Raw genomic sequence first — 57,671 nt, 5'->3', positions numbered from 1 at the left:
ACTTCTCTGGTAACGAACCGCTTCATGGATCTAATCTTCAAATCGTAACTTAGTCAAAAACGAACATTTATGCGCAAAAGAGTGCCCTATCATCCTAAGCAGCAGGATAATAAAGCACTCTTTTGTTATTCCCATTATGATATCTCAATGGTGTTACTATTCGATCTTGATTTGACAGTTCGCTTATCTATTGGCTTACCAAATACGATGCATCAAGGATGACAGCCACTCGTCCATTGCCCAGAATTGTTGCACCAGACAGATGGTTCATTGCCCCTAGATACGATCCTAGACTCTTAATAACAACTTCTTGATTGCCCATGATTTCGTCCACAGCAAAAGCCGCGGTTTTGTCCACAGAGCGAACGATAATGAGAGGAATCGTCTTGGATTCCCGGCTTGTGGGCGGATAATTCAGTTTATCCCGCAACCAATGGAACGGCACAATACGTCCATGATTCAAGATAGCTAGCTGCCCTTGTATCGTTTGAATGTCTTCTGGAGCGATGCGAACGATCTCCGCAATATTGTACATTGGGATGATCAATACACGACCCGAAACTTTAACAAGTAAGCCTTTGATAATCGCAAGCGTAAGAGGTAACCGGATGGTGAATGTCGTTCCTTTACCAGGCTCCGTGTCAATGTCAATAATGCCGTTCAGTCGACCAATCTGGCTTCTCACAATGTCCATACCCACTCCGCGGCCTGAAACCTCACTCACCGAGGAAGCGGTAGAGAATCCTGGTTCAAAGATGAGATGAACTGCTTCCTGCTCTGTCAGATGTGAGGCTTGCTCCTCCGTAATTAAGCCCTTGCTTAACGCAGAAGCTTTAATTCGTTCACCGTCAATGCCTTTACCATCATCCGAGTATCGGATAACGACATGATTTTCCTCGTGAAATGAGGTAAGTGTGATTTTTCCTTTGGTGGGTTTACCCTGTTGCTCTCGAATCTCTCGACTCTCAATGCCATGATCTGCACTGTTTCGAATCAAGTGAATCAATGGGTCACTCAATTCCTCAATAATCATCCGATCAAGCTCTGTCTCTCCGCCTTGAATAATCAGTTCCAATTCTTTACCCAGCTTCTGGGATAGATCACGAACTAGACGTGGGAAACGACTGAATAGTTGATCAATAGGCAGCATACGTGTCTTCATTACGCCTTCTTGCAGCTCCTTGATCACTCTGCCCATATGATCCGAGACACCGCCAATGCTCTGCATTAACGGCGAAGGGGTACTACGTGCCCCTTCGCCACTCAGATCAGCAAGTGAGGTCTGGTCAATGAGTAGTTCTCCGACCAGATTCATCAGATGATCCAGACGCTCAACGTTTACTCTTACGGTAGGTTGGGTACCTTTGTTACGGTCGTCCGAGAGTGATTTTTCCGCAGATGGGTTAACAAGACCTGCTTCAGCTATCTCCTGAACAACCATTGGTTCGTTAAGAACCACGGCCAACTCTCTAGCATACGCCTCTATGACCACACCCTGCACATCTGACTCATTGGAGAGTTCTGCCTGCATAACCTGTGGGTTGTCTGCAATTGCCGCCACAATAACACAATTGGTGTATCGATCATCGTCTTCCGCACTAGCTACTTGATCTGCCAGAGAAGCTGCAATGATTGTACCCCCATGTTCTTCAATTCGTTGCCTCAAAATAAAGTATCTTGCGGCCTTCATCATACAAGCCGTTTCCAACGTAATTCGAATGGAGAAAAGCTGACGCCCCGCATCTACAGCCTCCTGTGCAACTAACCATTCCGACTTCTTAAGCTCGGGAGCCTTCACTGGCTCCATAACGACGGGCTTTTGAATAAGGGATTGGATCTCCGCAACCACGCTCTTAAAATTCTGAAATGGCTGACCACTAATGTACTGATCCCGTAGCACCTTCATTGCATCTAAAGAACGGAACAGCGTATCTATAAGCACCGAATTTATCTCAGGCTTCTTGTCACGCACCCATTCCAGTGCAAACTCCACCTCATGGGTTAGATCACTTAGTTCCCTAAAGTCCATGGTTGAAGCTGATCCTTTAATGGTATGCGCTGCACGGAAAAGCGTCTGAACAAGCTCAACCGATGGAGAACGTTCCAGTTCCAACAGCGATTGATCCATGCGCTCCAACTGATCATTTAATTCCTCTATGAAGATGTCGCGGTAGGCAGATAAATCCATCATTTCATGTTCCCCTCCCTATCCGCCCAATATTTCTTCTAATTTCAAAATGCCCACAAGTTGGTCTTCACGTTGTCCAACACCAAGAAAGACGGCTTCTCGGCTTCGGGCATGCCCGCTCGTCGGAGGATGAATTTCATTATACGTAGTCACTTTGTTGACTCTATCGACAATAAGTCCCACATATTCCTCCTGGTAACGGACAACAATAATTCGTGTTGATCTTGTATCCGGCTCATCAGGCATTCCTAACAGATTGCGTAAACTCACTACACATACAACCTTACCTCTAAGATTAACAACACCTTTTACCTCCGGACGGCTGTAAGGAATATCTGTAATACTGAGCATTTTAATAATTTCATGAATCTCTTCAATCCGGATCGCGCAGGTTTCAGCCCCAACGGATAGTTCAATGTACTGCTCTTGCTGAAGTGAAGACATCTGGTCACCTCTGTTTGATATGATTATTGAGTCTTAAATGCAGATGCGGAATGAGCCAGCTCTTCAGCCAGGTGTGCCAGTGATTGACATGTTGCAGCAGTTTCCTCTGAAGCCGCAGCGGATTCCTCACTAGATGCTGAGATTGATTCAACAGAGCTCATCACTTCTGCTGCCTGTGCCGCTTCCTCTTCGCACGCAGCCGCAATTTCGTTTACTTTGTGTGAAGAATTATTGACCATCTCAATAATCTGATCAAATGCTTGTCCTGTCATGGAGGATTGCTCCACGCTATCTGCTACTGCACGAACACTCTGTCTTGTATTTTCTTGCATCACTTTAATAATGTTCGTGATCTCTTTCGTTGCTTCACCGCTTCGTTCTGCGAGTTTACGTACTTCATCGGCTACAACTGCAAACCCACGTCCTTGTTCGCCTGCCCGAGCCGCTTCAATGGCTGCGTTCAGTGCAAGTAGATTCGTCTGCTCTGCGATATCATCAATCACTTCAATGATGTCACCAATTTTACGAGAATCTTCTTCTAACTGCGACATTTTCACATTCACAGCCTGCATGCCTTCGAGTGAAGTTTGCACGACATGTCCACCTTCACGTGCTGTTTTCACGGTATCATTGGACAGCTCTGCCGCTTCTTCAGCACTTGCTGCAACGGAGTTAATGGCAAGGGAAAGCTCCTTGAACAGTTCAGAAATATTCGCAGCCTCGCTCGACTGACTTGTGCTTGTGCTTGCAATTTCTTGTGTACTTGCTGAGATTTGCTCAGATGATGCAGCAACACTTTGTGAATTCATAACAATGCTGTCGATCAATGTTTTCAAGTTATCGACCATTCGATTTAGGGCTTGGGCTAGTTGTCCCACTTCATCTTGGGATGAAATATTGGACTTGAGGGTAAGATTACCGCTCGCTACTTCTCTTGCCAAGTCCACCATGGACAATAACGGCTTGGAAATGGAACGTGAAATAATATATCCGATTAATACACTAAAGATCACTGCTAGAACAACTAAAATGATGGTTACCATAAAGGAGGCGGAATAAGCTGCTTCTGATTTTGAATTTGCTTCTTCAGCTAGACTTATATTAATATTCATTAAATCTTGCAGTACCTGTACTACGCCATCACCTGGCGGTTTTAAAGTTTCTCTAAGGAATCTAGTAAATTCATCGTTGTTGTCACTTAAAGCTATGTTTATTCCTTGGTCATACAAGGTTAAATAATTTGGATACTGTGTATCAAAGTTCCGAAGTAGATCACTTTCTTGTGGAGTAGTTGCTAAAGCGCGGTAATTATTGATGTGTTCATCCAATGTTTGACGAATTGAGGCGATGTTATCCATAATTCTGGTTTGTTCTGCATCAATGGATTCTGTGTTGAGGTCACGTACGCCAACACGCATACGCTGATAATCTACTTGTGCCGCTGATAGTTCTTTTACAGACATAAGATTGTTATTGTACATTTCTTGCATGCGTTCGTTCGTACTTCTCAATGTAATGACTGAATAAATCCCGAGTGCTGCCAGAATCATGGACACAATTAAAAATGCTGAAATAATCTTTGTTGCTGTCTTCAAATTACCGAACCACTTCATCTAATCTCCTCCTAGGCATCTTCGTGTCCAGTTATGTATTTATTGCGTCTGTAACCCCTTCCCCCGGGCAACGCTCTAGACAACTTACGATTTATTTCGACATTACTATCAAAAATGTGAATAGAAGATTTGTAATTATTAAATTTTTCGCTATTACGAAAAAAATAAAAGATTCTATAGCACCTTTCTTTTTGTAAAACAAAATCTAAATATTCATAAAATTAGACACTATTTGTTCGCAATTACGAAAATCTAAACAACTATTAAATTCATTAACATTTTAAATATATCTGTAATTCGATCTGATGTAAGGTATTTAGAATCACTTATACCAAGCACAAAGACCTACATACACTCAAAAGCAAACCCCATGTGCAAATTAGCGGTTGTGCATTTCTGTGACTTTGGATTCAGGTTAGAATTTCAAATTCCATCCAATTGAGATGATATCTTCATAGATGACAAAAAAATCAAACTCTTCTAAAGAGTTTGATTCTCTGTTCTTATAAGTTATAGAATTGAGTCTTAGCTACTAAACTAAGATGAAGATGAAGACGAAGATTGCTCAAACCAATGTTCCAGTTCTTTCAATCGACTTTTGATTCGCTGTGGAATGAGTGTAAACAACTGATCCCATGGCATAAAGGTTTCCAGCTTTAAGTGGTATTCTTCAAACACCATTGCAGGGATAAACGATTTACTTAATAGATATTTCTGCACACGGGCATCAATCTCAGCATTTGTTTCAAAATAGTCCTGGAATAACTCATTGACTAACAAACCATCACACCCAGCCTTCGCTCCTGCTGCACTATATAAGTCTGGCAACAGTTCAAATACGACAGGTAAAGGTGAAAAAGCATGCTTGCCCGGTTGTGAGTACAGAAACACCTGATTGTCGACAACATTCATTCGATCCTTCAACATGCCACGGAGTACTTTACCATGAAAACTGGCTTCACAATCCACGACTTCGCCGTCGTGACCAACATAGATCCATACATGTTCCATTTCGTACAAATGTCCAATCTCATAATCCCACCAGATGGCGTATTCAATAACATATTGCACTGCCTCCATCGGAAAATCGATCTCTCTTTTGAATGATGGAGATGCTCCGGGACGCTCCAAAACTGAAATCCCTACAAAGTCTGGATAAAAGGGTTCATTCAGATCAAACATTAGAACTGGTGCATATTTTGCAGCGATTTCCAGTATATCTGCCTCTGCCATTGCCATAATCTAGCCCTCCACTTTCTAAGTTGATTGAGTAACTTGATGACCGAAAAAAAATGATATATGCCAACTATTCTAACAGAGAAATATGTACTTTTAAATTAATTTACACGCCTTCTATTCCATTTCTTATGTAACCCCACACGATTCAAAATCAAGAAAAGACCCGTATCTGGATGCTATCCCAGTTGACGAGTCTATGTATTACTATCATATAAGTGAGATTTAAGTTTTTGATGATTTATCTGATTTGGATGCTTTGGATGGTTGACTGGACTGGCCTAATACTGAGTCTCCACAACCAATCGGTGGACCAAGAATTGCATCATTTTGAATGGAGGCAACCGCCTTGGCATAGGCTTCCTCGTCGATACAATACGCGCGATGCGCCACCTCAGGCGGCGTTGCTGCAAGGAAGTCCGCACCGAGCACAATGTCAGGTGTTGGCACATCAAAAATAGTGAGCAAATGCACATCATCTGTATCTGCCACAAACCAGTGAAACCACCCTTTAGGAAAGATTGCCACTTGCCCGGGTGTTAGATGGTAACTGATTCGTTTACGGGTAAATGGGTCAAATACAGAGGTTGTTATCTCTCCGCTAATTAGCACAATCATCTCTGTAGTATTCGTGTGCCAGTGGGGCTGCACAATTATACCCTTGCTCATGTGAACGTTGAAGAAACCATTTTTGATGGTAGGTAGCTGTTCTCCAAACAACTGAGTTACAAAATTCCGTGGATCCCGCTTGTAGTTCAACACGGCTGTTGAATCCCCTGCTAACTGTACGTTCGGAGCCTGTAATATAGGATCGATCATGCCGTTTCCTCCTTCTACAGATTCATCTCATTGTGTACTTTATGTTGCATATAGCGATTTTAAAACTAGAAAAATGGAACTCCATTCGTCGCCATGCCAAAAAAATGTTGAAATTCAAAAAAGTCTGGTTCATGGAACCAGACTTTTATTAATATGTTCGTCAGCATGGTTGAAGTTTGAAACATATCAGAATCAATCAGAGCTGATTCATGTAGTTCGCGATTGAAGTTCCGGGATCAGCTAAAAATGCTTCAAGCGCAGCAACATTCTCGTACTCTTGGTGCTCAATATCATAGAATCCAATACACTTCTGACTAGGATGCCATACCATAATTAAGTGCGAGTATTGATCCAATTCCGAGGAGATGCGAAGCAGCTTCTGTCTACCCATTTTCATCTCAACGGTATCTACAAGATTAAATATGTCAACATATTGAACGTTGGACTCGTTCTCAGCAATTTCAATCCGCCGTGGTGCTTCGGATAGAAACGTAATTAACTCTTTCGGCAACTTGTATGGCTTCAACGCCAGCAACCTATTGCTGAGGTCATGGAATTCCTTCGGTTCGAGAGATTTCAGATACTCGGCCATTTCTTCATTTTTTTGACTAAGCGCAATAGTGTATGCCCGTTCTCCATCCTTCTCCTGAATCGTTACATCGGCACCATGCTCCACCAAATATCGCACCATCTTCATGTTATTCGATCTTGCCGCTACCGTGAGCGGTGTCGCTTTGAACGGATAGACCATATCTGGCTCATTATAGTTAATATCTACCCCTTCATCCAGCAAATACTGGAGGGTCTTCATATCGTGATCAGCTACCGCTTTGCGTAAGGTTTTCCCACCATATTTACGAATATCGAGTCCAAGCTCATTCAGGAGAGGGATGTTCTTTTTGTTACCATAATAGGCTTCATCATAAGCGCTTGATTTCACACGGTTAAGTCCGTTTAATTTCGCACCATTCTCGTACAAATACCGCACCATCTCTTCTCCACAACTTCTAACGGCCTTCAGAATCGCTGGATTATTTTTGGCATTCAGGTTAACACCGTGCGAGACTAACAACCTGACTACTGCCGGCTGATTGCTGATTATAGCAAGATCAATAGGTGTCATAGCGGTGTATTGACTGAGTACAATCTCAGCCTCCAAATCCATGCCCTGTTCAATGAACTCTTCTACCGCAGCGGTATCTCCTTGGTAAATGGCCTGAGCTTGATCTGGCAATGTTTTGAACGTTCCTTGGTTTCCGATTTTGAACACAGATGTAACCTCCTATGAGAAAAGTAAAAATTTCCATAATCACTCTCATAAGTTTATCACGTTACTCCTGACGAATGAATACTTACACCTTATCCAGTAGCCTGCCTTTGAGCATAGCGATAGTCATTGACTATGTCTTCAATCCTGTATTAGACCTACAGGCTCCGCGGGCAACATTTCCATACCATGCTCCAGAAGCTTAATCGGCTTTAACCGAGAAGTGATGACAGCCATAATGACCACAAACACTCCCCCAATAATAAATAACAAAGCAATACCTCTGCCAGGACCAATGCCAATGACGGAACCTACGGTCGTAGAAAGAGCTCCCCCTTCAACTAGCAACGGATTAAACACACGATCTGCCAGAAAACCCGCCAGGCTATACGATACGATAAATCCTAATTGAGAGAGAATTCCGATAATGCCCCATACCCTGCCCTGCTTATCGTTAGCAATGTTGTTACGTACCAACACATCAGCACTCATATTCACAAAAGGAAGGGACGCCAGGAACAAGAATCCGGCAAAGATAATAAAGTAAAGATTCGTCGATACCCCTATAAGGGAAAATGAAATACCTGACATAACTAAACCAATCACTAATACACTGGCATATTTCTTGGTCATTGTAAAAATACCAATGCACAGGCTGCTAATCAACATACCGATTGCACTAATGGATTGAAACATTCCCAATGTCTTGACGTCTGAGAACGATAGGATCATTGGGCCAATGAGTGTTTCTAAGAATCCAAGATAGAACGTAACCATTGAAATAATAATGACGAGCAGCAGCACACCCTTATTCGTGGTCACTTCGAGCCAGCCTTCGATAAGATCTGTGAACCAAGGTTTCTCCTCCCTAACATCTCGATCCACTTTGGTGCTTCTCCGAATGACAAGTACAGCCAGAATAGCGATAAGGAAGGTAAACATATTAATGATTAAAATAACTTCAATTGAAGTGATCGTAAGTAGAATGCCTGCAATAATGGGTGATAATAGAAATTTGGAGGATTCAGCGAGCTGTAACAAGCCACTGCCCTTGGAAAATTGCTCTTTTGCCAACAGATCGGTAGCCGATGCTTTATAGGCAGGACTTTGAATAGCGGAAAATACAGAGCTGAATGCAACACCAACATAAATGTGCCACACCTCGATATTTCCTGTCATGATCATGGCTAAAATAAAGAGTAACCCTGTCGCAGACCCTAAATCTCCAATGACCATCATCGTTCGACGATCATATCGATCCGCGAGCACACCTCCAATTGGACGCAATAAGATATTTGGTAAAAAGGTGAACAAAGTAATCAGGGCTACTGCAGTCGCTGTACTCGTTTGTTCAAAAGCATAAACACCTAGTGAAAATGCCGTTAGTCCAATGCCGATTGTCGAGATCAGCTGCCCAAACCATACGATTAGAAATTTACCAAATGATTGCTGGCCGGTGAATTCCATAGGATTACCCCTCCGCTAATTTAATTCATTCGGGCGATATCTCTCAATGATGTACGAGAAGCTCCCTTTTTCCGCACCAAGTGTGCATTCCAGAATATACATAAACGCTTCGACTTTGCGTTGCAGTTCCTCCTCTGTCCACTGGAATATGCCCTGATCCAATAAAAACTGTGACGAGACTAGCAAAAACTCAACCACTTCTCTTGGCGCCGGAGTATGAAACACCCCTTCCCGAATGCCTTGTTCAATCACTTCTGTCAAGATCGGACTGAGCTGCAGAATCGTTTCCACCAGACTTTTCTGATGCATCTCTACGTTGTGGACTTGGTGTAATTCTTCGATGAATTGTTCCTTGTTGCCCACATCCTGTCCTTGAGCTGTAATAATGTTAAAAATCTTGGTATGTGCATCTAAAGAATCATCCTCCGCAATGCGCTTCGCTGCATTTACACCAACGGCGATAAAGCGCATCACGACTGCATTCATGACCTCTTCTTTGGATTGAAAATAATGATAAAACGTGCCTTTGGCGATATTCACCGCCTGTAAAATATCAATTATTGTCGTTTTGGTATACCCTTTCGCAATAAACAGTGTCTCGGCTGCATCCAATATTTCATTCCGACGTTCCTCTGGATTTTTGATGATCCTCATGTGTTCGACCTCCAATAGCATTAGACCGACTGTCGGTCTATTCTAGTCATAATTGTGCCAATTTAGAACCCTTGCTCGGTGAGCCAATCAGATAAAGCCGCTTCCCTTGCTCTGATGTTCTGCTGCTTGTTATATTTCCCCATGTTACGCTCGGCTACAAGCTTGCCATCCAGCATAAATAATACCCTCTGGGATCTGGCTGCCACCCTGACGTCGTGAGTCACAAGCAAAATCGTTGTACCCGCAGCATTAATATCGTGCAGTATATCCATAATCTCCGCAGTTGTGCTTGAATTCAGTGCTCCTGTTGGCTCGTCGCCAAACAAAATGTCTGGATTGTTAATTAACGCTCGGCAGATCGAAATGCGCTGCAATTGTCCTCCTGAAGCCTGTGTAATGTTGTGGCTGGCCAACCCATCCACACCCATTTGTTTCATTAATCTAAGCGCTCGTGCACGGATAACCTCTTTGCTGCTGTTCTTAGCCAAATACGCCGATAACACAACATTGTCGAGCAAGTTCAGATTTTTCAATAGATGACTATGCTGGAAAATGAAACCCATCTTGTTCAACCGCAGCTTCGCCATTTTTTTCTCAGACAACGCAGAGATCTTCTCCCCTGCAAAGTAAACACTTCCTTCACTGACCTGATCCATACCGCTAATATTGTACAATAGTGTAGATTTGCCTGAACCCGAAGGACCCATAATGGTGACAAACTCCCCTTGTTTTAATAGCAGATTAATATCTTTTAGAATCTGGTGTTCCTCATGCTGATGAACCGTATACGACTTATTCACGTGTTTGGCTTCTAATATCGTTGTCATGTTCATTCTCCTTATTCAACAATCATTTTGACAATGCTCGCTTCTCGGATAGACTGAATACTGAGCAGAGCAGCTATGGTGATAGCACTTGCCAGCAATAACGGACATAGAATGTACGCTTGCAACGGATTGATGACAAACTCCATATGGGATGCACCGAATGAGGACATAATCGCGCTGATGAGCAATGGTCCCGCGGTATTTGCTAGAATCGTCCCCGCAAGTACGCCGATACCTAATACGATGAGGGTGATCATGACATATTTTAACCTGATGTTAGAGAGAGCGAAGCCCAAGCTTCGTAAGATGGCAATATCTCCATGATCCTTAGCTACAAGCATTCGGAGAAATAACGACGTAATGAGAATGGAGACCAACACAGCCACAACAAGCACGGCTATCGTAACCCGTTTCAACTGATCAATGGTGCCGCCAAGTGTTTGATGTAAATATCCCTGTAAATCGGTGACCTTTGCCGGCGAAAATGCCTGCTCATACGCAGCAATTTTATCTGTAATCTGACTTGCATCCTTCAGATCCAAGCTAACCACATACCAGAGCACACGATTCTTGTCATACGGCAGTAGTGCTTTTGCGGTCTTTCCACCATTGGTGACGTCCTGGTATATTCCACTAACGACCATGGTTTTCTCCCGATCTTCTACCATAAGTACAATAGAATCTCCTACCTTTTTATCCAACTCACGACTATTGGCATCAGATAGCGCAATCTCATTATCGGTTTTGGGTGCTAAGCCACTCAGATAAGATAAAGGGAAGATACTAAAGTCCCCTGTCTCGACACTTATTTGGTCATACCCTCCTTCATTGTTGCGAACGTTGAATTGGGTAGTTACAAGTGGTGAATATCTCAGCACATCGCTGTCTGTCCGTACATGTTCGAGTAACTCGGCATATCTCTGCTCCACATCTTCGGAATAGCGCAGATCAATGCGAATATCACTCTGACCGACACCCATATATGAAATGAAGCTAGGTGACCGCAAGGTGTTCAGGAAATTAACAGGGACAATTATGATTAAGGAGCTAACTGTAAACACAAGCAATAACAGTCGGTACAACCTCTTACGTTGAATCACATCTTGTAAAGCCAAGAAAACGGGAACAGAACGTGACCACCTGCTGTTGGATAAACTTAACTTCCTTGTGGATACATCCGTATCACCAAGGCTCCCTGACCGCAGCCCCTCAATCGCAGAGATCTGATTGAAACGACGGAGCACTAAGATGCAACATCCAAGTACAATAGCAAAAATAGTAATAACGGCGAATAGGGACAATGCTTCATTCAGCCATGTTGCGGGAGCTGATCCCATATACAGCATAATGTTGGACGTGAACAATCTATTCACATATATAGAGGACAGGTAACCAACAATACATGCCAGACCCGCTATAACGACATATTTGCTTAAATACAACGTTCGAATATCACGTCCAGATACACCGATGGCTTTCATAACACTGATCTCACGATAATCTTCTTCAATCGTTGCCAGCATTGTAAACCGTATACAACAGACTGCGATCACAATTAAAATTAAACTGACCATAATAATTACTGCTGCAACAACCCCATCTGTCAGTGCATTCAGCAATTGAAACAAACTATAGGTGACGAGTGGCCCTGAATTGGGTAGATCTGCATTTTGATAGGTCTGAATGAATTCGTTCGTTTTATTCGGATCTACAAGTCTAAATTCAATGAGGTACTCCGTCTCTCCCGTTCTTTGCTTGAGCATTTGAAAGTCCTGAGGGCTAATCACAAACCGTTTGGAATGAATAATCGACGGATTCATCTGTGCATCTCGAACAAAATCTACGATGCGGTAGGATCGGTTGAACGAACCGTCTTGAATAACGACACTGTCCCCGAGTTGCAGTTGTTTCTCCTGGAGATAATAAACGGGAACAGCAATTTCTCCTTCATTCACCTGAATAATTTCATTGTTCATATTAAGCAAATAGTCAAAGTCCTTATTTTGAACAACAAAATCCATATCCATAATGCTGCCCTTCTCAGATTCCGCTCCAAAGTAAACATGGGAACCATCGACGTTAATCATGTCTACAATCTGGTGTTGAGCCACGAGGTCATTGGCCTGTGTCCATTGACTCACCTTGTTCCTGTCCAGTTCCCCAGAATGCATCTGCACCACATGCGGAGTCTTAGATTCTGTGAATAAATGTTGAATTGACGTGCTTAACTCCATAATCATTCGGGTGCCTGATGCGACTAATATGGCCGCCAATAGAACAAACATAAATAATGTGAGCGTGATTCCTTTTTTTCGCCTAAACTCATTTTGCAGCATCCGTGCTAGCATGATTGTTCATTTCTCCTTTGTCTGGTATCACGTAGATACGCGCGGGGACATGATATGTAACTTCAACGTTTGTGTGCTGAATCACCTCGATTCATTTGTAGTTATTTTCCAGTGTATCAATAAGAAGGAGAATTGAAATCAGTCTCCAGTCCAGGTTGACGATAATGCCTGAGGATGGCGGAGCATTGATTCGTAGAGGAAGAAATTAGGTTTATGTGGTGATTCATTGTCGTGAACATGCTGCCGTTATTGAGCTTCGCTCCGATCCTATGCTAAGATAATGGACACTCCTATTCGACTTAATGGTGTACGACAAAAACTGAGCGACAGAGAGGACACTATGAATCTTTCATCTATACATGACATGTTACATTCAATCATTCCCACATTAGACCTGAGAAGCTGTCTCGTCAGTGTAAAAGGAGAATTGATCTACCAGCATTACCGTAACGAAGAAGCGCAGACAAGTAAGGCAAAAGTTAATTCCTGTACGAAAAGCGTGCTCTCCGCACTGATCTGCATAGCGATGGATCAAGGCAAGATTCCAGACGCATCAACCCCGCTCTCGTTCTTCTTCCCAGAAGTTCAGACTGACGCAGATGCAAGAAAACCACAGATCACACTGGAGCAATTATTAACGATGACCGCTGGGTTCAACTGGGATGAGTTCGGGGGACAAAATTCGTTTCCACGTATGACACGCACGGATCATTGGGTTCATTTTGCATTGGAACAGACTTTAAGCGATTCACCAGGTACACACATGGAATATAATTCTGGCGTATCACAGATCTTATCAGCGATTCTGATGCAGCAAACCGGCATGAGCGTCAATACGTTTGCAGAACGCTATTTATTTGAACCACTGGGAATTACAGATTATGAATGGGAAAGTGACCCTCAAGGCGTGCACACTGGTGGTTTCGGTCTTAAAATGCTGCCCATGGATTTGCTTAAGTTCGGTATGCTGTTCCTGCAGAAAGGTCAGTGGAATGGCGCAGCTTTAATTACGCAAGATCTGGTGGAACGATCCACCACCCCTGCAATCGCGGTGTCCCCTCCTAATCACGGATATTATGCTTGGCATTGGTGGGTCGATACCTGTTCAGCAGAGTCTCCCCCATTCATAGAGGATGAGCATCCTACAAGCGTACAATCTACGACAACTATGGTTGCTTCAGACCTTGCCTTACCTTCGTTCAACTACTATTACGCTCGTGGATTTGGCGGTCAATTCGTATATATCGTGCCCGCGCTTGAACTGGTTGTGGTGCTGACCAATGATAAACGTAAAAAAGAGAAGCCTCCTTTGGATGTGTTTCCAAGGTTAATCGCTCCTCAATTATTGCGTTATCTATAACTGTCAAAGTGTTTCCTTGCCATAACAAAGAACCCTCGTCTCGTTAGGAATGACCTACCGGGTTGAGGGTTCTTCCTCCACTAAACCAAAAGTGATTCTTCAATAGCAACCGTGACTGGATACGGCCCCCACTCCTGATTTGATAATACAACGAGTTGAATGCCTTGTGCCGGATACACAGAGGACATAAATGACACCCCAGGATCAAATCCCATGACATGATACTTGAAGATCTCTTTCCCTTTTTGGTCAATCCAGATTCCTCGTCCGTAGTAATCATCATCCTCTTGATGCGAGTACGGGATAAGTAGTTTCCGAGTGCTCTCCTCCGTTAACAATGTATGTCCCAACAATGCATTCCAGAAATGAATCATATCCTGCGCGGTGACATAGGCTCCGCCGTCAGACCCGCCTTGGACCGGGATCGAGAAGATATTTGTGTTCCACGTACCGTCTTCCTGATCAACATAACCAATGGCCGTGTTAGAGGGTAACTGATCTGTTCGATAATAACCGGAATCCTTCATACCGCTTGGTTTGAAAATATGTGCTTCCACATATTCAGTGAAGGATTGGCCTGATTGTTGTTCAACAATAAGTCCCAGCACAATATAACCTGCGTTGTTATAGTGGAAGCGTTCGCCTGGCGCAGATTTCATTGCTAAGTTCTGAAACATTGGCAAAAAGTCATGTAATTGTTGCATCATATAGACTGGTCGCTCCTGCCATAGCTCCGCGAAATCCTCCATGACTTCTTCGTCAAAGTAATCAGGGATGCCCGCAGTATGTGTCAATAACTGATGTACCGTAATCTCTTTATCCCACAGAGGAAATTCAATGTTCAATATATCAACTAGACGACTCTCGTAAGAAAATTTCCCCTGCTCAATCAGCTGACCTATACTCACCGCGGTAAAAACTTTACAGCCTGAGGCAATGCCAAATCGCGTTCCACTAGTATTCGAGATCTGTTCACTACGATTGGCGTATCCGCGAGCCTTCGAGAAGAGAGTTTTTCCATTTTGCTGTAATAACACTACACCGGAAAAGTCCTTTTCCTCCATAACTTCCTCTACCTTACGTATTACATTCGTTATACTTGTCACTCCATCATCCTCCGTTCGTCATTTTGATTCTCCAACTTCACCTCATTCAATCAACTACTCATCCGTGTAGATCTTGTGTTGATCAGATAGTACAGTGTTGCATAGATAGTCAGAATAAACGTGCCAAAGAACATACAGAACGCCAGGGATGGACGACTTACACTTTCTTGCATCAATGCGATGAGTGAGGAGCGGTTCGTTAATGCATCCCAGCTGTTTAACCGGTAGACTCGTCCAAGGAGGACACCATAACTTCCTAGTGCACAACCCGCCAATACAAAAATCCAAGATGCCATCCGTCCAACTCTCCGATAGATTACTTCCTGAAGCTGATACATCGAGAGAAATCCAATCAATAATCCAACCCAGACAAACATGAGCACAACAATCAAGTCATACCAATACGTAAAGTTCAGACCATGACCACCATAATAACGCGAGCTTCGAGCCGTCAGATGAATGAGATCTGTTACGATATAGGATGAATTCGGGAAAAATAACAGCCATAATGCACCGCTTGCAATCGCAAGCCATGGGGCTCCTCTCCATTTGGCATGACTAAAGCCATAAGCTACATAGGAGAATATAAACGGAATCCATCCCAAAAACAGATTCCAGATCAAAAATCGAAAATATCTCTGATCTAGCCAAGCTGCAGTAACAAAATATAAACCTACCGTGACAACAGTAACTATACTTAGATAAATAAAAATTTTAACGTAGTTCAGCTCTCTCAATGATCTTCCTCCACTTAACATTAACTAAAATGATAGGACTCTTCTGAAAATGATTAAGTTTCCTCCTACAATACATAATTTTACTGGAAATAAACATAATAGAATCATACCATTTCCCAAAGGAGAATTAAATTCACATGAATCAAAATCAAATCAATCCAACAAATCATGTTAACCCAGGGTTTATCCCTCAATTGAACCACGGCGGACATGAGATGTTCGATATGCATGAAATATTAAGTTGTGCAATTAATGTATTGGATCAGTACATGATTTTTAGAACTTTTGTAGTGGATACAGCTTTGCTCGATATTTTGGATCGCCAATACAACTTTATGTTGTCACAGTACAACTTGACTGCAGAATGTTTTGCTACAGGACAGAAGCCATCCCAGGAGACTGCTACGTATATGATTCCGAATATGACTCCACCTGTGTATGGACTTAGGCCATCTGCACCGAAGAAGCCCAATCAGTCCCTTGCCGATGTGAAGGATGCTGGAATTAGCGGTCATATGTTAGGTCTAATTAAATCTCATGCATCATTACTGGCAATGTCTTCCCCTGAGATAACAAACCCAACTGTACGACGTGTAGTCACTTCACAGGTTCAGCATTTTGTTGAGATGGCTTACGAGATTTTTATGTATCAAAACCAACATGCTTACTATCAGGTGCCACAGCTTAATGCAAACGATACACAACAGATGCTTAAAGCTTATGTTCCCGCAACCGGGGCTCCACAGATGCCTCGAAGCAACAACGCACCACTCCAATAAATCACGTACAACTATTGAAAGAGCAGTCCACACAGCCACTGAGGTTGTCGGAGGACTGCTCTTTTGTCTGTTCTCCGTCTGTTCTCCGGTTGAAAATCATAAATGTAATGAATAGAACCTTGATTGATTTTCCACAAACTGGTTTAATCAAAGCAAACCCTATGTATAGCTTGAATTTTTGGTTCCACTCAAGGTTTACATCCGCAACGAACTCGGGAAACTACACTACATTTTTCATGGGAGGTACTGGAATGAGATTGAACTCTTCGATCAAACTAGGCATTCTTGCGCTAACATTAGGATGTACCACTGTGGGTGCAGCACTGTCTATACCACAAACCACATGGGCAGCACCTGTCCCAGAATCCAAAGCAGTATACCACCAGTTCCAGAAGTACCGAAATAATGCCGTAAAATCGACTGCTAGTTTAATTCAGGCACGTAAATATCTGCTGAATCATGTGCATAAGGTTAGTACAAGACAGGCTACCTTGATGACCATACAATTGGAAACGTTACAGAAGCTTAAATTAGCCGATATCGATGAAAAAATGTATACAGGAACTGTTCAAACAACGATCTCACAAGCTCATGACAATATAGGATACGATAAGAAGCTGACGTACAGCAGCTTGCTCAAAGAAATCAAAGATCCCGCCGTGCATAAGTTATTACAGGAGGCTTCCGATCTCGGATACAAACTGGAGACCAGTGAAGGCTTATATTATCCGATTATCAATTATGAAGCTTACAAAAGACTTCAACCATACGTAGCCCCCGACATCGCTGCGTATATTGATATCATGGCTGCTGAATCAAATCAGGCTTCGACCTCAGATGCTGCCCTTATCATTCCTTGGGGCGAAATGATCCAGCGCACGTTAGCAATGGAGGCCTTTTTGAATTCATACCCACAATCCAGCCGCAGTACAGCGGTAGAGTATTCATTATCTTTGTATGTACATTTTTTATTTTATGGAAGTGATAATACACCCGCATACGATTGGTTCACCGAAGATGAGATCCGCACATTGATTCCTGAAGTGAAACAGGCATATGAGAAAGCATTAGCGAAAAGGGAACCTGACACAAAAAGCGCAATACTTGAAAGTTTAGAGCAGGTGTTGATTCTTCTGGAACAAACTAATGATAGACTTACACCTGACATCCAAGCCAAGATAGAATCTATTCTGGATCAATATTCTCCTGAGTAACCAGACATGGTTAGAATCACAAAAAAGCGGCATAAACTCTACTCCAATGTGAGAGCTGCCGCTTTCTTTAAGTTCATATTCCCTCGCGTTCATATACGTACTTCCTTGATATGATGCTGTTATTCTATATTTCATATGTTCACAAAAATCGATCCCAGTTTCTCCGGGTTCACCATCAGGTACACGCCCCGAATCCGTTCTCCAGACGAGTCGAGCTCCAGACACAGAACCTCTGTTACTTGTCCATCGTCCAGTAAAGCTAACTGAAGCTCTCCATTAATTGGTGTGGGAACCCATTGCCGTGATCGTAAGCGAGTTAGCACTTTGCGTGAAGTAAGTAGTGCTAGTACACCTTTGTACACCTTCATTGATCTCATGACTGTATGCACACGTCCACCGCCATCGGCAGTAAACACAGGCTCTTCAGCCAACATTTCCATCATTGCATTGACATCATAATTCAGAAAAGCGGTAGTGAAACGCTCCAGCATCTGCTCATGAGCCTTATTCGTCGTCTGTGCTCGTGGCACAGAGGATAAATCATCTGGTAAATTCCGCTTCGCACGGCTGAAAATCTGCCGGCAGTTACTTTCACTTTTTCCAAGCCAATCTGCAATCGTCTGATAGTCATACTGAAATGCCTCACGCAGAACAAAAACCGCGCGCTCTGTTGGTGAGAGACATTCTAACATAACGAGGTATGCGTATGAGATCATCTCTTTCTGCTCCACTGCCATTTCTAAGCCAGTTTCCCGATCCGAAAGTGGTTCAGGCAACCATTCTCCGATATAATGTTCGCGTTGATTACGGGCAGAGTTGAGCACATTCAAACTCCGGTTCACCACGAGTTTAGCAATATACGACTTAGGGTTATGAATCACCGTGGAAGGTTGACTTTGAAGACCTGTGAAACAGTCCTGCACAATGTCTTCAGCCTCAACAACACTGCCAAGCATGCGATAGGCGACGGCGAATGCATAAGATTTGTAACGAGTATACAGTTCACCCACTTCCAGAGAAGACAATTCTGTTTCATTGGGGAGTGGTTTGGAATTCATATGAACAGCCTCCTCTGGCAGATGGTTTCGGAACTAATCGAATATTGATTTAATTAAAACATCCCGGATACATGCCTGTTGTAATTGCAATTCGGTTCCAGCTATTAATCGTATTAATCGCCATGATCAGATCCACCAGTTCTGCTTCACTGAAATGCTCTCGGACTTTATTAATCAGCTCTGTTGGCACGCCTTGATGCGAAATCTCAGTTACCGTTTCAGCAAGCTCCAGCATAACACGTTCTTTTTCTGTGAACAAAGGCACTTCGCGCCATACACTTAACAGCAGAATATGATCTGCGTAATCCCCCAATTTCATCAGGTCTTTAGCATGCATATCCAGGCAAAAGGAACAACCGTTAATTTGAGATACCCGGATTTTGAGCAGCTCGTATAATACCTTGTCCTCGATTTGCCCAGATACATACTGTTCAAGTGCCATCATCGCTTTATACGCAGTTGGGTTTACTTTCCTATAGTTCAATCTTAATTTCATTACATTCGCCTCCGTAAATTGGTTTACAACCTGAAGACAAATGAAGAGCTCCATCTGTGACAAGATTCTCATATTTTTTTATAACATTGATGAATGATCAGTACCTCCAACCATTACCAATCAACTGCCGCTGCATCGTATATGGCGTATAGTTTGAAGTCGGCAACATGTAAGACGCGTTGGGCAAATGTTCATAAGCTGGATTCACGGCATCTCCATACGAATGCTCTGCGTGAAGTGAAGTCTGTAATTGGACATAAGGCTGGGCATTTACATGGGGCTGGTTGTTTGCTTGGTTATTCGGTTTGCATACAGCGTTAGGAGAGGTGGAGACACCTGTCACGCAATCCGCGGGTGGGCCAATAAACACGGTCTTCTGGATTGGAGCCAAGGTAGCTTGGACTTGCGCCTCATCCAGACAATAGGTATGAGCAAGTACACTAGGAGGCGTAAGGCGCAGAATATCTGAACCAAAAATAGCTTCAGGCACAGGTGCATCAAAAATCGCCAGTAAGTGAGTATCATCTACAGTAGCAATTTCGTAATGCCACCAGCCTTGTGGTACATTCGCCACTTGACCGGGAGTAATCGGAAAATTCAACAATTCGTTCGTAAAAGGATTGATTAGCGAGACAACAGCTGCACCACTAATACAATAGACCAGTTCAGTTGCATTCTGATGAATATGTGGCTCTACTACGTTGCCAGTGCTGAGAAAAATGTCCAACAATGATGTATTGCCGAGGGTATTGAGCTGTTGGATGGAAAGGGAATTAATATAATTTCGTTCGTCTTTCTTAAATAGTAAATTTTGGTTCACATCATAGGTGAATTCAGTATTCGGTGACGTGTAATCCATATTCGAGGTTGCCAACATTTAACGCCTGCCCTTCATTCTACGGTTAGGTGAAAACCTATACGCCAGCTTATGTCATCAGCCTATATTCGTGAGCCCAATTCTGAACGATAAACAGAAATGACAAAAACCCCTGAATAGAAAACGTCTATTAGGGGTAGCTATGTTACTCTATTTCTTGTTCATCCAGCAGGGCTTCTACACTGAGACCGAGAGAATGTTCACTCAAGCAAACATGTTCTACCCAGTGCATCTGAGACACCACATCAGGAGTTCCTTCAATCAGACTATTGGTGATATTTAGCCACTTTAGTTTCTTCAATTTCTCCAGCTCTGGAGGCAGCTCCCGAATTCCTGAGTAACCTATGTTCAAGCTCACTAGCTCTGTCAGTTCACCAATCTCAGCAGGGATATGTTTTAGCTCCAGTTCCAGCTTAGGCTTGGGTTTCCATCCAGGTTCGACATGATACGCACTGCCACCATAAATCGTAAGCTCCTTGAGCTGAGTAAGCTTCCCAATATTTTGCGGGATCCCCTTCAGATCGGCTGTCATAATGGTCAACTTCTCCAATGCGGTCAATTCGAAGAAAGCCGGGGGAAGCTCACTCACATGTTGCTCAAAAACTTCAAGTTCCTTCAATTGCTTGAGCTCGCGAATGCGATCTGGAATTTCAGACAATAGATAGCCCGTTATATTGAGACGATCTGTCTGGTGTTGGATGGCATCATCAAGGAAGCAATCAAACTGCTCATGCCGTTGTAATTTGAAAAATAAGCCGGGAATGCGCTCCATTAACCCGCTCGCTTCTTCCTCCGTAATTCCCATGCCATACATTCCTTCATGTGCCACGGTATAGAAGTAATCGCTGCCATCTTCTTTAAGAAAACAGAGATCATCTGGTAATGAGGGGTACGACCAATCCCCAAATCGAGTAGCCTCTTGCTTAAGCACTTGCCCAGACTCTGGAGTGCATGAATATATGTAATAACTGCCGCTAGAGTACATCGCATGACTGTCTATCTTACTATTATGCATAAATCGCTCTCTTACCATGATATCATCCATTGTGAAAACTTCGATTAGATAGGGCTCCAATTGTTCTAAAACGTGGGCAACCCGTTCAGGTGTATCATCTAATGCATATTCTCGATCTACGATCAAGAAGCGATCGGTCTTCTCTATCAATTCGTCAATAATCTGATCATAGGCAGTTTCTCTTGGATCGGTATATAAAGATACAGTTGTCATTCACTTCCTCCTCCATTTTTGTCTTCGTACTGAATTTATTTTGTGTCATGAGCATGCATTCAGGCATAGGCTGATATCATCATTCAAACTAATGGGAGGCACAATCATGGTATACGATTTACGCTCTGTTCAGTACCCTTCACCTACAGGGTACCCTTATCCATATTATCCACCACCTCCACCTTATCCCTACCCTTATCCATACCCACCCTTCTTCCCCATTCCGCTCCCCTATCCAATCGGAGGCGGCCCATGGTGGCACGGTGGTTATCCAGGTGGTGGCTATCCCGGTGGTCCTCACGGTGGAGGACCAGGCGGCGGCTACCCAGGTGGCCCTCACGGTGGAGGACCAGGCGGCGGCTACCCAGGTGGCCCTCACGGTGGAGGACCAGGCGGTGGCTACCCAGGGGGTCCTCATGGTGGGGGACCGGGCGGCGGCTACCCAGGGGGTCCTCATGGTGGAGGACCGGGCGGCGGATCTCACGGTCATCGCTTGTTCCAGTGGTAAGGTAATTAATCACAGACAGGTGCTACTTGATGTAGCTCCTGTCTTCGTTCGTCAATAATCGATTTCATCCTTCAAACTGAGATTTCGATTGGATGCTTCAAGTAGTTCTTCGAATGATTCGTTAAGATAATAGACAAAATCCGGATCATGCACATACATAATAATTTGCCCATACTTGCCCTGCTCTGTTGGATCAAAATCCAGCATGATATACAGCGAACCACCTGCCATCGTTGCAAAAGGTATCCACTGCTTATGGAATAAAAATGGTTTAATCTCGGGATCGAGCTTGCGAATCTCTTCCTCAGAATAATGCTCTTCTAGCTTTTCATCCACTTCACAAAAGAATCGTTTGGTCTCACGAATTTCATCCAAGGACATCAGATAGAATGGAATACTCCGTTGCTCCTCTTCATCCCCAGGGTACAACACATGAAATCCGTAACCACTGCCATTTTTACGTTCGTAAAAAGCACGAAAATCCGCTGGCAACTTAATATCAAAATCCGCTTCAAACGCCGCCAAACTCTCCTTGGAGGTACCATCGATCTGTTTATACTGTTGGTACAATTCATTAATCTCTTCATCCACCACTTTAACATCCAACAATTGATGCAAAGCGTCCATTAGTTGATCGATCCTGGAGTGTATATCTGATTTCAACAAAAGTCCTCCTTATTCTCCCTAACGTCCTACCAGCGCATTGGGTTTTCTCCCCGCCATAACACATAACGCTCGCATTCACGAATCGTGCCTGTGCCAATGCCGTAATCGTCCATCCCTTCTGAAGTTAAATCGAGAACATGCAGCATGCCACTGTATGTTCCTACTGCAAGCTTGGATTGATCAGGCGAGACCACGATGGACGAGATTGTACCGCCTACAAAATGACGCCATACCTCCTGTCCCTGAGTGCCTACACAACGTAGATAACCATATGCATCCCCAATCACAATGCCTTGCTTAGTCTCTGCCGAGGCATACACACGTGCATTCTCATCCATAATTGGCCAATCTTCTTTCTTCTCATTGACCTCTACTTCATCCAGCTTAACCTGGATCGTAACACCGTTATAGAAGTGACATGCATTAAACCAAACGGTACGATTATCTTGAGTGAAAATTGCATGATGAGGGTAGCTAATTTCCGGATACAAAGAATACGTATGATCCTGAGTCCGATCCAGTAACATGTGGTTACTCACCTGACTGCCAAAGGCAATCCAGCGTCCATCCCTTGAAACTGCCGCATGACCCATATCAATTTGGGTATCTTCCAATTCATATTCCTGAATCTCCGACGGATCGGGATGAAGCAAGGAAACTTGGGATTGTTCGACCAGATGAACGCCATACGTGGACAAAATAAGAAGAGATTGCCCATCGTTGAATGGGATCAGCTCGATAAGTGAACGTTCCGGATATTCACAATCCGCTAGCGACTCGATCTGAGGAAGCGTGTTATGAAGACTAGACTGAATATCTTCCCAGTTATACATAGCAAGCTCTTGACCTTCCAAATGCCGGTCAGGTCTTCGAATGATTCGAATAACAGTTTCATCCGCAAACGCATAATCCACACCATCCGGTGAGCATCCCGCAAAATGATAATGGGCAGAAGCGATTACTCCTTGTGAATCTGCGGTGTATACGGCGCCATCCTGCGTATGACCACTAATATTAAATAAAACGACATCCTGTGCAATAAATCCAACAACCTGTACTGCCTGCATAACAGACTGAAACTGTTCACTCATAGGCCATGAAGCAGGCGGCAATTCAGCTCGTAGGCGAAGCACATCCTCTTGCGCATTTGCCTGTTTCACCATCTCCCAGACTTCAGCACTAAAACTGGCTCGACCATCATTCTCCAGCTCGGATTCATCTGGGGTCTCACCAGCTATACTTTTGCGTACAAATTCATTCACATGTAGTGCATAACGTCTACCTTCTTGACGCCACTGCTGTGCAATCTTCTCGTTTAACCAACTCAATTAATCATTCCTCCACTCCACCGATATGTACAGGGTGACAATGATGTGCGATTAAGAACAAGTGCAGCTCGTGATCCCTACCTCCACCTGAATCACCTGTTTCTTCGTAGAACATGGCGACTTCTCTACCGTAGGCATAATTAAAACGCAGATAACCGCCTATTGATGCCATAAATAACATACAGGTATGCTCATTCTCCACCACAACATCCCACTTAAATTCCTTTTTACAGCGTTGAGCCAACTCATATAACGAATCACCTTGCTCACCATTCTCAACATGATAAAATGTGTGGTGTCGTAATTCATTCCACGGTTCATAATAATGTGGAGTTAACGGCTTGTCTTGTTGATAATATCCACAGTATATTCGATCTAGCAGTTCACCAAATTCCGCATCCTCACAAGCCCATACAGTAATATGTTCATCATGGCGCGGAAGCCAGAGCAATCCCTCGACCTGAGGGTGTACCGCCAAGAAGTCTCCATCCACTGAACTTCCGATACTCACACATTCCTGTAATTGACGCTGACTAATTGGTGCGTCCTCCGTATGAATCCAGAAGTCATATTCAACAAAAGGAGCTAGCACATCTCGATCGGGCCGCTGTATATTCATCCAGCCGGTGTAAGTGCCCTCCCCGTACTGCTCGAGCCATCTACGATAGGATGAAGGTAATGAGATGTTATGTTGTTCTTCAAAAAGGTTCAGTTCTTCAGCCGTTATGGGCTTCATTGCCTGAGATACGATATACATAGGATGACATCCCCCCATCTTCAGATCATGCTATTTATAGTAGTTAGCCCACCTTACGCCAACTCTTCCTGAACAATCTCCGTTGTGACCCCTTTACGGTTTGTAATCTGAATTGCAAATGCATCATATCCATTACGTTTTACTAAGTCAAAATTCAGATGTTCACCTGTGATCAGTTCATAGGTTCCATCTTCATTGACATCTTCCCCTAACTCATCATCATACGGCACATTATAGAAGGCGGTTAAATACACTTCAAAAATATCCTCTCCTTCTACGTCCAGATAAGGACGCAAAGGCCTGTTTTTAAGCTCATCCTCAGGATACGTTTCACATAACATGGCATCATAGCCATGTTTGGCAGCATCAAAGAGCAGATAACGCTCACCCGTTACGGTATGCTCTGCATACACAAGTAATGGTGTCGAATCCTGCCAGCTTATGAGATCATCGTCGATCAAGTCACCATAATAAAAGATATGGAACTTGTCGTGACCATCTGGCGTTTGTACTTTTCCATTCCACTCTACTTCATGAGCTTGTTCCTTCTTCAAGTTCTGTACCAATCCTTCGAGGTAGGCTGGGCCTTGTTGTACTCCTAATTCATTCATGATCTCGCCTCCGGTTTATTGATTCGAATAGAAACGATCTTACGTTCCTCATCCACTGTTAATTGAACATCCATATGAAGTTGATCCTGGAACAATGCCGTAATATTAAGATACGGGTCACGGGCTGCCTTACTGCTTCCATTGCCATTCGAACGGGTCATGCCTTGATGAATAATGGACTGAACTAATTTGCCATCGCCTTTGCCTGTTTTTTCATATGTATAGATCAGTTGACCATCGTGATTAAACACCTTCACTATAGGTATGAAGTCGTTGGCATTGAGATATTGCTGCTCTTCCTGGACATAGTTCATTGCGTCAGATGAATAATTTATTTGTCCCGCCAAATATGGGTTCGTATCATTCGGCTCAATCTCATATTCTTGGTAGGCTAATTGAAACAGATTTTGAAGACCACTTGTATCCATACGGTAGTAAAATTGACGGTTCTCCTCAGCTTTGTCCATTGCAGCATAACCATTAATTAGTGGCCAGGTCGCATATGATTTGCCGTTCACTTCGATAGCTAAGGCATAGTCTGATAGCACTTTCTCTTTCTGAAAAACACCATAGCTTTGCATGATAAAAAATGCTGGAATACTTAACATAGCGAAAATGAATGCAAAAACAGACAGTGATACTCTTTTTTTCATTCGTAATCCTCCACCACAATATCTCTTGCTTGTTATCCTGTTTTATACTGCAACTTTTTTAGTGTGCGGACAACCTGCGCTCGATTTTTGGCATTTTTCATATAAGCAGGAATCGCATGCGAGGCCGTTTTCATAGGTGAGTTGGCAGGTTTCACTCGCAGATCTGCGGAGATGTATGCAATGAGATAATTCAAATGTTCGCGATTGACTGCCCAGACATGCTTACCTCTTACCTGATCGAGAAAATACAGCTCCATACCAAAGATCGGATCTCGCCCTTCCCGAATTTCTGGATAATACCCTCGATGTGTCTCTCGACGATACAACAGAGCTTGATTGACTTTACCACAATGCGGGCACTCCACATGTGCTGATTGGTGAGGTGTTCTTTTCTCATCCGTGACTTGCACATTGAACCATCGTTCACATAAGACACAAGTTCCCTTAGCATCATAACGATAGCTTGGTTCATCCGCACCTTGAGCATAACAAGTGGAACACGCCCACACCAACCGATCACCAGACTTAGAAATAACCGCATGCCCACCACATTCCTTACATTTTACGTCGATCTGCTTCCCCCGATGAAGTAGATAGTAGTAGTTATACTTATATGCCCCTTCATCTTCGAAACGTTTCATTTCACTTCCACCTTTCACCAATTCTCTATCTAAATTATATGTAACTCAGCTATGTAGTACAAGAAACGCCCTCTTCTATTTCAACATTTTCTCTTTCTATGACTCAAGTGTGTTGCGTATCACACCCGTCCTCATCACATTTATGTACTCTATATATAAAAGAAAAGAATCCTTTAAATTTTGTGAATTAAATCACTAGGAGACGTCTGAAAACTCCGAAAGACGCAAACTTCACCGAATTTTCGTTCCAAGCAAGGAAGGTTTCTGCAGGCGTGCAGGCGCACATCAAGGGAAACTGACGCAGCAGGGGGCGAAAAGGTCGTGAAAGAGGTACTTCAGCGCGTTTTGAGACACGTCCTAAGATAAGGTTGTGCGCCCATGTTCTCTTTAATCCATGTAATGAAATTGTCATTGGTATTTGTTATATTCACAGCTACCCTCGCCCACTGTAGTTCAGACGCAGTCAAGCCTGATCATCATGCTGAAGAGACGGCAACACGAATCAGTCAAGAGCCTGTCGATCCCATTATTCGGCGAGAAGGGCCAAACGTGTACATTGAGATGACTGCTCAAGTCACCGATATCGAAATTTCCAAAGGCGTTATGTACAATGCCTGGACATTCAATGGAACCGTGCCTGGTCCCGTCCTACGAGTAACCGAAGGAGATACACTGATTTTCACATTGAAAAATAAAGATGCCAGCATGCCACATTCGATGGACTTTCATGCCGTGCATGCTTCCCCGAGCAGCAAATTCATTGATGTCATGCCCGGAGAGAAAGGGAGCTTCACCTATCCTACATCCTCGCCTGGTGTATTCATGTATCACTGTGGAACACAACCGGTGCTTGCTCATATCGCCAATGGCATGTATGGCATGATTATTGTTGAACCCAAAGCGGGATATCCTTCTGATCATCTGGTGGATCGGGAATATACCCTGGTTCAGAGTGAGTGGTACAAAGAGCATGACTATGATGCTTTTGTGAATGCAGAACCTAACTATGTCGTATTTAATGGCAATGACTATAGCTTAAAAGAACATCCTTTATTAGCCCAAGTTGGTGATACGGTTCGAATCTATGTGAGCAATGCTGGGCCGAATAAAGTCTCCTCCTTCCATGTTGTCGGTACCATTATGGATCGTGTGTATGTAGATGGCAATCCACGTAATATTCAGTACGGCATACAGACCGTTATGCTACCCGCAAGCGGAGGTGCTGTCGTCGAATTCACGGTAACCGAAGAAGGCGATTATCCTATTGTAACGCACCAGTTCAACCATGTTGCCAAAGGAGCGTCTGCAGTTCTTCGTGTAACGAAGGATGGCACAGATCATGGTGGGCCAGCGATGACACATTAAGACATGACTTGACTGCTTCATACTATTCTGAACAATCGAGGTGATTCACAAGATGATATGTACACATGAAAATCAGGATGCCTGTTTCTCCAAAGTATCCCTGTTCCAGCATCTTGACCCGGCAGATTCCGAATTGCTGCTCTCACTCCTTCACTCTCGGCAATATAACAAGGGAGATTATATCGTTCAGGAAGGTGAGCGTTCAGATACGCTTTATGTGGTTCATCAGGGTTGTGTGAAGCTATCTAAATATACGGAGAATGGCAAGGAGCATATTGTTCGTTTCCTTTTTCCCGGAGATTTCTTCGGACAAGATTCCTTGCTTCATCAGAAGCCTCATCCTGCAAATGCTGAGGTTCTGGAGTCCTCTTCCATCTGCTCTATGAACAAACGTGACTTTGATCAATTGCTTGAGCATGATCCAAAGCTTGCATATCATTTTCTGCTTGCCGTCTCTGAGCTGCTGCGTGATACAGATGAATGGAACATTTCCCTTAGCGCTCTGACAACGGAACAGAAGATCGCCAAGCTGCTGTTGTATTTTCACAGCCGAAATCATGCACAACATGAAATTCGTTTGCCCGTCTTCAAAAAGGATATGGCACTGCTGCTCGGAATTACGCCCGAGACGCTTAGTCGTAAGCTCACCGTTATGCAGACACAAGGGCTTTTGCAGGTTACAGGTAACTGCATCCTTATTCTTCAATTAGAACAACTCAAGGAGAAGCTAACTCACTGAAAAAATAAGAGAATCTCGTTTCAGGTAAGTAATCAATTTCACATGGAATGTGAGTAACGTCACAGTATACAGCTTCATTCCATTATACAGTTAAGGAAAGATCAGGAGGTTGACCACATGAGTACAAATACCGTTGTAAAATTAGATAAACAGCTTATTATGCACAAAATGCAGGAGCTATGCTCCCTTCTATTGCAGGACGAAGGCTATAAAGAAATGCGTGACATGATTGATGAGTTTGCAGCGGATGAACAAGCGACAACCCAATATGAACGTTTTATGGAGAAGCATCAAGCATTGGAAGAGAAAGAGCGGCAAAATATCGAATTGTTGGAGTCCGAAATTAAGGTGTATGAAGAGGAAGAACGCGCACTATATGATAACCCTCTCATTCGTCGATTTATCTATGCACAGCGTGAGTTCAGCCAATTGCACCAGCAGATCAGCAACTATTTTACAAAGTCTGTTGAATTGAACCGCTTGCCTGAATCAAAAGAACTTGTTAAAGAAGCTTGTGGCTGCGGCGGAAGCTGCTCTGGTCACTAATTTCTCCTTGGCCGCTAAATTGCATTAACTCATAAGAAAGAGTATCCGAAACTCAGATCGATCTGAGAGGATACTCTTTTTCTTATCTTCATATGTTGAAGTTATCAGCGTTGATAGTAATAGAGTTTACATTGACCGGATCAGAAAATGTTTAGAGCTAAATGTCCAGTAGCAAGGACACCAGTAATCCCATCGAGGCGATCAACCCCACTACAGGGCCTCCTTCTTCAAAAGCCTCAGGCATCATCGTTGAGCAGAGCATGGCTATAATACCTCCTCCGGCAAAAGCACCAATCGCTGCTCCCATCTCCTTCGGAAGCTGTTCCAGGAACAGATACCCGCCCAAAGCGGCAAGTGCAGAGATTAGCATAACACCGACCCACATCAACAGAATTTTGCCTTTGCTATACTTGCTGTTCTTCAGCCCTGCTGTACTGGATAAGCCCTCAGGAATATTGCTGACAAAGATGGATACGACCAGCACCACACTGACACCTTTACCAGCCAGCAAACTGGCACCCAGCATGATCGACTCGGGAATCGCATCCATCACCGTGCCTGCGAATATCCCGAGCCCACTTTGCTGGCTTGAATCTTTCTTGCTGGAACGTTTCCGATCTGAACCACCTTTGGACGAGATGAGCAGATCAAACAGTGTATATACGACGGCTCCTGCGGTAAAACCGATAGCTGTTGGCAGTATGCCTCCATCGTTTAATGCATCTCCAAGAAGCTCAAACGTAGCAGCACCAATCAGTGTTCCTGTCCCGAAAGCCATAATCCAGCCGATGACCCTTTTCGGAATCTTCATAAATAGTGCTGCAAGCGCACCGATCACAACCGCTGAGGCGGAGATACCGCCCCACATCAATGCAGTCCACATTTGGGCTCGCCCCTCTCTAGTTCCAGATTGTTTTATCTCCCATTAACCCTGGCTTGCAGTTCAAAAACAATCAACAGAACGTGTGGACTTCATTTATAAATGTCAATCCATTGACGGTGTGACGTATATCACCTGATGTGGATACAAATCACGTTATGATAAAATGATGTGATTTACAGCAGGATGAACCAGAGCAGGAACTGTACCGCTCCAATAATTTCGATAATTCCCACCTTCATAGGACGCACTGTTTTACCTGCATATCGAAATGCTCGCACAGCGGAATAGACATAGGCCAGCCCCATCCATGGATACCCAACTGCAGCCGGAATGAACAGCAGTACTACATGGACAAGACGTGACAACCTGATCCAGCGCGGATTGCTACGTTCCCGAAAGACGGATTTCACAAAGAACGTACTTCCTGTAAAATGTAAAAAGGAAAATAACACAACGATGGCCATTCCGTAGTCCCATTCACCGCTGCCAATCAGATAAGCTGCCGCTCCGCCAAGGGAGAAGACCATCATTGCACATAGATCATTGGTCAGTGTCCGCTCGGCCTTATGTCTCACATGCCAGATGTTAACCAGGAGCAACCCAACCAACATGGGGCCAAACCATAACAGCGATGATTGACCAATCACAGCCGGAATGAGACAGACTAGTGCGATCGTGCCGTATATGGCGGCCCATTTATATAAACGCTGCCGATTCGCATTTCGTTTGAGCGATTGCAGCAAAGGATAGGCGGTTAGATACAAGCCAAGCCAGGCAAAGAACAGCGGCACATGAAGCCACTGGGGACTGCTTGCCGCCACACCAACGAGAAAAGGTACGCTGACCATCGCCCATCCACCATGCTCATGGGGAATAACGATTGGATTTGCGTTTGTACCTCCATTGTTTTTCAATTCAATCACAACCTCCTATCAGGTTTATCATTACAAAAAGCTTTACAGAGAGGATGAACTTGTATGACCAGGGTAAACAAAGATAATGCAGCTGAATTTCTGCAGCAATTTCCTATTTTTCAGGATCTGAGCCCCGAAGAGTTAAAACAGGTTGAAGATATCGCCATATCGCGGAGCATCAACAAAAAGGCAGTGATCTTTAGTGAGGGCAGTGAAAAAGAAGCTGTATTCTTCATCCGTACCGGCATTGTCAAGGCTTACAAAACAGATGAGAACGGACATGAACAGATCGTATCCTTTCTCAAAACAGGTGATATGTTTCCACATACCGGATTCTTCAATGCGCATCCATACCCTGCTACCGCTGTTGCGATCACACCGACAAGCCTACTGGCGATTCCCGTCAGACATTTTGAACGGCTCATGCTAAGCACACCTTCAATTGCCATCAAAATCATGCGTGTACTAGGCGACAAAATACGCGAATTACAAGACAAATTACAAGTGCTTTCTGGTCAGGACGTACGCAATCGAGTGCTCTCCTTTCTTCTCATGCTTGCGGAGCAGCATGGTCAGGAGCAAGGGGATAAGATCATCATCAATCTGCCCATGACACACCAGGAGTTCGCCAATTCCATCGGAACGACAAGAGAGACAGCCAATCGACTGCTAAACCAGCTTGCAAAAGATGAGTTTCTTGAGGTTGATCGCAGCCGCATCATCATTCACAACCTGCAAGCTCTAAAAGAACAGCGAGACGCTTGAGTATAACAGCAAGATCGCTTCCTGCATCTTGCTGCTTCTTTGCTGTTCATGGCTTTCTACTTCTTGTTTCTTACTGCTTGCTACTTGCTACTAATTTGTGTCATACATCCTGCTCCCTGCTTCTAACTTGTTCTTTCTGTTATTCACAATGACAGCTCAGCGTTAAGCCAAATTCATCAGGAACGCTAATCACATCCTCTGTGAATTGAACTATCGCTTGTGCAAAAAGAGACCTTAACTACTGTAAATCAAGTTAAGGTCTCTTGCTGTATGTTGGATCACTTTTTCAATAACTGTTCTGTTTACATGAATCGCTTAGGCAATCGTTAGATCGGGTTTACTCATGTCACTGAACATACCCGCGTAATATTTGACTTCTCCAGCTTCATTACGGATTGCTGTAATACTAAGCCATTCCTGATAAACCTCACCGTTCTTCTTACGGTTCCAGATCTCGCCCTGCCAGTATCCTTTTTCACGCAGTTCCTGCCACAACTGATCATAGAACTTCTTATCCTGCTTGCCTGATTTCAGCATGCTTGGCTTCTGTCCTACCGCTTCTTCAGCTGTGTAACCTGTAACCGCCGTAAAGGCTGGGTTCACAGAACGAATAACACTGTTCGTATCTGTCACCAGGATCGCTTCAATGGTATTCTCCAGAATGCTAGAAGACAATTGAAGTTTCTCCTGATAGAACATCCAGATGACAAGCACGAGACTTACCAGTGCAATCTGGGATAGCGCCATGAATCCAATCGCGTAATGACCTGTCATGCTGTACAGCAGCGTCAGCATCAATGGAGGGAAGAATCCGCCCAAACCACCCATAGCCGAGATCATACCGTTAGCGATACCTGCTTGTTTGACGAAATACATTGGCACTAATTTGAAAATTGTACCGTTACCTGTACCCGCGCAGAGCGCGACAGTCAGACACCCAACTGTATAAATGTAGAATGAAGGTGCAAACGATAATACGATCGCAGCAATAGTTAATCCGCCGAACACAAACATTAATATTTTGAACGGATTAAACTTGTCACCAAGCCAGCCACCCACAGGTCGCATAATCGTTGCAACCAGAATGAAGCCTGCGGTACGAATACCTGCATCTACTTTGTCCATCTGGAAGTTAGTAACCAAGAAGTTGGGCAGATATACTGTAAATGCAACGAATGAACCAAACGTTAAAAAATAGAACAAACATAGCAGCCACAGTTTATTGTTTCGCGATACGGCCTTTAACTGCTGCATCAGCGGAACGTTAACACGTGTTTCCTTCTTGTCCCCGAGAACAAAATTCAGTGCCGCCATCCCGAGTAACAATATACTGTATAGTAATACCGTTGTAGACCATCCCACACGATCGGCAATCAACGGTGCTCCGAATGCAGACAACGCCGTTCCAAGGTTACCAATTCCGTATATCCCGTTTACAAAACCATGACGTTCTTTGGGATAATACTTCGGCAGTGATGTTACACCGACAGAGAATACAGCGCCACCGATTCCGAGGAAAAATCCGCCAATAACCAGATCACTGAATGATGTTGCACGACTAACCCACCATACCGGAGCAAGCAAAAACACAAAGCTGATCATGAAAATGTTACGTGCCCCGTAGCGGTTCGTCCAGTACCCAATCGGAATACGAGCAATCGAACCGATTAATACCGGAATGGCAGTCGCCCAAGCCAGCTGTGAAGATGTAAGTGCGATATCTTCTTTGATGAAAGGCATGAGTGACGAGAGAATCACCCATACCATAAAGCCAAGAACAAGACTTGCCGTTTGCAAGGGCAGTTGAATCTTACCTTTGTGCTGCATTTACATCGCCCTTTCCTTTTGTTGTTCTTGATTCGGATACACTGCTCCGTCTCTTCTGCGATACAGCACATAGCTACGTCTCAGATATCCGAGTGGCATGCTCAGCATATGAACCAGACGTGTGAATGGAAATACGCTGTACAATACAAATGTGAGCAGAATATGAACCTTAAAGTTCATGGGTACCGTCTGCATCAGAGTCGGATCAGGCTGGAATACGAGCAGACCACGAATCCATGGATTAATTGTTGTACGATAATCAAATCCACTATGGTTTACCGCATTAGCCGATGTTGCCAGAATCCCGGTCACAATGACAATGATCAACATGGCCAGTGCCACCCAATCCCCGACACTGCTTGTTGCCCGCACTCTGCGAGCCGTATACCGGCGTACCAACAGAATAACCAAACCGGTAAATGCGATAATACCAGCTGGTAATCCGCCGAACACAGCGCCCATGTGATACGCTTCATCACTTAGACCAATCCAATGATAAAATTCAATTGGTACAAGCAGACCGGCAATATGTCCGCAGATAACGGCGAAAATGCCGATGTGGAAGAGTAAACTTCCCCATCGCAGCATACGTTTCTCCAGCATCTCACTTGATTTCGATGTCCAGCTAAACGGATTGGTTACATATCTCCAGATGGTCGCCGTAATACAAAACACAATGACCATATACGGGAGAGCACCCCATAACATTAATTCCAGTGTACTCACCGATTGCCCCTCCTCATTAGCTCAACGATCTCGTTCAGACCGCCAAGCGGTTGTTTCTGTTCTTCTTTGCTTGGTTCAGGTACGTCCGAAACAGACGGCTCGGGCATCACCTGTAACATCAGCGTGAGGAGCGGCCCGTATGGACTGTTTTGTCCTGCGATACTTTCGGTCATCGTGACCAGCGCTTTATGGCAGGTACCCAGAACTCCGATTGCATCTATCTCCGGAGCCTCGGCAATGAATTCAAGCACCATTGGCAAATAATCCGGCAGCTCACTGGCTTCCATGTAGAAACCCGCCGCTTCATATCTGCGCTTCAAATCGATTAGTGCTGGCCCACGATCCCGCTCATCACCATGCAAAGCATAAGTGAGATAGAGATTTGACTTTTTGTCAAAGTCAAACGCACGTACGTAGGCATCTTGCCACCCAATAGCATCAACAGCCTGTGCATCTCTGGTGAAGGTTAACACGATCTGCTTCACTTCTTCTTCAGAGATCGAAAGAACGGCTTCTTGTACTCCTTGTAATCCCTCTCTCCACTCGGTATCCGGATATTGCAGTAGATAGGAGATCAGTTTGCAGACCATTCGTCTTGTATCCGTGTCATACACCGGCTTTACGATGGGTTCTGAATTAATGTCGATCGTCATCGTTGTTGTCTCCTCTCCTATGAGAATACGCCGCAAGAACCTGGGCCGCCTGCAAAGTCAAGACCGCAGCTACCTTGTTCACTGAAGAGGTCTGCGACTTCCTCACGGTGAGCTGGCGGGATCACAAAGCGGTCATCGTATTTCGCGATAGCGAGCAGACGATACATATCTTCAACTTCCTGCGCACTCATGCCCACATAATCAAGCAATTCGGACTCGCTCGTTTTGCCAGTCTGTTGGTTACGCATGTGAATCCGCATCACAGCCATTTTGCGCAGTACTTCACGAATACGCCCTGTATCTCCTGCCGTAAGCAGGTTCGCGAGGTATTCAACCGGAATACGCATGTTGTCAATCGCCGGGAAAATATCGTTCGCTTCGAGCGAGCTTCCTTGACCTTCTACTCGATTAGTAATCGGGCTCAGCGGCGGAATGTACCATACCATCGGCATGGTGCGATATTCAGGGTGAAGTGGAAGTGCAATCTTCCAGTCAATAACCATTTTGTAGATTGGGGACTGCTGTGCTGCAATAATCCAATCCTCCGGAATGCCTGCTGCACGTGCTTCACGGATCACTTCAGGATCGTTTGGATCAAGGAAAACATCCATTTGTGACTCATACAGATCCTTTTCATTCTCCACCGAAGCTGCCGCTTCAATGCGGTCTGCATCATAGAGCATCAGACCGATATAACGAATACGTCCTACGCAAGTTTCGGAACAGATCGTTGGTAACCCCGCTTCAATCCGCGGGAAGCAAAGAGTACATTTCTCGGCTTTGTTTGTTTGCCAGTTGAAATAAACTTTTTTGTATGGGCAGCTCGACACACAGAATCTCCATGCACGACAAGCATTTTGATCGACAAGTACGATCCCGTCTTCTTCACGTTTGTACATTGCGCCTGAAGGGCAAGAAGATACACAGGATGGATTGAGGCAATGTTCACAGATCCGTGGCAGGTACATCATAAATACCTGTTCAAAATCCATTTTGATCGATTCCTCGACACCTTTCATGTTCGGATCTTCCATCCCCGTTATATGTGCACCGGCGAGATCATCTTCCCAGTTCGGACCCCATTCGAGATTCATGTACTCTCCGGTAATTTGGGATTTTGGTCTTGCAACTGGCTGGTGTTTTTTCTCCGGACTATTAGTCAGTTTTTCGTAATCATAGGTCCACGGCTCATAGTAGTCGTCGATCGTTGGTTGATCCGGGTTGTGGAAAATGTTAAGCAAACGTTTGGCACGTGTACCGGATTTTAGCTCCAGCTTGCCATTTTTCATCTCCCAGCCGCCGCGATAACGCTCCTGATCTTCCCATTGTTTTGGATAACCGACACCTGGTTTAGTTTCGACATTGTTAAAGTACATGTACTCTGCACCTGGACGATTCGTCCAGGTGTTCTTGCATGTTACGCTGCATGTATGGCAGCCGATACATTTGTCCAGGTTCATGACCATACTGACTTGTGCTTTAATCTTCAAGCCAATCCACCTCCTGCAGTTTTCTAATGATGACGTTCAGGTCACGCTGGTTGCCTGTCGGGCCATAATAGTTGAAACCATAACTTAACTGTGCATAGCCGCCGATCATATGTGTTGGCTTCACGTGAATACGAGTTGGACTGTTATGCGTACCACCACGTGTCTGCGAAATTTTCGTACCCGGAACGTTAATGTGGCGATCCTGGGCGTGATACATAAAGGCTACTCCGCGAGGAATACGGTGTGTGACTACCGCTCTTGCCACGACGACCCCGTTACGGTTGAAACATTCGATCCAGTCGTTATCCACGAGACCTGCTTCTTCTGCATCCTCATGGTTCATCCAGATTGTTGGACCACCGCGGAACAAGGTCAACATTGGCTGTGCATCATAGTACATACTGTGGATGGACCATTTGTTATGCGGAGTCATGTAGTTCAGCACGATTTCCTTGCCGCCCTCAATCGGACGTTTACTGTTTGGATGGAACGGTGTATGTTTCAGAATTGGTTTGAAGGTAGCCAGCGTCTCACCGAACTCACGCAGCATTGCGTGGTCGATATAGAACTGTTGTCTGCCCGTCAATGTGCGCCATGGAATCAATCTTTCTACGTTGGTCGTGAACGGTGAATACCGTCGTCCGCCTTTTTCCGATCCGCTAAATGCAGGCGATGTGATAACCGTTTTTGGTTTGGAAGTAATCTCGTCAAATGTGAAGCATTCTTCTGACCGTTCTTCTGCCAAATCTTTCAGATGTAGTGCCGTTTTCTTCTCTAGAGACTCCCATGCACGTACAGCCATCTTACCGTTCGTTGTTGTCGACAGCGTCAGAATGGCTTCAGCGACGTTACGATCTGAACTCAGATCTGGACATCCTTGTCCAACGCCATCTTTGCGGTTCACACCCAAAATGCCTTTCAACTTCTCGTATTCTTCGCTCGCAGACCAAGTCATGCCCTTCGTACCAATTGGTTTATCCTTCACGTTTGGCCCGAGACTGATCATTTTGTTATAGACCGCAGCATAATCACGTTCAACCACTTGAATATGCGGCATCGTTTTACCCGGAATAGCTTCGCATTCTCCAGCACTCCAGTCTTTAATCTCACCATACGGTTGAGCGAGTTCATCTGGTGAATCATGCAGCAACGGTGTAGCCAGAATCTCCTTCTGCGGACCATCGAATTGCTGTGCAGCCATTTCGGAGAACACACGTGCAATCTCCTTGAACGTATCCCAGTCAGAACGGGATTCCCACTGCGTAGCTACCGCCGGGTTGAACGGGTGCACAAACGGGTGCATATCCGTACTGCTCAAATCGCTTTTTTCATACCATGTTGCTGCCGGCAGTACGATATCGGAATACATCGCTGTACCTGCCATGCGGAAATCCATATTGACCATAAGATCAAGCTTGCCTTCCGGAGCTTCATCCACCCACTCCACATGCTCTGGACGAAGTCCATGATCATCATCATTGAGCAATCCGTTGGTTGCACCAAGCAAATGCTTGAGGAAGTATTCATGTCCTTTGCCTGAGCTTGAGATCAGGTTTGCTCTCCAGACAAACAACACACGTGGGAAGTTCGCTGGATCATCCGGCTGCTCAATCGAGAATTTAAGATTTTTATTTTGAAGTTCGGAAGCCACATATGCGCCGATTTCTTCCTTCGTTGTTGCCCCCGCATCCAGTGCATCCTGATGCAAATCAATCGAGTTACGGTTGAACTGTGGATAAGATGGAAGCCAGCCCATGCGAGCAGCCATGACATTATAGTCAGCAACGTGCTGGAAGCGCGGATCACCTTCAAGTGCCGAAGTAAGCTCTCCGACTTGGGTTTCCTCGTATCTCCATTGATCCGTTGCAAAATAGAAGAACGATGTTCCGTTCTGTAAACGAGCAGGTCCACTCCAGTCACGTGCAAAAGCAATCGTCTGCCAGCCTTCCGCCGGACGCAGCTTCTCCTGACCTACATAGTGAGCCCAGCCACCACCGTTAACCCCCTGACAGCCTGTCATCAGAAGCAGGTTGATAATGGCACGATAGATGACATCGGAGTTGTACCAGTGGTTGATCCCGGCACCCATAATAATCATGGAGCGACCTTGCGTATCAACTGCATTTTGTGCAAACTCACGTGCGATCTGAACGACGGTTTCCCGGTCAACTCGAGTAATTTTCTCCTGCCAAGCTGGTGTAAATGGTTTATCCTCTTCAGCTTCCAGAACGACTCCTGCTACGATCTCAGTAGAGTCTGCAGAACGTGTCATTTCACGATCAACACCATACTTCGCCAGCACGAGATCGTATACCGACGTAACGGTAATCCAGCGATCTTCAACCCAGATGCGGCGCACTGGGATTTGACGCTCCATGACATGACTTCCTTCATCATCGAAGTATGGCAGATGCACGGTTACGAGATCATGATGCACGCCAAGCATGGATAGTCGTGGATCGATCGGCTCGCCAGTATCCACCTGTTCCATTTTGAGATTCCACGTACCTTCTTCACCCCAACGGAAGCCCATACTCCCTTTTGGAATAGCATAAGTGCCGGAGTTCTCATCATACACAAGGGTTTTCCATGCCATGTTGTTGCCTTGGATACCCAGGTCTTCCCCGAGTAAGAATCGTCCTGCTATGTTTACGCCATCCTTCTCTTCGACAATCAACAAATTAGGGAAGTCTGTATACTGCTTCGCATAGGACATGAAGTAATCTGTAGGATGATCCAGATAAAATTCTTTCAGAATGATGTGCCCCATAGCCATGGCAAGAGCACCATCTGTTCCTTGTTTTACGGACATCCATGTATCTGCAAACTTCACATATTCCGCATAATCCGGACTGATGGATACCACTTTTGTTCCTTTATAACGCGCCTCAGCGAGGAAGTGAGCATCCGGTGTACGTGTCATTGGCAGGTTGGAACCCCACACCAAAATGTATCCAGAGTTGTACCAGTCACTGCTCTCCGGCACGTCTGTCTGATCTCCCCAGATTTGCGGGGATGCCGGCGGCAGATCCGCGTACCAGTCATAGAAACTAAGCAATGGTGAACCAACCAGAGACAAGAAACGCGAACCAGCAGCATAACTGACCATGGACATCGCTGGAATCGGTGAGAACCCAATGATACGGTCAGGACCGTAATCTTTGATCGTATGAATCATGGAAGCAGAGATAATCTGTGTCACTTCGCCCCATGATGCACGAACTAGTCCGCCTTTACCGCGTACCGATTTGTACCTTTTTACTTTGACCGGATCATTCGCAATACTTGACCATGCCTGTACGGGATCACCATAAGTTTTTAGAGCGTCACGCCACATTTCCAGCAGGGCACCACGCACGTAAGGATACCTCACACGCAAAGGACTATATAAATACCATGAGAAACTTGCTCCACGCGGACATCCACGCGGTTCAAAATCAGGCATATCCGGCCCGGTGGATGGATAATCCGTCGCCTGTGTTTCCCATGTCACGATGCCATCTTTCACATAAATCTGCCAACTACATGAACCCGTGCAGTTCACACCGTGTGTGGAACGCACCACTTTATCATGCTGCCAGCGGCGACGATACACGTCTTCCCAGTCCCGGTTAACCGGGGACATCTCACTCCAGCCTTCCGCGTTTTTCTCACGTTTGGCAAAATACTTCAGTTTGCCCATCCAGGGCATGCTTTTGCTGCTCATTGTTGTCCTCCCACAAATGTGACCTGTTGATGCGATACCGCACCTGAAATTGAGATCGAGATTAAACTGAATTCGAAGCTGCTCTTGCTATCCTCCGATCTGCGACATATGCCGCAGCGTAGGTGTTCCGTCAATCTGTTGCCCTTTTAAGGCTTTTACCATGTCATGAGTTTCGGGTTTGGAACCGAGCGCCTTGTAAAACAGATCCTGCACCGCCTTGTCGTTGCCAACAAGTGGTCGAACATTGTACTCATCCGACCAGTACAGGCACGGTTTAATGTTGCCGTCGGCTGTTAACCGGAGCCTGTTGCAGCTACCACAGAAATGACTGCTGACGGGATGAATCAGACCAAATGTTCCAGCTGCTCCAGCAATTCGGTAACTATCTGCTGGACCGTTGCCATACACATCACCGCAGCTTTCGTAGTTCCATTTAGCTCCACAAGTCTCCAGCACATGTTCAAGCGGCAAATAACTCGACTTCCAGCTGCTCCCACTATCACCGATGGGCATGTACTCGATAAATCGAATATCAATCGGATCCTCCAGCGTCATGCGTAGAAAATCCTCCACCTCATCGTCATTTACACCTTTCATCAGAACAACATTTAGCTTGATGGGCTGAAATCCAGCCTTTTGACTGGCTTTGATGCCCTCCAGCACACGATGTACCTTACCGCCTCGTGTAATGCTTGCAAATCGCTCCGGCTTGAGCGAATCCAAGCTAATGTTGACCCGAGTTAACCCCGCTGACTTTAGTCGATCCGCATAAGCTGCCAAATAGATGCCATTGGTTGTCAATGCAATATCTTCAATCCCTGGAATAGCGGATAACATTGCAATCAGTTGATCCAGCCCCTTGCGAACCAGAGGTTCTCCCCCAGTCAAACGCAATTTCCGAATACCCAGTGGAGCAAGCGCCTTGACGATCGACGTGATTTCTTCATAAGACAGGATTCGTTCTGTCGGTTCAAACTGCATCCCTTCTTCTGGCATGCAATATACACAGCGCAGGTTGCAACGATCTGTAACCGAAATCCGCAAGTAGTCATGAACTCTGCCAAACGGATCCATTAATTTTGATTCCATACACGTACCTCCCTTCTCTAGGGTGCTGTCTTTATTCGGCTGAAGGAGGGAACTTGCTTCCTCTCATCAATTGTCATCTTGGTGCTAAATATAAGGATGTCTCGCTCGCCTAACTGTGCAAAATATCACAAGAAGTGAAACATAGCGCACACTTACACATTTATAAAATCGCCGCAACCCCTTTCCAAACAGGATTCTCGTTTAAATAAGGCAAGATTATGACAATAGGAAATGTGAGCCTGCTCACACAGCCCCCTCTTATCGTTTTCTATAATCAAGTTGCAGCACCACACTAACCCACTTGGAGGAATGAACCATGAACACATATGCAGCTACTATTAATGCTACTGAGTACCCACCTCATCTGAAACATAAAATCATTTTCGAAACGTTTGATCAATTGCAACCGGAAGAAGCGATGCTCCTTATTAACGATCACGATCCGAAACCTTTGCGATTCCAGTTCCAATCTACACATCCTGAAGGCTTCGATTGGGAGTACATTGAACAAGGACCTACAACTTTCCAGGTCAAAATCAGCAAACGATAGATTGGAGATGAGCAGCCATGCCGCAAGTTGATATCATAAATGACACCACACTTCGCATCACGCTTCGGCTGGAAGATGCGACGACCATGATTCAGATGGCGCAACAGAATCAAGTGGAATATGCACAAGAAATCATTACGATTTTTGAAAAAATGCCGGTCTTCGAATACACACACTTTTGTTTTTACGCCTATGATAGTGCAAGACTTTTCGAGCGATTGCTCGGTATGGATCCTAAGGCATATCTATCCTTCTCTCTGGATGCGCCGGAGTCATTCTTTTATGCACTGTACGGCGGAATGGCTGCTCTCTATGAGTCATCACAACACTTGCTCGAACAGGCGAATGTAGCGGGTACAGGATCGGATGTGAACGCACATGTCTCCAACTGATGTCAACATTGTCGAGCTGGATGTGCGGCCTCATTTAAGTAAGAAACTGGAGCCATTTCAACTCATTATGGATACGGTAAAAGGTCTGCATCCTGAAGACGTATTTGTACTTCATGCCCCATTTAAGCCAACGCCGCTACTTGGCATTCTCAAATTGAAAGGGTACTCCAACTCGTCTGAACGAATGAGCTCGGATCACTGGGTCACTACTTTCATTCACAAGAAAAACAAAAAAGGCGCAAAAGCATTATCTGCGCAGCAGCTTGAGAATGACGAGTCTACTCTTGATGTGTCGCCAGTAACAGATGAAGAGGCATGTCAAGGGCGACCTGAAGGAGTTACCGTTGCAGTGGAAGGTGACGAACAGCCAAAAGCTGCAACCATAATGCTTGATAATCGCGGATTAGAACCGCCTCAACCGATGATGCGCACGCTTGCTGCACTCGAGCGTTGCAAGCCTGGAGATGTTGTGCTCATTCACAATGATCGCGTTCCCGTGTTTTTAATAGAAGAGTTAAATAATCTGGGTTGTCCATATACGGTTGAGGATCAAGCGGATGGTACGGCGAAAGTCAGAATTGAAAAAGGGTAAGGAGGCGAAAGCCATGTCCAGGTTGCCGTTTCTTTTTATCATCACGGGCATCTTCGGATTTGTTATGTATCACGCCTTCTCCCTGCTCTCGCTAACAGGCTGGCTTGGTGATGAATTAAGAGGCCCTGAAGGCTGGTTTCACGCTCACCTCTTTGTTCTGGGGTGGGCAACCATGCTTGCTATGGGTGCGATATATCAATTGATTCACGTAATTCTGCAATCTAATATCTACAGTCTGCTGCTGGGCTACTGTCATTACTTCTTCTTCACTATCGGGCTTACTGGTATGTTATGTGGTTTCATCCGTGGAGATGTTCATTGGATTGCCGGTTCAGCTACGCTAGCCTTAATCGGTATTTTATTGTTCGGATGGAATATGGCGGTAACGCTCTTCCGTGCTTCTCAGTGGAATCCGGTAACGATTAGTGCCGCCTGTTCTTGTCTGTATCTTGTTCTGACCGGACTTTCTGGTATGCTGATGGGACTGAATTTTGCTTTTGGGCAATGGAACGGTCTCCATGAGCGCTTATTCGGAGCACATATTTGGATGGGAACCCTCGGCTGGTTCGGCATGTTGATCACTGGATTCAGCTATAAGATGTTACCTATGTTCTACCTGTCCCATGACTACTCCATACGGCTGCAAAAGGTCGTATTGTGCTTATGGAACGCAGCGGTAATCACAGGTGTCATCGCATTCTTAACAGGTATCCAAGACGGGTTACTCTGGTTCGCACTCTTGCTTCTAAGTGCAGCAATCATCTGCTATGTATTTCACTTAGAACAGATTCAGGAGAAACGGCATAAAAAAAATCCAGGACCAGGTATACGTTGGTCAGTGTATGTAAGTCGTGCTTTTGCCGTATATGTTGTGGCATTGTTAATCTATTCCGCACAAGGAACCGATCTGTTGCTCCATCCACGGGTAGTGCTTCTATCTGGATGGGTATATCTCGGAGGCTGGGTTTCACTCACGATATTAGGTTATGCATCCAAAATCGTACCGTTTCTATGGTGGACACATAAGTATGGAAAGCAAGCTGGCAGACCTGGAGTACCCCTTATGGCTGGCATGCTGAGTGAACGCTACGTACAATGGGGAATCATCGCCATGGTGGGCGGTAGTCTATTGTTGGTGAGTGGAATTTTAATAAATCTGGCAGAAGTAATGATGGTCGGAGGTACCATTTTATCTATGATCTCCATTGCTTATATCGCAAATATTGCTTTGGTTTTTAAACGTTAATTTGGAGGATTGGAGAGCGATAACCATGGAACAAACAACCCATTTGTTAGAATGTCTGAAGGAAGTATACGACCCTGAGTTAGGCGTCAACATTGTAGATCTCGGGCTTGTATATGAAGTACGCGAAGAGCCTGAACGTGTGTACGTACGAATGACTTTGACCACACCTGGCTGCCCACTGCATGATACGATTGTAGGCGCCGTGAAGTGGGTGTTACAAGAAAATTCAGGCAAGGCCGATATCGATGTACAAGTTGTATGGGAACCTCAATGGTCACCACAGCTCATGTCTAATGAAGCAAAAGAAATGTTAGGATATTTCTGACATTGAATGAAGTGTTTATATCACAAAGAAACGTACTTAAGCTCTGTTCCTGCCAGAGACATAAGTACGCTTTTTGTTGTTTAATCGTTATCAAGTTTATAGTTAGTTGCTACGATATACAGGTGTAATTACACCTCATTATAGAGTGTTACCGTGTTCTCACTATATATTTTGCGCGTAGGATTCGTTAGGTACTTTATTAAGTGTAACAAATAAACGAGTTTCACTGTTACCTGTATTATAGAAGGAAAATTCTGTATCCCCTCCACAGCAGAGTACATCCTCTTGTTTGACCTCCTGTTCAACTCCATCCAGAATCATCGTTCCTGTGCCTTCAACCACCAGCAAGATAACATCTGTTCCTGGGTGTTTGTGTACCGGAAGCTGTTGACCTGGCAAGAAATGAAGTACAAACGTAACCCCGCCGTCGTGTCGGAATAATACCCGTTTAGTAAAGCGATCTGTACTAAATTCTTTTACGGCTTGCAATGATGTGATACTCATATTCATTCATCCTCCTCTGTAATCTGTGATTACATCCATCATAACGTGACATAGCCCGAAACTCCTTGATCTAAATCAAGAAATTCCAGGCTATAGGAAAGATTATCCCAATATCTAAGTTTGACTTAGATTAATAGATAGAACTGAGACATTATACGACGAGCTGCCCTCGTTTGTCCGCAAGATTAATGGTCGCCTCTACACCTGAATTAAATTCAAGAAAATCCTGTTCAACGCCATCGCTGAATATAACTCCGTCTTCTGGCATCTGGGAAACCATTCGTAAAGGTTGGTTCGCATGGATCTGCCCAAATACGACATTGGCAGCCGTTGTACGGCTAGGAAATGGTTCGCGCACTGTGAAGTAAAGGTAGGGTGCGTCCCAACCAAAATGCTTCATCCCTTTTTGCTCCCAATGTGTAGTCGTCATATCATCGTTGGTATTCATACGCTGCCAAGCTTTCGAGTTCACAATGCCGGTTGCACCTGCCAGCACACTTTTGAACCAACCCGTGGCGCCCATTCCTGTAGATACGATAACACCACTGGAGGATTGCCGTTCTACGATTGAACCAAATTGCACTTCATAACGAGCAGAGACATGTGTCTTCCGACCAATAAACAGATCGTTAACGCCATAGAGATACTGACCATCATTCAGCTCAACTTTGGCTATTGTGACTTCTTTCAGTGAACGACGTCTACGAATCACGTCAGGAATAATAAAACGCAAATCCTCCACTGTAAAAGGAAGCAGCACCCCATCCCAGCGCATGGGATCAGGATTAACCCCAATCAGCGGCTGTTCTGATAAATATTTGAGTGTATTTGCAACAAGACCATCCTGACCAACAACGACGATAATATCCTGTTTACCAAATATAAAATTAGGCACATGCTCCCGATCTATCGTTTGAACTCTTCCGAGCGAACCAAGAATTTGTTGCGCTTGTGACACGGATTCCCGATAACGAGCATCCTCCGCAATGTAATCATTAAAATCTGCTCCTAGACGTTCAATATAGAATTGTGCCTGCTGCACCGTATTATAACGAACGATTAATTCCTCTAGTCGTGTTCTTCGTTTGATCAAAATAAGTTTGTGTTCCGTTAATCGATGCTCTTCCGTCACTGTTTTTGATGCTGACTTTTCGGTTCCTAAGCGTCTCATCTCCCTCTTCCCCCTTGCTCTCTGTTCGAGGTGGACATCAAACCTTGCAGCAGATCAGGTGAAATATTCAATTGTCCGATCTTACCTGCATTCTCCGCCAGTTCCTGGAATGCGAGTGCAATGAGTTTATCCGAATTCATCCCCATATTTGCCATCGACTGCAGAACGGTCGGTTCGACATCCTGCAGTGATTTCATTACAGCTGCCATTTCATAAGCTTTGGCATCTGCTTCTGCATTCCGATTGGCAATCGTCAGCTCAATCAGCTGTTGTTTTCGCTCTTCCATCGCTGTATTGAATTGGAGCTGCTCCTGCTCCATCTCATTTTGCTTTTGTTTGATGGAACGTTCTGCCTGCAATTGCGTTTCTCGAATTTGCCGCTTTTTGGATTCAACTGCGATTTCCGTATTCAGTTCGTTTTCCTTCACCTTACGCTCCTGCTCGATGGACGCATTACGGCGCACATACAATGCTTCATCAGCCTGACGCAAAATTTCTTCACGAGCCTGCGCTTCCAGCGCACGCATCGTCTCTTTGTTAGGCAAAATCGCCAGAATCGATAAACTCATTAGCTCTACGCCCAGCTTCTCCAGTTCTTGGCTCTGGGCAACCTCACGTTTCATACTCGTTACCAGCCGTTCACTGGATTGAATTGCTTCCTTCAATGGCATTTGTTCCAGATGCTTCTTGGTCAAGACTTTGGCAATCGTGATTACACGTTGATCAAGCTTACCGGGATCATCTGAAATGTACCGATTTTTACGTAAATTATACGTATAATTCAAGCTTTGTGTAATTTTCATGTAGTCCACAATGCGGTAGCTAAGTTGTCCCTGAACCGTTACGGTCTGATAATCTGCAGTTATTTCTTCGAACATGAAAGGCACTTCTACAGACGATACAGGTAAAACGACAACCGAAGTGGTCGGTTCATAATATGTGAAAGATAAACCTACGCCTTGACGCTGCACCTGACCGTTCTTCACTTTCATGACGTATTCACTGGGCTGAAATTTTACAAATCGAAATCCGAACATGATTCATTCCTCATTTCTCAATATAGTCATTATGATATTATCGAAATGATAACAAACAAAATCGTTACTGTCAATATGACATTAATGAGTTTTAGTTTATTTCGAGGTATGAAGGTACAGCATCATGAAAGAGATAAAGATCAATTTTCTGAATCAGGACCACCCGTCCAACGGGTGGTTTGCTCTTGGGGTATAACCCCCTGTTGCCAAACTGCGCCTAAAGACGCTAGCCTGACAGCAGGGCTGTTCAGGCTCAGTGTGATTTGTCTCTTTCACTTACCAGTTAAACTGGTTTTACTTCTTTTTGCTCCGATTACTGCTGAATGGATCTTCGTATTCTTTTACACTCAGCTTATCTACCGCCTGATCATGTGCTTCTTGCTCACATATATACTTTCTTACGGTTGCTTCATTTAGACCCACTGTGCTCACGTAGTACCCTTCTGCCCAAAACTTTCGATTTCCGTACTTATACTTCAGCTGCGCATGCTTCTCAAAGATCATGAGCGAACTTTTCCCTTTTAGATACCCCATGAACGATGAGACTGCCATTTTCGGCGGAATCGCTACCATGATGTGTACGTGATCCGACATCATATGGCCTTCTATGATTTCGACTCCCTTGTACTTACATAAGCGTTTGAAAATTTCGATCAGATCTCTTCTCACTTGATTATAGATCTCTTTCCGTCTATACTTCGGGGTGAATACAATGTGGTATTTGCACATCCACTTTGTGTGAGCTAAACTGTAGCTCTTGTTTGCCATCTTTGACCATTCCTTTCTTTGAGCCTGAACATCTCAAGTTTATCGGAATGGTCTTCGTGGTCAAACCCTAGGCCCTCCACCCGCATAGCGGGTGGTTTTTTGTTTCGCGCGTTTCACGCACTCAACTGGCTAAAGCCATAACAAAAAAAGACCGAGTCTTATGACTCGATCTCTCCTGCTTATATGTTATTGTTTTGCATACAACTGTTCCATCAATCTCGCAACTGCAACAGCACCTTGAGCACGACTAGCCGTTTGTTTAGGCGCAAACGTACCATCTGCCATGCCATTTAATAGTCCAAGTTGCTGCATTGACGCCACGGCTTCTCTTGCATACCCAGCAATGGCTGTATGATCTTCAAATGTATTCTCTTTTTGCGCCACTGGAGCTGTTGTATTCGTGTCTTGCTTCAAAGATTGCAACGCACGATTCAGCATAACCGCCATATCTTCTCTGGAAACAGACTCATTCGCTCCAAAGGTTCCATCTGCTCGGCCTTGGATGATATTCATCTGCAAACCAATTCGCACCGCATCAGCATACCATTGACCTTCCTGCACATCTGTTGGAGTTAGCACATCTGCATCCGATAGGCTTGATTCTCCAATTCCTTTAATAATCATTTGCAAAAATTGTGCACGTGTGAGGTTACCATCTGGAACGAAGTTTGTGGCATTCATGCCTTTAATAATCCCTTTACCATAGAGATTCTGTACCTCTGATTTCGCCCAATTGTGATTTTGCATGTCATTTAACGGAACTTGAACTTCAGTAATGACAAAGCTTCCGGATTGTGTAGGCTTGAACGCGATGGTTTCGTTGTTGTCATTCGCTACAGAGTACGTTACTGGCTTCATCTCACCATTCTCCGATATCGATTGTACAATTCGAACGGTATCGCTTCCTTGAAGCTCGCCTTCATTGGACATGACGACCTCAATCGCTCTATCTGTCCAGACCATTGGTTCCCCATTCATTAATACATTAACATTAAGGATGGATCGGTTACCAATGGCTGCTTTTTGTGATTCCGTTAAAGCTATATTTGATCCTTCAGACACCTCAACATCAAATGTTCCGGCAGTTTCTTCACCTTGTAGCGGAATAGATTTGAGTGGAATGCGAATCGAAGTCCCCCCTACGATTAGATCTAGTGATGTAACAGCCTGCGAATGGACCCATTCTGCAAGTTGATTCGTGTTTAATTGGAACGATACGGCTCTGGAGTCGTCAGGTAAATTAGCAATTAGCTTTAATTGCTGCGCTCCTGCCTCCATCGATTGAACGGCTTCGATTAATTGCTGTGCAGTCGGACGAATTGCATAGTTTCCATTACTTGTTAAGATGCCATCTACAGTAATTGCACCTTTCTCAGGTCGATTATTCGTATCAGCCGGTGTCACATCATTGGAATTTCCCGTTGATGGAACCGCTCCTGAACTGGATGGTTGTGACGGTTCGCTTGGCTGTGATGGTTGAGTCGGCTGCGAAGGTCCAGAGCCAGGTGTAGATTCCTCCCGTTTGAGTCGACGAGTTGCCGCCTTCAACTCTTCATCCGCAGCACCAACATCTTGGACAGAAGCTTCTTCATCTTGGATAATAGACTTCGCGTGCTCAAGCGCCTTGCTGAACTCATTCCAGGTGGCTGCCGTATAATCATTTTGTTTCAATTCGGCTACTGAACTCACGCTTGCTTTAAGAACAGATTTATCCGCTGGGAACGTACCATATGCTTCAAAATCCATAAAGCCTACCCATTCTGGCCCAGCTGTTATCGTAACCTTAATGTAACGTGCTTGTGTCTGATCAGGGAGAACGTGTCTTGGCCCTGTTGAAACAATAACATCACTTGTTGTGTCCACGACTTTTACATATTCGTTACGGTCTTTGGAGACCTCAATCTTGTACTTAATACCACCACTCCACATCGACATTTCAATCGTACGGACAGACGCAACCTCACCCAGGTCTACTTCCCACCAGCTACCTACGCTCTGATCAGTTCCCCATGACGTCGTTGTATTGCCATCAATCGCTCCTTCTGGTGAATTCGCTTGTCCCCCGCCTGTTCCAGCACTTGAAGAAGCCGTTGCTGTCTTATGGGTTGCTAGAGCTTGCAGACGAACAAGACTTTGATTGGCCTGCTGCAATGTTTCTAAAGCTTGATTAACCTCCGATTGCACTGCACTTTGCTTATCTCTCACAACGATTGCAGCCTGCAACGCATCCATTAGCGTCTTCCAGCTTCGATGGGTATACGATGAGGCATTCTGCTGCTGCATCTCACCGATCAGCAACGTTAATTTGGTTTTGTCTACATCAGATAGCCCGCTAATGGCTTCATGTAAACGTTTCTCCGCCGCATCTACATCAGTCTGGGTCGCTCTAGGATCTGATAGAACCTGAGTCGCATGTGCAAGCGCCTTAGTAACAATCCCCCATGTGACTGCTGACCAATCCGATTCCTTGTATGTCTGCGCTTCGTCTACCTTAGCTTGAAGCAACGCTCGATTCGCGGGGATTACTTCCATTGAATCCATGACTTGCTTAAGAGAAGAGGTTGCATCATTAATTTCTTCCTGCGTTACTCCTGCTGATGTATATACCATTCGGTATACAGAATTAGCAGCTTCAATCGCCGGCGCAAGCAATTGCCAGCTCTGTTCTTCGAAATCTTTGGCTACCAAACCTTGTGCACGTGTAATTGCAGCAGCTAAATGCTGACGATTCGCAGGAACATTCTGCATTCCGCGTTTATACACATCAAGGGATGGCAATGCACGTCCTTCTAAGGAATATCCTCCGTTCCCTGGGAATTCATCGTAGTCGAACATCGCTTGATTTTCCCATGCATCCCCTTCGGAAGCAATCCAGCCCACTCCAGCAGGAATCCAGGCAGGCTCCCAATAGAAGAACCCAGCTCCACGTCCTTCCGGCACTTCAGCAATTAAATCCATAATGCCAGCAATAGCGTCATATTGACCTTGCACTGTTGCTGGGAATGTCGCACCTCCGATATTTAATTTGTCCGGGCCACCGATAATATTGCCATGGGCATCACCATTTTTGAAAGAAAATGGATACGATGTTTCAGCAATAACGACATCTTTTTTGTATTTCTGGGATACTCGGTTCATCGTTTCTTGTACATCTGCGAACGTACCGTGCCAGAATGGATAATAAGAGAGACCAATAATATCGTAATCCAGTTTCCCTTCCAATTCACCGAAGTAGGTATCAAACATATCCGCTTGTCCACCTTCAGCCAGATGGATCATAATCTGAACGTGCTGATCTCCTTGAAGGGCACGTACAGCATCAACACCACGCTGTAGCAGAGCAACATTTTCCGTCTGATTGGCTGTACTCACGTATCCATTAAGCACTCCGCTGTTAATCTCGTTACCAATTTGCACCATGTCTGGCATGGCACCTTCTTCCTTCATTTCACCAACAACCTCATACGTATAATCGTATACAGCCTGCTTCAACTGATCGAAGGTCAGATTCTCCCATGCTTTGGGACGTAGCTGTTGACCCGGATGCGCCCACTCATCAGAGTAATGGAAATCAAGCAGGATTTTCATGCCCTTTTCCTTCACTCGCTTGGCTAAACGGATGACATCTTCTTTATCGTTATAACCTCCTGATTTTTGTGGATCATTCCACAAGCGAATACGGACGTAATTTACACCACGGTCTTTAAGAATATCAAGCAAGTCCCTTTCGGTACCGTTGCTGTCGAGGAATTTACCCTTTTTGTCTTCAATCGCCGTTAACGTAGAAATATCGACACCTCTGATAAAATCATCTTGATACCCTTGCACCGTTACCGAAGCGGTGGGTTGAATTGCCGCACCTTCCACATACCCGTTTACACTGAATGTGTTAGCTGCCTGATATTGTTCAGGATCAATATGATCCCAAACTACGGCTACATGACCTGATTGATCCGCACCATACTGTGCCCGAACCTCGGTAGGTAAGACAGGCGCACCACCAATGATTGTCGTGATATTCACGGCATCATATGCTGTAATATTTTCCGGCTCACGTCCTTCTTGTTGTCCAAAAATACGAATCTCGGACAGCGTTGGCCATGCCCCCTGTTGATCATAAAATGGAATAGTCACTTTTACATATCGAACTAGATCAGTTTGAAAGTCAAAATTGAGCTGCTGCTCTGTTGTTTCTTCTCTATGAGTGGCTACTTGCTCCCAATTCTCCCCGTCGAAAGAAACCTCAACATCAAGATGGATTTTCTTTTGTTCTTTCAATACAATCTCTGCCCCGTTTAAGCGAAACTCTCCATCCAGATCAATCTGAATCCATTGAGGAGCTTCTTCGGTAGCTGCTTCTTTGGAACTCCAATGTGTATCCAGTTTACCATCCACCAGATGGTTTTTATTACTCCCATACTCCAGATATTCCGATTTTACGGTCACCTCTTTATTTAATGCTACATTCACCTTCGTTGCCGCGTCTGCCGGCTGAACCAACAAACCTAGCTCGCAAAATAACAGTAGCAATACAAGGCAACCACTTATGTACCTCTTGTTCACTCTTGATCTCCCCCTTTTTATCGTTGTAAATTGATCAATGAATGCGTTTAACCTTTTTCATTGTAAGCGCTTCAGGTTGATAGACGACACGGTATAATCCAAAGGAAACAGCAGTTATTTAAACAAATTGTGTATCACAGCTGGTTTCGAACATCATGGTCACTTCGTTACAATAATAGACAGCAAAAAAAATCTGTTCCGCTACCCTGGGGTAGAACAGAACAGATTCACTTTGGTACAATTGATCAACTTTGCTTATTTCGTGAGCTTCAACTCAAGCTGGAGCTTAATGTCATTCTCTGTTGAGAGAACAACAGAGTGAGGGTTTTCCATACCGAAGTCTTCGAACGTTACCATTGAAGTCGCAGACAACAACACCTGATCATTGTCATAAGCAGCTTTTGCATCAAAAGTGACTTCTTTTTCAACACCTTTTACAGTCAATGTACCATTCATTTTCACATCAACCGTCTGACCTACAGGCCATTCCGCTGGTAAACCTTCAAATGAGGTAGCTGTAAATGTTGCTTGAGGGTATGTAGCAATATCGAAGAAATCCGCTTGCTTCACATGTCCGTCACGTTGACCATTACCAGAGTCAATACCGTCCATCTCAATCTGTCCTTCTGCTTTCATCTGAGATGCGTCATCTACATTGATTGTCCATTTACCAGATACCTGCTCGTCCACAAAATTAACCGTTTCCTGTGAAGTTGTTACAGAGAAATATACTTTTGAGCCTTCACTGATGTTCCAGTCTCCATTCAATTGCTCTGAGCCAGCAACATCACTTGTTACTGCCGTTCCTGTGCTATCTACTGCCGTGGTTGATGTTGCTGTACTAGCAGGAAGCACTTGCTCGATTTCAACGTTATTACCGAGGTAACTATTGGTAAAGTAGTATCCTCCACCTCCGATGATAGCCACTGCAGCTACCCCTGTAATAATCCATGTTTTTGTCTTCTTGTTCATTTATTTTTCCTCCAGTACATTATTGGTTGAGTTACTTGTTGATATGGATAATATCAGCCCAATGTGTCAGGAAGAAGTCAAAGATGGACATGTACCAATTTTTTTCGAATCCTCTAATACAGCATTGGCATTAGGCTCTTGCTCATGTAAAATCAGTACACAAGCTTCTTGAAGTGAAAGGAGACCGCTTTTCTTGAAATCCATACTCATCGTCGAGGATGAGCAAGCCATTGCACGGGTTCTGGCTGCTTATCTGAGAAAAGCAGAATTTGAGGTACATCATGCAGCAGATGGCCCCACTGCACTTACCCTTTTTGATTCCGTGAATCCTTCCCTAGTTTTACTTGATGTAATGCTGCCTGGAATGGACGGATGGGATCTGCTGCGCATTATTCGTGAAAAAAGTGCTTGTCCTGTGATCATGCTAACCGCACTGGATGACATTCGAGATCGTCTCAACGGATTAAATGCCGGTGCTGACGATTATATGAGCAAACCATTTGTCCCCGAAGAGGTTGTTGCAAGAGTTAATGCTGTACTGCGACGTAACCCTCATTATACTTCGGGTAGTGAGGATAAACGCTGTTACGGCAATCTCGTTATTGATCTCGCTGCCAAGCAGGTATTGCTTAATGGCGCTGAGGTTGCACTCACTCCACGTGACCTATCACTCCTCATATTTCTATCTGAATATCCGAACCGTACATTTACGAGAGATCATCTGATCGAACAGGTGTGGGGTATGGACTACGATGGCAGTGATCGCGCTGTAGATTTATCGATTAAACGACTACGTCAGGCTCTCTCCCACTGGTTGCCAGAGACAGGAGAAATTCGGACGTTGCGAGGAATGGGGTATCAATTTTGGATCGCAAACTGAGAAGAAAGGGACCGAGACCTTCCACATCCATTTTGTCCCACTGGACACTTCGATATTTTCTGATCCTGTGCATTGGTTTCACCATAATTGTAGCAGGAGCGCTCTACTGGATTCGTACAACCTCGATTGAGAAAAGTCTCAAGACTGCAGAATTGTTAGGACTGGAGATTGCCGATCGTGTAACCATTGACAATAATAAGCTTCATGTACCACCCGATCTAGACATGATGGTAACCAAGAGGGAGAAACTATTTAATACAGATCATTATTTCTGTGTCATGGTGTTGGACAACAACAATCAATTGATTTTCTCTCAGCCTAAAATGACTCAAGAAGAGGTATTTTATCGACTGTCCGACGATTTTCGTGAACCAAGAAATAACAAATATGCAGGAGTAACCGTCAACATAAACGAAGGTGATCAAACCCTTGGAAAAGTATGGGTTATGCAATCTAAACAATCTCTTACATTCGGCCCAGAAACGATGTGGCTTGTGCTGTTAATTCTGGGAGGATTGATTCTATGTGGATGGTTTACGATCTATCTGCTATCCAACAAATTATCCCGGCCTATTCGCCAAGTAGCTTATGCGGCTGAACAAATTCGTGGTGGTAACTACGATGTTAGCCTCGATATCAAAACCCGAGAACGTGAGATCACTGAACTCGTAAGCTCCTTCCGAGATATGGCGACACGTTTAAGACAACTTGAGGAATGGCGCACTCTGTCATTAGCAGGCGTGAGTCATGAACTCAAGACACCCGTCACTTCCATTAAAGGGCTCGTTATGGCGGTACGCGACGATGTGGTGAGTCCTCAGGAAGGAAAAGAGTTTTTGGATATTGCCTTGAAGGAATCGGAACGCATGGAGCGGATGATTGCAGATCTACTCGATTACAATGCGATGTCTGCCGGAAGCGTTGCTGTGCGCAAGGAACGAACCGACCTGAAGTTATTGGTTGGCGAGATCATCTATCAGTGGAAGATTGCGTACGAAGATAAGACACCCGAGGTTGAATTACATGCACCTGCAGGCCCATTGTACACCATTGGTGACACCCTCCGTATTCAACAAATTATTGTTAATTTACTGAATAACGGTCTTCAAGCTACTGCTTCTGGTCAAACAGCCAAGTTCGACATTGAATTGCGGGCAGAAGGTGACAATCTATTTATAGATGTACAGGACTATGGCACAGGTATATCCGAGGCTGATCAACCGAAAATATTTGAACGTTTCTATCGCGGAGAGATCAAAAAACGTAGAAATCGCGGTTTGGGGCTTGGACTTACCTACAGCAGGCTACTCGCCAACGCCCAGAATGGAGAACTGTCTCTCACCTCAAGCACACCTGACGGAAGTAAGTTCACGTTAAGGCTACCACGTTGGACAACGCCTAAACATGTGACTAAAGAGCAAACGTATCCTTCTCCAGTTAAAGCCTGAGTTATTTACAGTTGCGTCAACAGCTTGCCTCTATTTGTGCTCTCCTTGATCAAGTAGATGAAGCGAGAGATACTAACTACAAACGCGCATCGATGGATCATCGGTGCGCGTTTTTTTTACTTATAGTACGGTTCAAAAATGTCGGTTAGGCATCATAATCTAAAGCGGACTTTTTGAATAACCTCTTATAAATGATATGGAAGGAAACGGCTCCACCTTCTCTGACTATTTACGCCAAAACGTAGTGCAATCTGCTTTATCTTTAATGTTAAACTCAATTATTCTTTCAAGTAACGAAAAATCAGTCGGCTGTTTCCACTTCATACGAATGAGTTGATTGGTATGCTCATAACCTGCCTGCACGATCTCTTCTGAGAACTGATTAATAACTACTTTCTCGGGAGCAACAGCCAGATGCTGCTTCGACACACTAAAACCGATAATAAAGGTCTCATGGTCAGTAAACATCGGCTGATTCCACGCAATCTTAGGCTTTAAACTTGGAAATTTCTCCGTAACCCATTTCAAAACCTCTTCCGTTCGTTCCTTATGCTCCGGGTTATCAATGCTTGCTAAATATTCTGCAAAAGTCTCCATCATATGCCTCCCCCTTATACTCCAATCCATTCTATCATGAATAGGGAGTCTCTAATTACCTTTTAATCAAAACTCATCATTACTGCTTGCCTTCTAGTATAATCCATGTCTCAAACAACTAAACAACCTATATCTCCGTAACCTCTCGCAATTGCAAACACATATGCTTACTTGTAATAAAATAGTATAAAAAGCAGTAACCACAAGGGTTAGCTGCTTTTTAATATATCTGCTATATTGCGTACATTTATACGTGCGCTAATCAACGACGATTAGTGTAGTTATTATCGAATTGACCCTATTAAATCGTACTCGTATCAATAACAAAGCGATATTTCACGTCTGAAGCAAGTACACGTTTGTAAGCTTCATCAATCTGATCTGCTGAGATCACTTCAATGTTGGGTGCGATGTTATGTTCAGCACAGAAGTCGAGCATCTCCTGTGTCTCACGAATGCCACCAATCATGGAACCCGCGAACGAACGACGGTGACCAATGAGAGAAAATACTTGTACGGACAATGGTTCTGCTGGCGCACCAACGTTAACGATTGTACCATCCAGCGTGAGCAGAGACAGGTATGCATTAATGTCAATACTGGCACTTACCGTATTAATCATCAGGTCAAAAGAACCCGCAAGTTTCTCAAATGTTTCCGGTTCACTTGTCGCATAATAATGGGCAGCACCAAATTGCAAGCCGTCTTCCTTCTTGCTAAGCGATTGGGATAGTACAGTAACCTCTGCACCCATCGCATGTGCAATTTTAACAGCCATATGACCAAGTCCACCCATACCTACAACCGCTACTTTTTTGCCTGGGCCTGCTCCCCAGTGATGTAGTGGTGAATACGTTGTAATACCTGCGCACAGCAATGGTGCAGCGGCATCAAGCGCAATATTATCAGGGATTCGAACAACGAAGTTCTCTGTTACAACGATATGTGTAGAGTAACCACCTTGCGTAGGCTCACCATACTTGTCTACCCCAGCGTAGGTCTGAATATTTCCTTTGAGACAGTATTGCTCTTCACCTTTTA

Annotated in this window: 54 protein-coding genes (2 of these 54 running past the window's edge); 16 read left to right on the top strand and 38 right to left on the bottom strand. The window is 44.5% G+C overall.

Annotation, left to right across the window (positions count from 1 at the left end; genetic code table 11):
• A protein-coding gene (locus tag M3636_RS05260; RefSeq protein WP_128101682.1) for a LysR family transcriptional regulator crosses the window boundary here: on the top strand, positions 1-48 show its end. 837 nt of this gene lie to the left of the window's left edge; the window shows 48 of its 885 coding nt (coding positions 838-885); its start codon lies off the left edge, out of view; its stop codon occupies positions 46-48.
• 139 nt (positions 49-187) lie between these two features.
• On the opposite strand, the gene M3636_RS05255 is transcribed toward M3636_RS05260, so the two are convergent.
• The 10 genes from M3636_RS05255 to M3636_RS05210 all read right to left on the bottom strand — a co-directional run bounded on the left by M3636_RS05255 (position 188) and on the right by M3636_RS05210 (position 12,863).
• Complete coding sequence (locus M3636_RS05255) at positions 188-2,191, bottom strand: chemotaxis protein CheA (protein WP_251381469.1); 2,004 nt, start codon at positions 2,189-2,191, stop codon at positions 188-190.
• Between the two features lie 15 nt (positions 2,192-2,206).
• Positions 2,207-2,632, bottom strand: a complete 426-nt coding sequence (locus M3636_RS05250; protein WP_251381468.1) for a chemotaxis protein CheW — start codon at positions 2,630-2,632, stop codon at positions 2,207-2,209.
• Between the two features lie 23 nt (positions 2,633-2,655).
• Positions 2,656-4,245, bottom strand: a complete 1,590-nt coding sequence (locus tag M3636_RS05245; protein ID WP_251381467.1) for a methyl-accepting chemotaxis protein — start codon at positions 4,243-4,245, stop codon at positions 2,656-2,658.
• A gap of 537 nt (positions 4,246-4,782) precedes the next feature.
• On the bottom strand, positions 4,783-5,484 hold the full coding sequence (locus M3636_RS05240; protein WP_251381466.1) for a hypothetical protein: 702 nt from the start codon (positions 5,482-5,484) through the stop codon (positions 4,783-4,785).
• Positions 5,485-5,706: 222 nt separating this feature from the next.
• Positions 5,707-6,300 (bottom strand): cupin domain-containing protein, encoded by a 594-nt coding sequence (locus M3636_RS05235; protein ID WP_251381465.1) that lies wholly within the window; start codon positions 6,298-6,300, stop codon positions 5,707-5,709.
• 196 nt (positions 6,301-6,496) lie between these two features.
• On the bottom strand, positions 6,497-7,570 hold the full coding sequence (locus M3636_RS05230) for an ankyrin repeat domain-containing protein (protein ID WP_251381464.1): 1,074 nt from the start codon (positions 7,568-7,570) through the stop codon (positions 6,497-6,499).
• A 138-nt stretch (positions 7,571-7,708) separates the two neighbouring features.
• Entirely contained in the window at positions 7,709-9,034 is a 1,326-nt protein-coding gene (locus M3636_RS05225) for an MFS transporter (RefSeq protein ID WP_251381463.1), read from the bottom strand.
• Positions 9,035-9,049: 15 nt separating this feature from the next.
• The gene (locus M3636_RS05220) at positions 9,050-9,688 is read right to left on the bottom strand and encodes a TetR/AcrR family transcriptional regulator (protein ID WP_145408938.1); all 639 of its coding nucleotides are present in this window, start codon (positions 9,686-9,688) and stop codon (positions 9,050-9,052) included.
• Positions 9,689-9,750: 62 nt separating this feature from the next.
• Entirely contained in the window at positions 9,751-10,515 is a 765-nt protein-coding gene (locus M3636_RS05215; protein WP_251381462.1) for an ABC transporter ATP-binding protein, read from the bottom strand.
• 11 nt (positions 10,516-10,526) lie between these two features.
• Positions 10,527-12,863, bottom strand: a complete 2,337-nt coding sequence (locus tag M3636_RS05210) for an ABC transporter permease (protein ID WP_251381461.1) — start codon at positions 12,861-12,863, stop codon at positions 10,527-10,529.
• Between the two features lie 340 nt (positions 12,864-13,203).
• On the opposite strand from M3636_RS05210, the gene M3636_RS05205 reads away from it, so the two are divergent.
• Positions 13,204-14,223 (top strand): serine hydrolase domain-containing protein, encoded by a 1,020-nt coding sequence (locus tag M3636_RS05205; protein WP_251381460.1) that lies wholly within the window; start codon positions 13,204-13,206, stop codon positions 14,221-14,223.
• 80 nt (positions 14,224-14,303) lie between these two features.
• Here M3636_RS05205 and M3636_RS05200 read toward each other — a convergent pair whose 3' ends face one another.
• Both M3636_RS05200 and M3636_RS05195 read right to left on the bottom strand, forming a co-directional pair.
• The gene (locus M3636_RS05200; RefSeq protein WP_353056267.1) at positions 14,304-15,329 is read right to left on the bottom strand and encodes a serine hydrolase domain-containing protein; all 1,026 of its coding nucleotides are present in this window, start codon (positions 15,327-15,329) and stop codon (positions 14,304-14,306) included.
• 50 nt (positions 15,330-15,379) lie between these two features.
• Entirely contained in the window at positions 15,380-16,066 is a 687-nt protein-coding gene (locus tag M3636_RS05195; RefSeq protein WP_128101672.1) for a DUF1361 domain-containing protein, read from the bottom strand.
• 137 nt (positions 16,067-16,203) lie between these two features.
• Here M3636_RS05195 and M3636_RS05190 point away from each other — a divergent pair, with 137 nt between their 5' ends.
• Together M3636_RS05190 and M3636_RS05185 are read left to right on the top strand one after the other, a co-directional pair.
• Positions 16,204-16,845 (top strand): spore coat protein, encoded by a 642-nt coding sequence (locus tag M3636_RS05190; RefSeq protein ID WP_251381459.1) that lies wholly within the window; start codon positions 16,204-16,206, stop codon positions 16,843-16,845.
• A 251-nt stretch (positions 16,846-17,096) separates the two neighbouring features.
• A complete protein-coding gene (locus M3636_RS05185; RefSeq protein ID WP_251381458.1) occupies positions 17,097-18,059 on the top strand; it encodes a hypothetical protein in 963 nt (320 codons plus the stop codon).
• A 131-nt stretch (positions 18,060-18,190) separates the two neighbouring features.
• Here the strand turns inward: M3636_RS05185 and M3636_RS05180 are convergent, their stop codons facing one another.
• The 4 genes from M3636_RS05180 to M3636_RS05165 all read right to left on the bottom strand — a co-directional run bounded on the left by M3636_RS05180 (position 18,191) and on the right by M3636_RS05165 (position 21,718).
• The gene (locus M3636_RS05180) at positions 18,191-19,117 is read right to left on the bottom strand and encodes a sigma-70 family RNA polymerase sigma factor (RefSeq protein ID WP_251381457.1); all 927 of its coding nucleotides are present in this window, start codon (positions 19,115-19,117) and stop codon (positions 18,191-18,193) included.
• Between the two features lie 49 nt (positions 19,118-19,166).
• Positions 19,167-19,613, bottom strand: a complete 447-nt coding sequence (locus tag M3636_RS05175; protein ID WP_251381456.1) for a carboxymuconolactone decarboxylase family protein — start codon at positions 19,611-19,613, stop codon at positions 19,167-19,169.
• Between the two features lie 97 nt (positions 19,614-19,710).
• The gene (locus tag M3636_RS05170) at positions 19,711-20,490 is read right to left on the bottom strand and encodes a cupin domain-containing protein (RefSeq protein WP_251381455.1); all 780 of its coding nucleotides are present in this window, start codon (positions 20,488-20,490) and stop codon (positions 19,711-19,713) included.
• Between the two features lie 145 nt (positions 20,491-20,635).
• Positions 20,636-21,718 (bottom strand): leucine-rich repeat domain-containing protein, encoded by a 1,083-nt coding sequence (locus tag M3636_RS05165; RefSeq protein ID WP_251381454.1) that lies wholly within the window; start codon positions 21,716-21,718, stop codon positions 20,636-20,638.
• 106 nt (positions 21,719-21,824) lie between these two features.
• Between M3636_RS05165 and M3636_RS05160 the strand changes: the two genes are divergently transcribed.
• A complete protein-coding gene (locus M3636_RS05160) occupies positions 21,825-22,226 on the top strand; it encodes a hypothetical protein (RefSeq protein ID WP_251381453.1) in 402 nt (133 codons plus the stop codon).
• Between the two features lie 51 nt (positions 22,227-22,277).
• On the opposite strand, the gene M3636_RS05155 is transcribed toward M3636_RS05160, so the two are convergent.
• From M3636_RS05155 to M3636_RS05130, 6 genes are read right to left on the bottom strand one after another with little or no spacing between them, the layout of a single operon-like run.
• Positions 22,278-22,889, bottom strand: coding sequence for an SMI1/KNR4 family protein (locus tag M3636_RS05155; protein ID WP_353056266.1), 612 nt, complete (start codon positions 22,887-22,889; stop codon positions 22,278-22,280).
• 29 nt (positions 22,890-22,918) lie between these two features.
• Complete coding sequence (locus M3636_RS05150; RefSeq protein ID WP_251381452.1) at positions 22,919-24,220, bottom strand: WD40 repeat domain-containing protein; 1,302 nt, start codon at positions 24,218-24,220, stop codon at positions 22,919-22,921.
• A gap of 4 nt (positions 24,221-24,224) precedes the next feature.
• Entirely contained in the window at positions 24,225-24,977 is a 753-nt protein-coding gene (locus M3636_RS05145; protein WP_251381451.1) for an SMI1/KNR4 family protein, read from the bottom strand.
• A 53-nt stretch (positions 24,978-25,030) separates the two neighbouring features.
• Complete coding sequence (locus M3636_RS05140; protein ID WP_128101663.1) at positions 25,031-25,588, bottom strand: hypothetical protein; 558 nt, start codon at positions 25,586-25,588, stop codon at positions 25,031-25,033.
• Entirely contained in the window at positions 25,585-26,241 is a 657-nt protein-coding gene (locus tag M3636_RS05135; protein ID WP_251381450.1) for a hypothetical protein, read from the bottom strand. Before M3636_RS05135 ends, M3636_RS05140 begins: the two co-directional genes overlap by 4 nt.
• A 32-nt stretch (positions 26,242-26,273) precedes the next feature.
• Positions 26,274-26,882 (bottom strand): hypothetical protein, encoded by a 609-nt coding sequence (locus M3636_RS05130; RefSeq protein WP_128101661.1) that lies wholly within the window; start codon positions 26,880-26,882, stop codon positions 26,274-26,276.
• 378 nt (positions 26,883-27,260) lie between these two features.
• On the opposite strand from M3636_RS05130, the gene M3636_RS05125 reads away from it, so the two are divergent.
• The 3 genes from M3636_RS05125 to M3636_RS05115 all read left to right on the top strand — a co-directional run bounded on the left by M3636_RS05125 (position 27,261) and on the right by M3636_RS05115 (position 29,532).
• A complete protein-coding gene (locus tag M3636_RS05125; protein ID WP_251381449.1) occupies positions 27,261-28,247 on the top strand; it encodes a multicopper oxidase domain-containing protein in 987 nt (328 codons plus the stop codon).
• 52 nt (positions 28,248-28,299) lie between these two features.
• A complete protein-coding gene (locus M3636_RS05120; RefSeq protein ID WP_128101659.1) occupies positions 28,300-28,986 on the top strand; it encodes a Crp/Fnr family transcriptional regulator in 687 nt (228 codons plus the stop codon).
• 117 nt (positions 28,987-29,103) lie between these two features.
• Positions 29,104-29,532, top strand: a complete 429-nt coding sequence (locus M3636_RS05115; RefSeq protein WP_251381448.1) for a YlbF/YmcA family competence regulator — start codon at positions 29,104-29,106, stop codon at positions 29,530-29,532.
• Between the two features lie 157 nt (positions 29,533-29,689).
• Here M3636_RS05115 and M3636_RS05110 read toward each other — a convergent pair whose 3' ends face one another.
• Together M3636_RS05110 and M3636_RS05105 are read right to left on the bottom strand one after the other, a co-directional pair.
• A complete protein-coding gene (locus M3636_RS05110) occupies positions 29,690-30,415 on the bottom strand; it encodes a ZIP family metal transporter (RefSeq protein WP_251381447.1) in 726 nt (241 codons plus the stop codon).
• A 173-nt stretch (positions 30,416-30,588) separates the two neighbouring features.
• Positions 30,589-31,338, bottom strand: coding sequence for a YwiC-like family protein (locus M3636_RS05105; protein WP_353056265.1), 750 nt, complete (start codon positions 31,336-31,338; stop codon positions 30,589-30,591).
• A 54-nt stretch (positions 31,339-31,392) separates the two neighbouring features.
• On the opposite strand from M3636_RS05105, the gene M3636_RS05100 reads away from it, so the two are divergent.
• Complete coding sequence (locus M3636_RS05100; RefSeq protein WP_128101656.1) at positions 31,393-32,094, top strand: Crp/Fnr family transcriptional regulator; 702 nt, start codon at positions 31,393-31,395, stop codon at positions 32,092-32,094.
• Positions 32,095-32,409: 315 nt separating this feature from the next.
• Here the strand turns inward: M3636_RS05100 and M3636_RS05095 are convergent, their stop codons facing one another.
• The 6 genes from M3636_RS05095 to moaA form a co-directional block, all read right to left on the bottom strand.
• On the bottom strand, positions 32,410-33,921 hold the full coding sequence (locus tag M3636_RS05095; RefSeq protein ID WP_251381446.1) for a nitrate/nitrite transporter: 1,512 nt from the start codon (positions 33,919-33,921) through the stop codon (positions 32,410-32,412).
• Entirely contained in the window at positions 33,922-34,629 is a 708-nt protein-coding gene (gene narI / locus M3636_RS05090) for a respiratory nitrate reductase subunit gamma (RefSeq protein ID WP_056692405.1), read from the bottom strand. It lies immediately after the preceding gene.
• A 14-nt stretch (positions 34,630-34,643) separates the two neighbouring features.
• Entirely contained in the window at positions 34,644-35,300 is a 657-nt protein-coding gene (narJ, locus tag M3636_RS05085; protein WP_251381445.1) for a nitrate reductase molybdenum cofactor assembly chaperone, read from the bottom strand.
• Positions 35,301-35,317: 17 nt separating this feature from the next.
• Positions 35,318-36,790, bottom strand: a complete 1,473-nt coding sequence (narH, locus tag M3636_RS05080) for a nitrate reductase subunit beta (RefSeq protein ID WP_251381444.1) — start codon at positions 36,788-36,790, stop codon at positions 35,318-35,320.
• Complete coding sequence (locus M3636_RS05075; protein ID WP_285858504.1) at positions 36,780-40,496, bottom strand: nitrate reductase subunit alpha; 3,717 nt, start codon at positions 40,494-40,496, stop codon at positions 36,780-36,782. The genes narH and M3636_RS05075 overlap by 11 nt, the downstream gene beginning before the upstream one ends.
• Before the next feature lie 87 nt (positions 40,497-40,583).
• Positions 40,584-41,585, bottom strand: a complete 1,002-nt coding sequence (gene moaA, locus M3636_RS05070) for a GTP 3',8-cyclase MoaA (RefSeq protein ID WP_251381443.1) — start codon at positions 41,583-41,585, stop codon at positions 40,584-40,586.
• Between the two features lie 316 nt (positions 41,586-41,901).
• On the opposite strand from moaA, the gene M3636_RS05065 reads away from it, so the two are divergent.
• The 5 genes from M3636_RS05065 to M3636_RS05045 are packed head-to-tail and all read left to right on the top strand — an operon-like array spanning position 41,902 to position 44,690.
• Positions 41,902-42,135: a DUF2249 domain-containing protein gene (locus M3636_RS05065; RefSeq protein WP_056689699.1), complete on the top strand. Its 234-nt coding sequence runs from the start codon at positions 41,902-41,904 to the stop codon at positions 42,133-42,135.
• Between the two features lie 17 nt (positions 42,136-42,152).
• On the top strand, positions 42,153-42,527 hold the full coding sequence (locus tag M3636_RS05060) for a hypothetical protein (RefSeq protein WP_251381442.1): 375 nt from the start codon (positions 42,153-42,155) through the stop codon (positions 42,525-42,527).
• Entirely contained in the window at positions 42,514-43,119 is a 606-nt protein-coding gene (locus tag M3636_RS05055; RefSeq protein WP_251381441.1) for a DUF2249 domain-containing protein, read from the top strand. Before M3636_RS05060 ends, M3636_RS05055 begins: the two co-directional genes overlap by 14 nt.
• 13 nt (positions 43,120-43,132) lie before the next feature.
• Positions 43,133-44,365, top strand: coding sequence for a hypothetical protein (locus tag M3636_RS05050; RefSeq protein WP_251381440.1), 1,233 nt, complete (start codon positions 43,133-43,135; stop codon positions 44,363-44,365).
• A gap of 25 nt (positions 44,366-44,390) precedes the next feature.
• A complete protein-coding gene (locus M3636_RS05045; protein WP_128101650.1) occupies positions 44,391-44,690 on the top strand; it encodes a metal-sulfur cluster assembly factor in 300 nt (99 codons plus the stop codon).
• Between the two features lie 162 nt (positions 44,691-44,852).
• Here the strand turns inward: M3636_RS05045 and M3636_RS05040 are convergent, their stop codons facing one another.
• The 6 genes from M3636_RS05040 to M3636_RS05015 form a co-directional block, all read right to left on the bottom strand.
• Positions 44,853-45,194, bottom strand: a complete 342-nt coding sequence (locus M3636_RS05040; protein ID WP_251381439.1) for a cupin domain-containing protein — start codon at positions 45,192-45,194, stop codon at positions 44,853-44,855.
• 151 nt (positions 45,195-45,345) lie between these two features.
• Positions 45,346-46,365 (bottom strand): diacylglycerol kinase catalytic domain-containing protein, encoded by a 1,020-nt coding sequence (locus M3636_RS05035; protein WP_145408912.1) that lies wholly within the window; start codon positions 46,363-46,365, stop codon positions 45,346-45,348.
• Positions 46,362-47,402, bottom strand: a complete 1,041-nt coding sequence (locus tag M3636_RS05030; protein WP_128101647.1) for an SPFH domain-containing protein — start codon at positions 47,400-47,402, stop codon at positions 46,362-46,364. The genes M3636_RS05035 and M3636_RS05030 overlap by 4 nt, the downstream gene beginning before the upstream one ends.
• A 294-nt stretch (positions 47,403-47,696) precedes the next feature.
• The gene (gene tnpA, locus M3636_RS05025) at positions 47,697-48,170 is read right to left on the bottom strand and encodes an IS200/IS605 family transposase (RefSeq protein ID WP_251381438.1); all 474 of its coding nucleotides are present in this window, start codon (positions 48,168-48,170) and stop codon (positions 47,697-47,699) included.
• A gap of 186 nt (positions 48,171-48,356) precedes the next feature.
• Entirely contained in the window at positions 48,357-52,733 is a 4,377-nt protein-coding gene (locus M3636_RS05020; protein WP_251381437.1) for a glycosyl hydrolase 53 family protein, read from the bottom strand.
• A gap of 255 nt (positions 52,734-52,988) precedes the next feature.
• Entirely contained in the window at positions 52,989-53,705 is a 717-nt protein-coding gene (locus M3636_RS05015) for a YceI family protein (protein ID WP_251381436.1), read from the bottom strand.
• Positions 53,706-53,898: 193 nt separating this feature from the next.
• Here M3636_RS05015 and M3636_RS05010 point away from each other — a divergent pair, with 193 nt between their 5' ends.
• Positions 53,899-54,585: a response regulator transcription factor gene (locus tag M3636_RS05010; protein WP_128101642.1), complete on the top strand. Its 687-nt coding sequence runs from the start codon at positions 53,899-53,901 to the stop codon at positions 54,583-54,585.
• Positions 54,570-56,033, top strand: coding sequence for a HAMP domain-containing sensor histidine kinase (locus tag M3636_RS05005; protein ID WP_251381435.1), 1,464 nt, complete (start codon positions 54,570-54,572; stop codon positions 56,031-56,033). The genes M3636_RS05010 and M3636_RS05005 overlap by 16 nt, the downstream gene beginning before the upstream one ends.
• 225 nt (positions 56,034-56,258) lie before the next feature.
• On the opposite strand, the gene M3636_RS05000 is transcribed toward M3636_RS05005, so the two are convergent.
• Together M3636_RS05000 and M3636_RS04995 are read right to left on the bottom strand one after the other, a co-directional pair.
• On the bottom strand, positions 56,259-56,630 hold the full coding sequence (locus M3636_RS05000; protein ID WP_128104424.1) for an iron chaperone: 372 nt from the start codon (positions 56,628-56,630) through the stop codon (positions 56,259-56,261).
• Positions 56,631-56,931: 301 nt separating this feature from the next.
• A protein-coding gene (locus M3636_RS04995) for an NAD(P)-dependent alcohol dehydrogenase (RefSeq protein WP_251381434.1) crosses the window boundary here: on the bottom strand, positions 56,932-57,671 show its 3' portion. The gene runs 301 nt beyond the window's last position; only the last 740 of its 1,041 coding nucleotides appear in the window; the start codon falls outside the window, past its right edge; the stop codon is at positions 56,932-56,934.

The sequence above is a fragment of the Paenibacillus sp. MER 99-2 genome, assembly GCF_023714095.1.
Classification (GTDB): domain Bacteria; phylum Bacillota; class Bacilli; order Paenibacillales; family Paenibacillaceae; genus Paenibacillus.
This window is presented reverse-complemented; position numbering and strand designations above follow the sequence as displayed.

Excerpts from the sequence above, each read along its gene's own strand:
- M3636_RS05255 (WP_251381469.1), bottom strand. The coding sequence starts at position 2,191 with ATGATGGATTTATCTGCCTACCGCGACATCTTCATAGAGGAATTAAAT.
- M3636_RS05250 (WP_251381468.1), bottom strand. The coding sequence starts at position 2,632 with ATGTCTTCACTTCAGCAAGAGCAGTACATTGAACTATCCGTTGGGGCT.
- M3636_RS05245 (WP_251381467.1), bottom strand. The coding sequence starts at position 4,245 with ATGAAGTGGTTCGGTAATTTGAAGACAGCAACAAAGATTATTTCAGCA.
- M3636_RS05240 (WP_251381466.1), bottom strand. The coding sequence starts at position 5,484 with ATGGCAATGGCAGAGGCAGATATACTGGAAATCGCTGCAAAATATGCA.
- M3636_RS05235 (WP_251381465.1), bottom strand. The coding sequence starts at position 6,300 with ATGATCGATCCTATATTACAGGCTCCGAACGTACAGTTAGCAGGGGAT.
- M3636_RS05225 (WP_251381463.1), bottom strand. The coding sequence starts at position 9,034 with ATGGAATTCACCGGCCAGCAATCATTTGGTAAATTTCTAATCGTATGG.
- M3636_RS05220 (WP_145408938.1), bottom strand. The coding sequence starts at position 9,688 with ATGAGGATCATCAAAAATCCAGAGGAACGTCGGAATGAAATATTGGAT.
- M3636_RS05215 (WP_251381462.1), bottom strand. The coding sequence starts at position 10,515 with ATGACAACGATATTAGAAGCCAAACACGTGAATAAGTCGTATACGGTT.
- M3636_RS05210 (WP_251381461.1), bottom strand. The coding sequence starts at position 12,863 with ATGCTAGCACGGATGCTGCAAAATGAGTTTAGGCGAAAAAAAGGAATC.
- M3636_RS05205 (WP_251381460.1), top strand. The coding sequence starts at position 13,204 with ATGAATCTTTCATCTATACATGACATGTTACATTCAATCATTCCCACA.
- M3636_RS05190 (WP_251381459.1), top strand. The coding sequence starts at position 16,204 with ATGAATCAAAATCAAATCAATCCAACAAATCATGTTAACCCAGGGTTT.
- M3636_RS05185 (WP_251381458.1), top strand. The coding sequence starts at position 17,097 with ATGAGATTGAACTCTTCGATCAAACTAGGCATTCTTGCGCTAACATTA.
- M3636_RS05180 (WP_251381457.1), bottom strand. The coding sequence starts at position 19,117 with ATGAATTCCAAACCACTCCCCAATGAAACAGAATTGTCTTCTCTGGAA.
- M3636_RS05175 (WP_251381456.1), bottom strand. The coding sequence starts at position 19,613 with ATGAAATTAAGATTGAACTATAGGAAAGTAAACCCAACTGCGTATAAA.
- M3636_RS05170 (WP_251381455.1), bottom strand. The coding sequence starts at position 20,490 with ATGTTGGCAACCTCGAATATGGATTACACGTCACCGAATACTGAATTC.
- M3636_RS05165 (WP_251381454.1), bottom strand. The coding sequence starts at position 21,718 with ATGACAACTGTATCTTTATATACCGATCCAAGAGAAACTGCCTATGAT.
- M3636_RS05160 (WP_251381453.1), top strand. The coding sequence starts at position 21,825 with ATGGTATACGATTTACGCTCTGTTCAGTACCCTTCACCTACAGGGTAC.
- M3636_RS05145 (WP_251381451.1), bottom strand. The coding sequence starts at position 24,977 with ATGTATATCGTATCTCAGGCAATGAAGCCCATAACGGCTGAAGAACTG.
- M3636_RS05140 (WP_128101663.1), bottom strand. The coding sequence starts at position 25,588 with ATGAATGAATTAGGAGTACAACAAGGCCCAGCCTACCTCGAAGGATTG.
- M3636_RS05135 (WP_251381450.1), bottom strand. The coding sequence starts at position 26,241 with ATGAAAAAAAGAGTATCACTGTCTGTTTTTGCATTCATTTTCGCTATG.
- M3636_RS05130 (WP_128101661.1), bottom strand. The coding sequence starts at position 26,882 with ATGAAACGTTTCGAAGATGAAGGGGCATATAAGTATAACTACTACTAT.
- M3636_RS05125 (WP_251381449.1), top strand. The coding sequence starts at position 27,261 with ATGTTCTCTTTAATCCATGTAATGAAATTGTCATTGGTATTTGTTATA.
- M3636_RS05120 (WP_128101659.1), top strand. The coding sequence starts at position 28,300 with ATGATATGTACACATGAAAATCAGGATGCCTGTTTCTCCAAAGTATCC.
- M3636_RS05115 (WP_251381448.1), top strand. The coding sequence starts at position 29,104 with ATGAGTACAAATACCGTTGTAAAATTAGATAAACAGCTTATTATGCAC.
- M3636_RS05110 (WP_251381447.1), bottom strand. The coding sequence starts at position 30,415 with ATGTGGACTGCATTGATGTGGGGCGGTATCTCCGCCTCAGCGGTTGTG.
- M3636_RS05100 (WP_128101656.1), top strand. The coding sequence starts at position 31,393 with ATGACCAGGGTAAACAAAGATAATGCAGCTGAATTTCTGCAGCAATTT.
- M3636_RS05095 (WP_251381446.1), bottom strand. The coding sequence starts at position 33,921 with ATGCAGCACAAAGGTAAGATTCAACTGCCCTTGCAAACGGCAAGTCTT.
- narI (WP_056692405.1), bottom strand. The coding sequence starts at position 34,629 with ATGTTATGGGGTGCTCTCCCGTATATGGTCATTGTGTTTTGTATTACG.
- narJ (WP_251381445.1), bottom strand. The coding sequence starts at position 35,300 with ATGACGATCGACATTAATTCAGAACCCATCGTAAAGCCGGTGTATGAC.
- M3636_RS05075 (WP_285858504.1), bottom strand. The coding sequence starts at position 40,496 with ATGAGCAGCAAAAGCATGCCCTGGATGGGCAAACTGAAGTATTTTGCC.
- moaA (WP_251381443.1), bottom strand. The coding sequence starts at position 41,585 with ATGGAATCAAAATTAATGGATCCGTTTGGCAGAGTTCATGACTACTTG.
- M3636_RS05065 (WP_056689699.1), top strand. The coding sequence starts at position 41,902 with ATGAACACATATGCAGCTACTATTAATGCTACTGAGTACCCACCTCAT.
- M3636_RS05060 (WP_251381442.1), top strand. The coding sequence starts at position 42,153 with ATGCCGCAAGTTGATATCATAAATGACACCACACTTCGCATCACGCTT.
- M3636_RS05055 (WP_251381441.1), top strand. The coding sequence starts at position 42,514 with ATGTCTCCAACTGATGTCAACATTGTCGAGCTGGATGTGCGGCCTCAT.
- M3636_RS05050 (WP_251381440.1), top strand. The coding sequence starts at position 43,133 with ATGTCCAGGTTGCCGTTTCTTTTTATCATCACGGGCATCTTCGGATTT.
- M3636_RS05045 (WP_128101650.1), top strand. The coding sequence starts at position 44,391 with ATGGAACAAACAACCCATTTGTTAGAATGTCTGAAGGAAGTATACGAC.
- M3636_RS05040 (WP_251381439.1), bottom strand. The coding sequence starts at position 45,194 with ATGAGTATCACATCATTGCAAGCCGTAAAAGAATTTAGTACAGATCGC.
- M3636_RS05035 (WP_145408912.1), bottom strand. The coding sequence starts at position 46,365 with ATGAGACGCTTAGGAACCGAAAAGTCAGCATCAAAAACAGTGACGGAA.
- M3636_RS05030 (WP_128101647.1), bottom strand. The coding sequence starts at position 47,402 with ATGTTCGGATTTCGATTTGTAAAATTTCAGCCCAGTGAATACGTCATG.
- tnpA (WP_251381438.1), bottom strand. The coding sequence starts at position 48,170 with ATGGCAAACAAGAGCTACAGTTTAGCTCACACAAAGTGGATGTGCAAA.
- M3636_RS05015 (WP_251381436.1), bottom strand. The coding sequence starts at position 53,705 with ATGAACAAGAAGACAAAAACATGGATTATTACAGGGGTAGCTGCAGTG.
- M3636_RS05000 (WP_128104424.1), bottom strand. The coding sequence starts at position 56,630 with ATGGAGACTTTTGCAGAATATTTAGCAAGCATTGATAACCCGGAGCAT.